Source organism: Burkholderia sp. DN3021 (assembly GCF_049805555.1).
GTDB classification, from domain to species: domain Bacteria; phylum Pseudomonadota; class Gammaproteobacteria; order Burkholderiales; family Burkholderiaceae; genus Burkholderia; species Burkholderia pyrrocinia_C.
Genome location: NZ_JBNCAB010000048.1, coordinates 1 through 56,376, shown reverse-complemented (window position 1 = coordinate 56,376; position 56,376 = coordinate 1). Strand labels below are relative to the sequence as shown.

50 protein-coding genes, 1 tRNA gene and 3 pseudogenes are annotated in these 56,376 nt (G+C 66.1%); 27 read left to right on the top strand and 27 right to left on the bottom strand.

Going from position 1 to position 56,376, the window contains the following annotated elements; genetic code table 11:
* A partial coding sequence (locus ACPUER_RS22585; RefSeq protein ID WP_425132155.1) for a hypothetical protein occupies positions 1–873 on the bottom strand: 873 nt, incomplete at its 3' end.
* 491 nt (positions 874–1,364) lie between these two features.
* Here ACPUER_RS22585 and ACPUER_RS22580 point away from each other — a divergent pair.
* Positions 1,365–1,982: a response regulator transcription factor gene (locus ACPUER_RS22580; protein ID WP_425132154.1), complete on the top strand. Its 618-nt coding sequence runs from the start codon at positions 1,365–1,367 to the stop codon at positions 1,980–1,982.
* A 73-nt stretch (positions 1,983–2,055) separates the two neighbouring features.
* Here ACPUER_RS22580 and ACPUER_RS22575 read toward each other — a convergent pair.
* A tRNA-Leu gene (locus ACPUER_RS22575) sits at positions 2,056–2,142 on the bottom strand.
* A 226-nt stretch (positions 2,143–2,368) separates the two neighbouring features.
* Between ACPUER_RS22575 and hpnD the strand changes: the two genes are divergently transcribed.
* On the top strand, positions 2,369–3,202 hold the full coding sequence (gene hpnD, locus ACPUER_RS22570; protein WP_175961295.1) for a presqualene diphosphate synthase HpnD: 834 nt from the start codon (positions 2,369–2,371) through the stop codon (positions 3,200–3,202).
* A 10-nt stretch (positions 3,203–3,212) separates the two neighbouring features.
* On the opposite strand, the gene ACPUER_RS22565 is transcribed toward hpnD, so the two are convergent.
* The 3 genes from ACPUER_RS22565 to ACPUER_RS22555 form a co-directional block, all read right to left on the bottom strand.
* Complete coding sequence (locus tag ACPUER_RS22565) at positions 3,213–4,433, bottom strand: DUF1501 domain-containing protein (protein ID WP_310141142.1); 1,221 nt, start codon at positions 4,431–4,433, stop codon at positions 3,213–3,215.
* Positions 4,434–4,500: 67 nt separating this feature from the next.
* The gene (locus ACPUER_RS22560; protein WP_425132153.1) at positions 4,501–6,003 is read right to left on the bottom strand and encodes a DUF1800 domain-containing protein; all 1,503 of its coding nucleotides are present in this window, start codon (positions 6,001–6,003) and stop codon (positions 4,501–4,503) included.
* Between the two features lie 133 nt (positions 6,004–6,136).
* Positions 6,137–6,415 carry a hypothetical protein gene (locus ACPUER_RS22555; protein ID WP_072437142.1) on the bottom strand — a complete coding sequence of 93 codons (279 nt, stop codon included), beginning with the start codon at positions 6,413–6,415 and terminating at the stop codon, positions 6,137–6,139.
* A 258-nt stretch (positions 6,416–6,673) separates the two neighbouring features.
* Here ACPUER_RS22555 and ompR point away from each other — a divergent pair, with 258 nt between their 5' ends.
* The 4 genes from ompR to ACPUER_RS22535 all read left to right on the top strand — a co-directional run bounded on the left by ompR (position 6,674) and on the right by ACPUER_RS22535 (position 10,151).
* Positions 6,674–7,408, top strand: coding sequence for a two-component system response regulator OmpR (ompR, locus tag ACPUER_RS22550; RefSeq protein ID WP_006478565.1), 735 nt, complete (start codon positions 6,674–6,676; stop codon positions 7,406–7,408).
* Between the two features lie 39 nt (positions 7,409–7,447).
* Positions 7,448–8,809 carry an ATP-binding protein gene (locus ACPUER_RS22545; protein ID WP_425132152.1) on the top strand — a complete coding sequence of 454 codons (1,362 nt, stop codon included), beginning with the start codon at positions 7,448–7,450 and terminating at the stop codon, positions 8,807–8,809.
* A gap of 189 nt (positions 8,810–8,998) precedes the next feature.
* A complete protein-coding gene (locus ACPUER_RS22540) occupies positions 8,999–9,547 on the top strand; it encodes a peroxiredoxin (RefSeq protein ID WP_096471153.1) in 549 nt (182 codons plus the stop codon).
* A gap of 76 nt (positions 9,548–9,623) precedes the next feature.
* Entirely contained in the window at positions 9,624–10,151 is a 528-nt protein-coding gene (locus ACPUER_RS22535) for a carboxymuconolactone decarboxylase family protein (RefSeq protein ID WP_006478562.1), read from the top strand.
* Between the two features lie 149 nt (positions 10,152–10,300).
* Here ACPUER_RS22535 and ispF read toward each other — a convergent pair whose 3' ends face one another.
* Both ispF and ispD read right to left on the bottom strand, forming a co-directional pair.
* Positions 10,301–10,786, bottom strand: coding sequence for a 2-C-methyl-D-erythritol 2,4-cyclodiphosphate synthase (ispF, locus tag ACPUER_RS22530; protein WP_175955821.1), 486 nt, complete (start codon positions 10,784–10,786; stop codon positions 10,301–10,303).
* A gap of 28 nt (positions 10,787–10,814) precedes the next feature.
* Complete coding sequence (ispD, locus tag ACPUER_RS22525; protein ID WP_175961041.1) at positions 10,815–11,525, bottom strand: 2-C-methyl-D-erythritol 4-phosphate cytidylyltransferase; 711 nt, start codon at positions 11,523–11,525, stop codon at positions 10,815–10,817.
* Between the two features lie 107 nt (positions 11,526–11,632).
* Here ispD and mfd point away from each other — a divergent pair, with 107 nt between their 5' ends.
* The 4 genes from mfd (at position 11,633) to ACPUER_RS22505 (ending at position 18,108) form a co-directional block, all read left to right on the top strand.
* Complete coding sequence (gene mfd / locus ACPUER_RS22520; protein ID WP_425132151.1) at positions 11,633–15,103, top strand: transcription-repair coupling factor; 3,471 nt, start codon at positions 11,633–11,635, stop codon at positions 15,101–15,103.
* 94 nt (positions 15,104–15,197) lie between these two features.
* A complete protein-coding gene (gene argE, locus ACPUER_RS22515; protein ID WP_175961045.1) occupies positions 15,198–16,418 on the top strand; it encodes an acetylornithine deacetylase in 1,221 nt (406 codons plus the stop codon).
* A 60-nt stretch (positions 16,419–16,478) separates the two neighbouring features.
* Entirely contained in the window at positions 16,479–17,498 is a 1,020-nt protein-coding gene (locus ACPUER_RS22510) for a threonine/serine dehydratase (RefSeq protein WP_072437137.1), read from the top strand.
* Between the two features lie 145 nt (positions 17,499–17,643).
* On the top strand, positions 17,644–18,108 hold the full coding sequence (locus ACPUER_RS22505; RefSeq protein ID WP_425132150.1) for a DUF3574 domain-containing protein: 465 nt from the start codon (positions 17,644–17,646) through the stop codon (positions 18,106–18,108).
* Positions 18,109–18,192: 84 nt separating this feature from the next.
* Here the strand turns inward: ACPUER_RS22505 and ACPUER_RS22500 are convergent, their stop codons facing one another.
* Complete coding sequence (locus ACPUER_RS22500) at positions 18,193–20,715, bottom strand: penicillin-binding protein 1A (RefSeq protein ID WP_425132149.1); 2,523 nt, start codon at positions 20,713–20,715, stop codon at positions 18,193–18,195.
* 442 nt (positions 20,716–21,157) lie between these two features.
* Between ACPUER_RS22500 and ACPUER_RS22495 the strand changes: the two genes are divergently transcribed.
* From ACPUER_RS22495 to ACPUER_RS22480, 4 genes are all read left to right on the top strand, one after another.
* Entirely contained in the window at positions 21,158–21,838 is a 681-nt protein-coding gene (locus ACPUER_RS22495; RefSeq protein ID WP_059233905.1) for a PspA/IM30 family protein, read from the top strand.
* Between the two features lie 89 nt (positions 21,839–21,927).
* Positions 21,928–23,094 carry a tetratricopeptide repeat protein gene (locus tag ACPUER_RS22490; RefSeq protein ID WP_310141116.1) on the top strand — a complete coding sequence of 389 codons (1,167 nt, stop codon included), beginning with the start codon at positions 21,928–21,930 and terminating at the stop codon, positions 23,092–23,094.
* Between the two features lie 221 nt (positions 23,095–23,315).
* Positions 23,316–23,747 carry a large conductance mechanosensitive channel protein MscL gene (gene mscL / locus ACPUER_RS22485; RefSeq protein WP_175961053.1) on the top strand — a complete coding sequence of 144 codons (432 nt, stop codon included), beginning with the start codon at positions 23,316–23,318 and terminating at the stop codon, positions 23,745–23,747.
* A gap of 337 nt (positions 23,748–24,084) precedes the next feature.
* Entirely contained in the window at positions 24,085–24,531 is a 447-nt protein-coding gene (locus tag ACPUER_RS22480) for a hypothetical protein (protein ID WP_027784713.1), read from the top strand.
* Positions 24,532–24,597: 66 nt separating this feature from the next.
* On the opposite strand, the gene ACPUER_RS22475 is transcribed toward ACPUER_RS22480, so the two are convergent.
* Positions 24,598–25,491 (bottom strand): NAD(P)-dependent oxidoreductase, encoded by an 894-nt coding sequence (locus tag ACPUER_RS22475; RefSeq protein ID WP_175961055.1) that lies wholly within the window; start codon positions 25,489–25,491, stop codon positions 24,598–24,600.
* A gap of 135 nt (positions 25,492–25,626) precedes the next feature.
* Here ACPUER_RS22475 and ACPUER_RS22470 point away from each other — a divergent pair, with 135 nt between their 5' ends.
* A complete protein-coding gene (locus ACPUER_RS22470) occupies positions 25,627–25,836 on the top strand; it encodes a dodecin (RefSeq protein ID WP_011549586.1) in 210 nt (69 codons plus the stop codon).
* A gap of 217 nt (positions 25,837–26,053) precedes the next feature.
* A complete protein-coding gene (locus ACPUER_RS22465) occupies positions 26,054–26,983 on the top strand; it encodes a LysR substrate-binding domain-containing protein (protein ID WP_006478550.1) in 930 nt (309 codons plus the stop codon).
* Between the two features lie 93 nt (positions 26,984–27,076).
* Here the strand turns inward: ACPUER_RS22465 and ACPUER_RS22460 are convergent, their stop codons facing one another.
* Complete coding sequence (locus ACPUER_RS22460) at positions 27,077–28,489, bottom strand: 8-oxoguanine deaminase (protein WP_425132148.1); 1,413 nt, start codon at positions 28,487–28,489, stop codon at positions 27,077–27,079.
* 519 nt (positions 28,490–29,008) lie between these two features.
* Between ACPUER_RS22460 and uraH the strand changes: the two genes are divergently transcribed.
* Together uraH and ACPUER_RS22450 are read left to right on the top strand one after the other, a co-directional pair.
* On the top strand, positions 29,009–29,362 hold the full coding sequence (gene uraH, locus ACPUER_RS22455; RefSeq protein WP_011352401.1) for a hydroxyisourate hydrolase: 354 nt from the start codon (positions 29,009–29,011) through the stop codon (positions 29,360–29,362).
* Positions 29,363–29,416: 54 nt separating this feature from the next.
* Positions 29,417–30,610 (top strand): urate hydroxylase PuuD, encoded by a 1,194-nt coding sequence (locus ACPUER_RS22450; protein WP_072437131.1) that lies wholly within the window; start codon positions 29,417–29,419, stop codon positions 30,608–30,610.
* A 92-nt stretch (positions 30,611–30,702) separates the two neighbouring features.
* Here ACPUER_RS22450 and ACPUER_RS22445 read toward each other — a convergent pair whose 3' ends face one another.
* Together ACPUER_RS22445 and ACPUER_RS22440 are read right to left on the bottom strand one after the other, a co-directional pair.
* On the bottom strand, positions 30,703–31,113 hold the full coding sequence (locus ACPUER_RS22445) for an ACT domain-containing protein (protein WP_425132147.1): 411 nt from the start codon (positions 31,111–31,113) through the stop codon (positions 30,703–30,705).
* 138 nt (positions 31,114–31,251) lie between these two features.
* The gene (locus ACPUER_RS22440; RefSeq protein WP_175961061.1) at positions 31,252–31,656 is read right to left on the bottom strand and encodes a RidA family protein; all 405 of its coding nucleotides are present in this window, start codon (positions 31,654–31,656) and stop codon (positions 31,252–31,254) included.
* A gap of 152 nt (positions 31,657–31,808) precedes the next feature.
* Between ACPUER_RS22440 and ACPUER_RS22435 the strand changes: the two genes are divergently transcribed.
* Positions 31,809–32,774, top strand: coding sequence for a LysR family transcriptional regulator (locus ACPUER_RS22435; RefSeq protein WP_175961062.1), 966 nt, complete (start codon positions 31,809–31,811; stop codon positions 32,772–32,774).
* An 80-nt stretch (positions 32,775–32,854) separates the two neighbouring features.
* On the opposite strand, the gene ACPUER_RS22430 is transcribed toward ACPUER_RS22435, so the two are convergent.
* From ACPUER_RS22430 to ACPUER_RS22380, 11 genes and pseudogenes are all read right to left on the bottom strand, one after another.
* Entirely contained in the window at positions 32,855–33,367 is a 513-nt protein-coding gene (locus ACPUER_RS22430) for an ureidoglycolate lyase (RefSeq protein ID WP_175961064.1), read from the bottom strand.
* A complete protein-coding gene (gene alc, locus ACPUER_RS22425) occupies positions 33,364–34,377 on the bottom strand; it encodes an allantoicase (RefSeq protein WP_175961067.1) in 1,014 nt (337 codons plus the stop codon). The genes ACPUER_RS22430 and alc overlap by 4 nt, the downstream gene beginning before the upstream one ends.
* Positions 34,378–34,439: 62 nt before the next feature.
* The gene (uraD, locus tag ACPUER_RS22420) at positions 34,440–34,961 is read right to left on the bottom strand and encodes a 2-oxo-4-hydroxy-4-carboxy-5-ureidoimidazoline decarboxylase (RefSeq protein WP_175961069.1); all 522 of its coding nucleotides are present in this window, start codon (positions 34,959–34,961) and stop codon (positions 34,440–34,442) included.
* On the bottom strand, positions 34,958–35,911 hold the full coding sequence (gene puuE, locus ACPUER_RS22415; protein ID WP_425132146.1) for an allantoinase PuuE: 954 nt from the start codon (positions 35,909–35,911) through the stop codon (positions 34,958–34,960). The genes uraD and puuE overlap by 4 nt, the downstream gene beginning before the upstream one ends.
* Positions 35,912–36,059: 148 nt before the next feature.
* Positions 36,060–36,851: an aspartate/glutamate racemase family protein gene (locus ACPUER_RS22410; protein ID WP_425132145.1), complete on the bottom strand. Its 792-nt coding sequence runs from the start codon at positions 36,849–36,851 to the stop codon at positions 36,060–36,062.
* A gap of 10 nt (positions 36,852–36,861) precedes the next feature.
* Positions 36,862–38,346 (bottom strand): NCS1 family nucleobase:cation symporter-1, encoded by a 1,485-nt coding sequence (locus ACPUER_RS22405; protein ID WP_175961073.1) that lies wholly within the window; start codon positions 38,344–38,346, stop codon positions 36,862–36,864.
* A 149-nt stretch (positions 38,347–38,495) separates the two neighbouring features.
* Positions 38,496–39,200, bottom strand: a complete 705-nt coding sequence (locus tag ACPUER_RS22400) for a GntR family transcriptional regulator (protein WP_425132144.1) — start codon at positions 39,198–39,200, stop codon at positions 38,496–38,498.
* Between the two features lie 306 nt (positions 39,201–39,506).
* Positions 39,507–40,445 carry a muramoyltetrapeptide carboxypeptidase gene (ldcA, locus tag ACPUER_RS22395; protein ID WP_425132143.1) on the bottom strand — a complete coding sequence of 313 codons (939 nt, stop codon included), beginning with the start codon at positions 40,443–40,445 and terminating at the stop codon, positions 39,507–39,509.
* 99 nt (positions 40,446–40,544) lie between these two features.
* Positions 40,545–41,141, bottom strand: coding sequence for a tRNA adenosine(34) deaminase TadA (tadA, locus tag ACPUER_RS22390; protein WP_175961077.1), 597 nt, complete (start codon positions 41,139–41,141; stop codon positions 40,545–40,547).
* Positions 41,138–41,539, bottom strand: coding sequence for a DnaJ family domain-containing protein (locus ACPUER_RS22385; protein WP_072437118.1), 402 nt, complete (start codon positions 41,537–41,539; stop codon positions 41,138–41,140). Before ACPUER_RS22385 ends, tadA begins: the two co-directional genes overlap by 4 nt.
* Before the next feature lie 279 nt (positions 41,540–41,818).
* Positions 41,819–43,028 (bottom strand): annotated as a pseudogene (locus ACPUER_RS22380) (MFS transporter).
* A 361-nt stretch (positions 43,029–43,389) separates the two neighbouring features.
* On the opposite strand from ACPUER_RS22380, the gene ACPUER_RS22375 reads away from it, so the two are divergent.
* From ACPUER_RS22375 to ACPUER_RS22345, 7 genes and pseudogenes are all read left to right on the top strand, one after another.
* Positions 43,390–44,160: a GntR family transcriptional regulator gene (locus ACPUER_RS22375; protein ID WP_425132142.1), complete on the top strand. Its 771-nt coding sequence runs from the start codon at positions 43,390–43,392 to the stop codon at positions 44,158–44,160.
* A pseudogene (locus ACPUER_RS22370) lies at positions 44,157–45,891 on the top strand (fumarate reductase/succinate dehydrogenase flavoprotein subunit). Before ACPUER_RS22375 ends, ACPUER_RS22370 begins: the two are co-directional and overlap by 4 nt.
* Positions 45,892–45,902: 11 nt before the next feature.
* Entirely contained in the window at positions 45,903–46,148 is a 246-nt protein-coding gene (locus ACPUER_RS22365) for a 4Fe-4S dicluster domain-containing protein (RefSeq protein WP_034181146.1), read from the top strand.
* A 154-nt stretch (positions 46,149–46,302) separates the two neighbouring features.
* On the top strand, positions 46,303–47,295 hold the full coding sequence (locus ACPUER_RS22360) for a HEAT repeat domain-containing protein (protein ID WP_425132141.1): 993 nt from the start codon (positions 46,303–46,305) through the stop codon (positions 47,293–47,295).
* Positions 47,292–47,633, top strand: a complete 342-nt coding sequence (locus ACPUER_RS22355) for a gamma-butyrobetaine hydroxylase-like domain-containing protein (protein WP_175961101.1) — start codon at positions 47,292–47,294, stop codon at positions 47,631–47,633. Before ACPUER_RS22360 ends, ACPUER_RS22355 begins: the two co-directional genes overlap by 4 nt.
* 185 nt (positions 47,634–47,818) lie before the next feature.
* A pseudogene (locus tag ACPUER_RS22350) lies at positions 47,819–47,918 on the top strand (NAD(P)-binding domain-containing protein); the annotation flags it as partial.
* Positions 47,919–48,060: 142 nt separating this feature from the next.
* The gene (locus ACPUER_RS22345) at positions 48,061–48,531 is read left to right on the top strand and encodes an acetyltransferase (protein ID WP_175961103.1); all 471 of its coding nucleotides are present in this window, start codon (positions 48,061–48,063) and stop codon (positions 48,529–48,531) included.
* Positions 48,532–48,755: 224 nt separating this feature from the next.
* On the opposite strand, the gene ACPUER_RS22340 is transcribed toward ACPUER_RS22345, so the two are convergent.
* A complete protein-coding gene (locus ACPUER_RS22340) occupies positions 48,756–49,352 on the bottom strand; it encodes a 2'-5' RNA ligase family protein (protein WP_175961105.1) in 597 nt (198 codons plus the stop codon).
* Between the two features lie 342 nt (positions 49,353–49,694).
* Between ACPUER_RS22340 and ACPUER_RS22335 the strand changes: the two genes are divergently transcribed.
* Positions 49,695–50,312 carry a 3'-5' exonuclease gene (locus ACPUER_RS22335; protein WP_175961107.1) on the top strand — a complete coding sequence of 206 codons (618 nt, stop codon included), beginning with the start codon at positions 49,695–49,697 and terminating at the stop codon, positions 50,310–50,312.
* A gap of 400 nt (positions 50,313–50,712) precedes the next feature.
* Here the strand turns inward: ACPUER_RS22335 and ACPUER_RS22330 are convergent, their stop codons facing one another.
* From ACPUER_RS22330 to guaA, 3 genes are all read right to left on the bottom strand, one after another.
* On the bottom strand, positions 50,713–53,430 hold the full coding sequence (locus ACPUER_RS22330) for an AAA domain-containing protein (RefSeq protein WP_425132140.1): 2,718 nt from the start codon (positions 53,428–53,430) through the stop codon (positions 50,713–50,715).
* 296 nt (positions 53,431–53,726) lie between these two features.
* Positions 53,727–54,344, bottom strand: a complete 618-nt coding sequence (locus tag ACPUER_RS22325) for a 2'-5' RNA ligase family protein (RefSeq protein WP_425132139.1) — start codon at positions 54,342–54,344, stop codon at positions 53,727–53,729.
* Positions 54,345–54,479: 135 nt separating this feature from the next.
* Positions 54,480–56,099 (bottom strand): glutamine-hydrolyzing GMP synthase, encoded by a 1,620-nt coding sequence (gene guaA, locus ACPUER_RS22320; protein WP_072437108.1) that lies wholly within the window; start codon positions 56,097–56,099, stop codon positions 54,480–54,482.
* Positions 56,100–56,376: the final 277 nt, after the last annotated feature.

The following is a 56,376-nucleotide window of genomic DNA, read 5'->3' as shown; positions in this document are numbered from 1 at the left end:
CGGCAACGCGCGCACTGCATGCGGCGAGCGCGACCTCGCCAGCTCGCGCGCCGCGGCCGCGACGCCTCGCACCAGCGCGCGGCGCGCAGCGGCCGACAGTTGCGCGGCGTTTCGAAAACCCAGCCCGCGTATGGCGGTGCGAGCCGCCAGGCCGACCATCGGGGGCAATGCTTCGTCGACGCCGTCTTCGACGTAGAGGTCCGCCAGCGCATCGAAGGCTTCGTCCGCGCCGGCGCTCCGGCTCAGCAACTGGCTGATCTGCCCGAACAGGCCCTGAGCCCCGCCCGCCGCCTGGCCGAGCGAGCCGGCCGCACGTCGGGTCTGACGCGCGGCGCGGCCGACACGTCGCGCGACGTACCCGGCACGACCGAGCATGTCGGCCGCGGCCGGCGCCCCTGCGACGCGCGCCAGCCTTGCCAGGGCAACAGCCGCCGGCGAGACGGCGTCCGCGACGCTGCCGATCCGGCCCGCGACGTCGTCCGTACGCCGGGCGAGCGCGCCGACCTGCCCTGCGACGCCTGCCGCCCTGCCCAACCCGCGGCCGACCACGCCGGCCGCACGCCCCATGCCGCCCAGCAATCGTCCGATGAATTCATCGTCGTCCGCCGCGTCGAGTCCGTCGGCCAGCTCTTCTTCGAATGCGTTCCAAAGCGCCATGTCGTCGACGCCATGCACGTCGTCGGCCAGGTCCTCGCCCGCATCGCTCTCTTGCGCATCGACGGCGAAGTCGCTGCTTTCGTCGAACGATTCGTCGTCGAATGACTCGTCGCCGAATGATTCGTCGGCGCTCTGCTCGTCGAAACGCTCGAATGCATCCGTCTCGTCGGTCGTGCCGGCTTCGTCCGCCACGTCGCCATCGAAGGGCTCATCCATTGCATTTCTCCGCGATCGATTCGGGACAGCAGGAAACCGGGCGTGCAGTGCAGCCGGCGCACGGTCGACCGACACGTTGACCCCACTCTAGTGGAACGCCTGCGTTCGCAAATCGCCCGTTGCAGTCGATTCGTTCGCATTCGCCTCGTCGCGCTGACTCGCACGGACAACCGTATTAAGGCGACGCCGAAGAAGCACATACGAACGCTCGCCATTCACCGGCTTGACCCATTTGGGGTAGTGCGTTTGTGGCGCGATGCCGGCCTTGCATTTCATCTGACGTTGTGCCACAACGGAAAAGTCGCAGCCGCGGCGGACAGGTGCATCGCAACAGCGAAAACCGTCGCGCGGTCGAGCGCTCCAGCGATGGAAGGCCGAACGGGTAGCGCGCGACCGACCACGGATCGTTTCCGCTTGCCCGTTGCTCAGGACCGCGAATTCCGGAGACTGCGCCGCGCCTGTCGCGAGGACGCGCCGACACGGCAGATCGGGTGACGAATGCAGTGCTTCACGGGTTGCGCAGAGTCATGTGGCGGCGGGCCCGGCCAACAACGTGGGGGAGCCATTCCGTGCCGGTATCTCAACCCGATGACGAGCGGCTGCCCGACGCGAGCAGGCTCTGGATCGATCGGCCGGCAGCCGGGGCGCAACGGCCGTTCGTCGGCCGGGAGATCGGCGAAGTCGAGCTCGCGGGACGCAAGTGCCGTGTGCTGCTCGCCGACGGCGCGGGGCCAGTCGATTGCGATATCGACGAGACGAACGGCGCGCGCTCGGCCGGTGCGGAAGGTGAAATCGTCCGCTTCGAATTCGAGGGGCACCGCTATGTGCTGGTGGCCGAAGCACGCCGCCGCCGGGATGCCGCGCCGCTCGGCGACAACCCGTCCGGCATCGACATCGGCAGGCTGTTGAGCAGCCGTGAAATGCAGGTGGTCCAGTTGGTCTGCATGGGTTTCCTGACCAAACAGATTGCCGATCGCCTGCATATCAGCGAGTTCACCGTGCGCTCGTACCTGAAGACGATCTACGCGAAGCTGGGAGTGCGGTCACGCGCCGCATTGGTGTTTCGCTTCATGAAAACGTTCAATGCGGACGCGCCGTTCAGGGAGTGAAAATGAAAAAATCCGCGAAGCATCGGCTGTCGCGGATTTTTTTGCATGTTCCGGTGCGGGGCGGAATGGCGTGTGGTGCGTGAGGCCGGACTCGAACCGGCACACCCTTGCGGGCGTCAGGACCTAAACCTGGTGCGTCTACCAATTTCGCCACTCACGCGTGTCTCTATCACCTGCCAGCGCGTTGCGCACCGGCCCCGGGCCATCGCGCCGACATGCAAAACCGGCGCGCCCGATCAGGCGAACGCGAGATATTACCCGATCCGCACGGCATTGTCTGCATCGACCGGCGAGGTTCACGCGCCGGTGCTAGAATGCCGCGCTTGATGCTTCCGGCGGTGCGCAACCGCACGTCCCCCGATACCGCCCCCGACCCGATTCCGCACGTGAATTTCGACGACTACTGTCAGCAGAAAGCCGCGCCCGCCGGCTCCAGTGTCTACTACGCGTTGCGACAGGCGCCGTTCGCCGTCCAGCCGCGCCTCACGGCCCTCTTCGCGCTGCGCCGCGAACTCGAGGAGACCGTCAAGGAAACCAGCGACCCGACCGTCGGCCACACGAAGCTCGCGTGGTGGCACAAGGAACTCGCGGCACTGGCCGACGCTCAGCCGTCGCACCCCGTCACGAAGGCGATCGCGCGGCATCATCCGGCGATCGCCGCCGAGGCCGACGCGTTGCGCACGCTCGTCAACGGTTACGGGATGGACCTCGAACAGGCGCGCTACCTCGATTTCGCGAACCTGCAGCGCTACATCGCGCAGGTCGGCGGCACCTTCGCGTCGCTGGTCGCGCGCGCCAGCGCCGCGAACCCGGCCGACCCGCAGCCGTGGGCCGCGGACGCCGGCCACGCGCTGATGCTCGCGCAATTCGTGCAGGAACTCGGCAACGACGCGCGCCACGGCCGCATCTACCTGCCGATCGACGAACTGCAGCGCTACAACGTGACCGCGGCCGATCTGCTGAACCGCCGCTACAGCCCTGCCTTCACCGAGTTGCTGCAATTCCAGACGGCGCGTGCGCGCGAAGCGCTCGCGGCGGCCGATGCAGCAATCCCCGCCCCCGAACGCCGCACTCAGCGCACGCTGCGCGCGCAGATCGCATTGGCCGGCTCGCTGCTCGACGAAATCGAGCGCGACGGCTACCAGGTGCTGCACCAGCGCATCGCGCTGACGCCGATCCGCAAGCTGTGGATCGCGTGGCGCGCCGCACGCCGGCGCTGAACCTGACGCATTACGCCTTCAACAACGGCAGCGTGTCGAATCGCTGCTGCAGCACGCGCGTCGCATCAAGCCCCCACCACGGGCCAAGCACCGTCGCGTAGAGCTGGCGGAAATCGACCGCGACCGGCAGGTTGCCGTTGCCGTCGAGCCGCCCGAGCGCCGGCGGCGCGCCGTACAGGCCGCCCGCCACGCGGCCGCCCATCACGAAATGCGGCGCGGCCGTGCCGTGATCGGTGCCGTTGCTCTGGTTCTCGCGCACGCGCCGCCCGAATTCCGCATACGTCATCACGAGCGTCTGGTTCCAGCGCCCGAGTTCGATCAGCGCGCCGCGCATCGCGCTCATTCCTTCCGCGAACTGCTTGAGCAGCGCGGCCTGCTGCCCCGGCTGGTTCTGGTGCGTGTCGAAGCCGTTGAGCGTCAGGCGCAGCACCGCGACGCCATCCTGCGCACCGGGCCCGGACGCTTCGCATGCGGCCAGCACCTGCATCGCGGTCTTGACCGACGTGCCGAACGCGCCGGCCGGAAACGCCGTCCTGAATTCACGCATCCCGCCGCGCGGGCGCAGCCGGTCGGCTGCCTTCACGATGTCGTTCTCGACGTCGATGATGTGCGCAAGCGCCGGGTTCTGCTCGCGCAGCGACGACGGTTCGGCGAGCCGGGCCGCACGGATGAACTGCGCGGGATTGACGAGCGCGATCGCGCGCGCGCCGTTCGCGAGCGGCCCCATCTCGGCGCTGCCGAGCACGACGCCGTCCGCCGCGAAACCGGGCGGCACCGGCGCCTGCGCGAACGTGCGCGTGAGCCAGCCTTCGTGCAGGTACTGGTCCGAACGCGACGCGGTATCCCAGATCTCGATCGAGCGGAAATGCGACAGATTCGGCTGCGGATAACCGACGCCCTGCACGACCGCGACCTGCCCGTCACGCCACAGCGGCATCAGCGGCGCGAGCGACGGGTGCAGCCCGGTGTGCGCGTCAAGTTGCAGCACCTGCTCGCGCTTGATGCCGATGCCGCGCCGGAACTGGTAGTACAGCGGGTCCGCATACGGCACCACCGTGTTGAGGCCGTCGTTGCCGCCCTTCAGCTCGACGAGGATCAGCACGTTCGCATACCCGGCCGCCGGTTGCCTGCCGGCCGGCGCCACCGAGGCCGCCAGCGCGGGCGACTGCCACATCGACACGCCCGCCGCGGCAGCGGCGCCCGTCAGCGTCAGAAAATCACGTCGGTTCATCGCACATCCTTTGGTTCGCCGCCCGGCACCTTTGCCGCACCGGCGCTCCGATTCGTCTTCGTTTGCATCATTTCAGTTGATAGGCCGGATCCATCAGCAGCGCTTCGAGATACGCGCTGCCGGTCGAATCCGTGTCGATCGCCGCGACCGGCGACACCGGCAGCACCGCGTGCTGAAGCTGAAGCTCGGTCGACAATCCCGCGATCGCCTGCGGCCGCGCACGATATTGCGCAAGCCAGCGTTCGAGATCGAAACGCAGGCCGCCGCGCGCGGGCTTGGCCGGCGCGCCGCGCATGCCCGCAGCGGACGCCGTGTCGGCCACCGGCATCGCTTGCGCACGCGCGTTCGGCGGCGGCGCCATCGGATGCGTCGGCGGCCGCATGCCGGCCGTCTCCGTCGCGCGGAACAGTTGCTCGACGAACTGCTTACGCGCGAGCAGCGTCGCGCTGTTGATCCACAGCGCGCCGCCCGGCCAGCCCTTCACGTTCGGCGGATAGAACAGGTTCTGCCCGAGCGTGCGCACGGTGTTCGCGAGCATCTGCGGATCGCCGTACGCGACGTCGAACAGCCGCACCGACCCGACGACGAACTCGGCCGGCGACTTGACGAGCACACCGCGGTTGCGTGGATCCCAGAACGCGTCGGTCGACCACAGCGCGGCGAGCGCCGCGCGAATATCGAAGCCGCTCGAGCGAAACCGCTCGGCCACGAGATCGAGCACGCCCGCGTCGGGCGTATCGGACACGAACTCGCGCCACAGCTTGCCGACGACGAAGCGCGCGGTGCCGGGCCGCTTCAGCAGGATGTCGACAAAGCCGTCGCCGTCGAACGGCCCCGTCTCGCCGAGAATCGTCTTGTCGCCCGCGTCGTGCCATTCTGGCCGCACCTCGAAGCGCAGCGTATCGGGATCGATCGTCCAGCCCGTCATCGCACGCGCGGCTTCGGTCACGTCGTACTGCGTGTAATGCCCTTCGCCGAGCGTGAACAGCTCCATCACCTCGCGCGCGAAATTCTCGTTCGGGCGCCCCTTGCGATTGCTCGCGCCGTCGAGATACTGCAGCATCGCCGGGTCCTTCGCGACCGCGTGCAGCAGCGTGCCGAAGTTGCCGAGCGCCTCGCGGCGAAAGAGCGCGTTCTGCGCGGCCATCGTTTGCGGATAAGGCACCTTGTCCTGCCCCGACGTGAAGTGCCCGTGCCAGAACAGCGTCATGCGCTCGGTCAGCGGCGACGGCGTCACGACCATCTCGTTGACCCACGCCGCGCGCAACGCCTCGTAGCGGCGATCGCGCTCGCGCTGCTCGTCGCGCCGCATGTCGGGAGTCAGCGCCTGGCGCTGCGCGCGCGTCGGCGGCAGCTCGGCGATCCAGTCGGGCCACGCCGTGACGGGTTCGCGGCGAACGTTGCCGAGCGTGTCGGCCACGACCTGCGCGCGCGTCATGCCGACGATGCGCGCGACCTCGGCGGGCGCGGGAGAGAAACCGGTGCGGCTCAGGAAAAACAGCGCATCGTCGGCGTCGAGCGCCGACTGCATCGCCGGCGACGGCGCCGGTGCGGCAGCGTTCGCTTTCATCGTCATGGACTCCCGGAACGCACCGGCGGTGCGGATGCCGGTACAACGGCAATCGGCAGGCGAAAGTTGACGGAAAAAGTGCTACGAATTTTTTCGGCGCGGCGTGTTCCGCGCAGGTCGAGGACGGCACGCGTCAGCGCTTGTACAGCTCGCGGACGGCGTCTTCGATGTGCTGGCGCAAAAGGTGGCGCTCCTCGGGCGTCATGTGCCCGTCGCGGCGGCGCTGCTCGAGATCGGGAGGCACGGCGGAACGGACCGTCGTCTCGGCGGCACGATCGGGCTGCTGCGTTTTGCCGCGCGGCAGCTTGCGCGACGGCGCCCCCTGCTCGGGGCGCTGCGCATACGCGAAGTTCGACGCATACGGACCGGCAAGCGCGATCGTCAGCATCAGTGCAATCCGGGCAGATCGCATGACCGTCCTCGCTTCTTTGGTCGATTTGTTCCCTTCGTCACGCGGCAACCGGCTACCTCTGGTACTTGAAAAACCCTGCGGAATTCGGGTGTGCAAAGATGAAAGATGGAATGCAGGGGAGTATCTACCGAACTTCGGCTTCGAGTAAAGGAATCTCTATAGCCTGCCTTTACTCCGCGCGACACTACGGGTAAATTTTGTAACCGACTGTAACGCGCGAAAATTCGCGGCCGTGCGCCAATTCCCATTCGCGATAAGATGCCGATCATGGAAACGAAAAACCCCTCCAAGATTCTCGTCGTCGACGACGACCCACGCCTGCGCGATCTGCTGCGCCGCTATCTCGGCGAGCAGGGTTTCAACGTATATGTCGCGGAAAACGCGACCGCGATGAACAAGCTCTGGGTACGCGAGCGCTTCGACCTGCTCGTGCTCGACCTGATGCTGCCGGGCGAGGACGGCCTGTCGATCTGCCGCCGCCTGCGCGGCAGCAACGACCGCACGCCGATCATCATGCTCACCGCGAAGGGCGAGGACGTCGATCGCATCGTCGGCCTCGAGATGGGCGCCGACGATTACCTGCCGAAGCCGTTCAACCCGCGCGAACTCGTCGCGCGCATTCACGCGGTGCTGCGCCGCCAGGCGCCGGCCGAACTGCCGGGCGCACCGTCCGAAACCACCGAGGTGTTCGAGTTCGGCGAGTTCTCGCTGAACCTCGCGACGCGCACGCTGACGAAGTCCGGCCAGGAAATTCCGCTGACGACCGGCGAGTTCTCGGTGCTGAAGGTGTTCGCGCGCCATCCGCGCCAGCCGCTGTCGCGCGAGAAGCTGATGGAGCTCGCGCGCGGCCGCGAATACGAAGTGTTCGACCGCAGCCTCGACGTGCAGATCTCGCGCCTGCGCAAGCTGATCGAACCGGATCCGGGCAGCCCGCGTTTCATCCAGACCGTCTGGGGCCTCGGTTACGTGTTCATTCCGGACGGCGCCGCCTGATTTTTTCTTTTCCGGTTTCGCCCGCCCACGGCCCGTCCCATGCGTATTGACCGGCGCCTCCTGCAGCTCGCGTTCGGCGGGCTGTTCTGGCGCACCTTCCTGCTGATCGCGCTGCTGATCTCGGTCAGTCTCGCCGCGTGGTTTCAGAGCTTTCGCGTGATCGAGCGCGAGCCGCGTGCGCAGCGCGTCGCGCTGCAGCTCGTCGCGGTCGTGAAGCTCACGCGAACCGCCCTGCTCTATTCCGATCCCGATCTGCGGCGTGCGCTGCTGCAGGATCTCGAGAGCAACGAGGGCGTGCGCGTTTACCCGCGCGAGAAAACCGACAAGTTCAAGCTGCAGCCCGACGAATCGCTGAATCGCCTGATCGAGCACGACATCCGCAGCCGCCTCGGCGACGATACCGTGATCGCGCAGTCGGTCAACGACATTCCCGGCGTGTGGATCAGCTTCAAGATCGACGACGACGATTACTGGGTCGCGCTCGATCGCGACCAGCTCGACAACGTCACGGGCCTGCAGTGGGCCGGCTGGGGGCTGTTCGCGCTCGCGCTGTCGCTGTTCGGCTCCGCGTTCATCACGAGCCTCGTGAACCGGCCGTTCTCGCGGCTCGCGCTCGCCGCGCGCCAGGTCGGCTCGGGCCAGGCGCCCGAACCGCTGCCCGAGCGCGGGATGGGCGTCGCGGCCGACACCAATCGCAGCTTCAACCAGATGGTGCGCGACCTCGAACAGCTCGAGGCCGACCGCGCGCTGATGCTCGCGGGCATCTCGCACGACCTGCGCACGCCGCTCGCGCGGCTGCGCCTCGAAACCGAGATGAGCCCGTCCGACCAGGCAACCAAGGACGCGATGGTCGACGACATCGAGCAGATGGACCGCATCATCGCCGCCTTCATCGACTACGCACGCCCGTCGCAGCGCAAGCCCGAGCCCGTCGACCTGTCGTCGATCGCGCAGGAAGTTGCCGCGCGCATAGCGAGCGAGGACGGCGTCGAGATCCGCACGCGGCTCGCGCCGAGCGCGGTCATCGAAGCCGACGAGACCGACATGCGCCGCGTGATCGGCAATCTCGTCGAGAACGCGCGCAAGTACGGCCAGAGCAAGCAGGACGGCATCTCGCGCATCACGCTCGAGACGCGCATATCGCACGCGCGCGTCGAGCTGTCGGTGAGCGACGAAGGCCCCGGCATCCCCGAAGATCAGCTGCCGCTCGTGATGCGGCCGTTCTATCGCGTCGACACCGCGCGCACCAAGGCGGACGGCACGGGCCTCGGGATGGCGATCGTGCTGCGGCTCGTCGGCCGCTATCGCGGCGCGCTGCGACTGCGCAACCGCAACCCCGAAGCGGGCCTCGAAGTCACGCTCGAATTCCCCGGCGCCGGCAAGGCGCGTACGACCGCGTGACGCGCTCGCGCACGCTTCTCGCGCCCCACACTATCGATCCGGTTGAAAAAAACTATGAAAATCGTTAGTTAAAATCTATTGAAGCATATTATTAATAGTGTTATAGTTTGCCGCATGCTGTCACACCATCGTTGCAGCACCGAGGTAGCTTGACTCAGCCTTCTTCCCAACTCATACAGGAGTATCCGCATGAAAACCGTGGGCGATAAACTCGAAGCTTTCACCGTCGTAGCCGCGAAGCCGGGCTTCAACAATCACGAGGAAAACGGCCAGTCGGCGTTCGAGACCGTCACCGAAGCGTCGTTCCCGGGCAAGTGGAAGATCATCTACTTCTATCCGAAGGATTTCACGTTCGTGTGCCCGACGGAAATCGTCGAGTTCGCGAAGCTCACGAAGCAGTTCGAAGAGCGCGACGCCATCCTGCTCGGCGGCAGCTCGGACAACGAATTCGTCAAACTCGCATGGCGCCGTGAGCACAAGGACCTGGACAAGCTGAACCACTACTCGTTCGGCGACGTCAAGGGCGAGCTGATCGACCAGCTCGGCGTGCGCGACAAGGAAGCCGGCGTGGCCCTGCGTGCAACGTTCATCGTCGATCCGGACAACACGATCCAGCACGTTTCGGTGAACAACCTGAACGTCGGCCGCAGCCCGGCAGAAGTCCTGCGCATTCTGGACGGCCTGCAAACGGACGAACTGTGCCCGTGCAACCGTGCAGTCGGCGGCGCAACGCTGTAAGCGCATCGATGCACGAAGCCCGCGGCGCACGTCCTGCCTGCGGGCTTTTTTAACGGCCAACCCATAGGAGATATCAATGGAATTCATCGACTCGATTAAGGCACGTATTCCCGACTACGCGAAGGACATTCGCCTGAACCTCGACGGCACGATCTCGCGCTCGTCGCTCGAAGGCACCGATGCGGTCGGCGTCGCGCTGGCGGCGGCGATCGCGGCGAAGAGCACGGTGCTCGTGAAGACGATCCGCGAAGCCGGCGTACTGTCGCCCGAAGAGACGAACGCCGTGCTGACGGCAGCCGCGCTGATGGGGATGAACAACACCTGGTATCCGTATGTCGAGATGGCCGACGACGCCGACCTGAAGACGCAGCGCGCCGAGCTGCGGATGGGCGCGTACGCGACGCACGGCGGCGTCGACAAGCGCAAGTTCGAGATGTACGCGCTCGCCGCGTCGATCGTCGGCAAGTGCCACTTCTGCGTGAAGTCGCACTATGCGCTGCTGAAGAACGAGCAAGGGATGACCGTCACGCAGTTGCGCGACGTCGGCCGCATCGCGTCGGTGATCAACGCCGCCGCGCAGGTGATCGCCGCCGAAGGCGAGTAAACGGCTGCATGAGCGGTTTCGCCGCGCGACCGGCAACCGTGCCGGGGTGGCGGTCGCCCCAAACGAAAATGGCCACGCATCAGCGTGGCATTTTCATTTCCGCAGCACCACCGCGCGCGGAACGAGCCGCGCGCCGCCACAACCGGGCGTCAGCCGCCCTGCCTGACCAGCAGCGCGGCGGCCTGCGCCTCGATGCCCTCGCCGCGGCCGAGATAACCGAGCTTCTCGTTGGTCTTCGCCTTCACGTTCACGCGGTCGAGCGGCAGCCCGAGATCGGCCGCGATGTTCGCGCGCATCCCGTCGATATGCGGCGCGAGCTTCGGCGCCTGCGCGATCACGGTGCTGTCGACGTTCTGGATCGCGAAGCCGGCCGCCTTGACGCGGGCAACGCATTCGCGCAGCAGCACGCGGCTGTCCGCGCCCTTGAACGCCGCGTCCGTGTCGGAGAAATGGCGGCCGATGTCGCCGAGCGCCGCCGCGCCGAACAGCGCGTCGGTGATCGCGTGCAGCAGCACGTCCGCGTCCGAGTGGCCGAGCAGGCCGCGCTCGTACGGAATCGTCACGCCGCCGATGATGAGCGGGCGCCCCGGGACGAGCTGGTGCACGTCGTAGCCTTGTCCGATTCTGAAATCCATGCGTGTTCCGATTGAGATGGGGTGAAAGTCAGGAAGCGTTCGCGGAGCGCGCGAGAATCGCTTCCGCGAGCGCGAAATCTTCCGGATACGTGACCTTGAAGTTGCGCAGGCTGCCCTGCACGACGCGCGGCGTGTGGCCCGCCCATTCGATCGCGCTCGCTTCGTCGGTCAGGTCGTGCCCTTCGCGCTGCGCGCGCAGGATCGCGTCGCGCAGCATGCCGATGCGGAACATCTGCGGCGTCTGCGCCTGCCACAGTGAATCGCGCGACTCGGTGCGCGCGATCGCATCGCCGCCGGCCGGCACGCGCTTGAGCGTATCGGCCACCGGCAGTGCGACGATACCGCCGACCGGGTCGTCCTTCAGCGTCGCGACGAGCGTGCGGATCAGCTCCGGCGTGATGCCCGGGCGCGCGGCATCGTGCACGAGCACCCAGTCGTGATCGGTCGCACCGAATTCGGCCAGCCCGAGCAGCCCGTTCAGCACCGACGCCTGCCGCGAGCCGCCGCCGCAGCGGCGCACCGCGAAGCGCAGGCCCGCGAAGCGGCGCGCGTCGAAATGGGAATCGTCGGGCGCGAGGACGACGAGCGTCTGCGCGAATTCGCTGCACGCGTCGAACGCGGCGAGCGTGTAATGCAGGAGCGCGCGGCCGGCCAGCGTGCGATATTGCTTCGGCACGGCCGAGCCGGAACGGCTGCCCGTGCCGGCACAGGGAATCAGGGCGAAAAGTCGGGGAGTCACGAAAGGAAACGCCGGAAAGATGAAATCGAGAAGCGGATTTTATAATAGGTCTTTCGTCTCGACCGGCGCACCGCGATGCGCCCGTGCACGCCACCCCTGCCGTCCCTATGCCAGATAACGCTTCCACCCTGTCCGCCTCGCCCGTTGCCCGCGTCAAACCCGGCCAGCGCTTTGCCTTCGACGGCGCGCACGGTTCCGCCGACGCGCTCGCCATCGCCCGTTATCTCGCCGACAACCGCCGGGACGTGCCGCTCCTCGCGGTGATCTGCGCGAACGCGGTCGACGCACAGCGGCTCTCGCAGGAAATCCGCTACTTCTCGCCCGATGCGCGCGTGCGCCTGCTGCCGGACTGGGAAACGCTGCCGTACGACACGTTCTCGCCGCACCAGGACCTCGTGTCCGAGCGGCTCGCGACGCTGCACGATCTCGGCGAAGGCCGCTGCGACATCCTGCTCGTGCCCGCGACCACCGCGCTGTACCGGATGCCGCCCGCGTCGTTCATGGCCGCGTACACGTTCGCGTTCGCGCAGGGCGAACGGCTCGACGAGGCGAAGCTGAAGGCGCAGCTCACGCTGGCCGGCTACGAGCACGTGAGCCAGGTCGTGCGGCCCGGCGAATACTGCGTGCGCGGCTCGCTGATCGACCTGTACCCGATGGGCTCGCCGCTGCCGTACCGGATCGACCTGTTCGACGACCAGGTCGACTCGATCCGCGCGTTCGACCCCGACACGCAGCGCAGCCTCTACCCGGTGCGCGACGTGCGCCTCTTGCCCGGCCGCGAGTTCCCGTTCGACGAAGCCGCGCGCACGGCCTTCCGCAGCCGCTGGCGCGAGACCTTCGAAGGCGACCCGAGCCGCGCGCCGATCTACAAGGACATCGGCAACGGCGTGCCGTCGGCCGGCATCGAGTATTACCTGCCGCTGTTCTTCGACGAAACGGCCACGCTGTTCCACTACCTGCCGCAGGACGCGCACCTCGTGTTCACCGGCGATCTCGAAGCCTCGATCCGCCGCTTCACGGCCGATACGAAGCAGCGCCACGCGTTCCTGTCGCACGATCGCGAGCGGCCGATCCTGGAGCCGCAGCGCCTGTTCCTGTCCGACGAGGATTTCTTCGCGTTCGCGAAGCCGTTCGCACGCGTCGTGCTGCCCGCTCAACCGGCCGGCGGCTGGGCGACCGCGCTGCCCGAGCTCACCGTCGACCGGCATTCCGACGATCCGCTCGCGTCGCTGCGTACGTTCGTCGAATCGTCGGGCAAGCGCGTGCTGCTGACCGTCGAATCGGCCGGCCGCCGCGAGACGATCCTGCAATTGCTCGCCGAGCACCATCTGCGGCCGGTGTCGAACGACCACTTCGCGGGCTGGCTCGCGAGCGACGAACGCTTCGCGCTCGGCGTCGCGCCGCTCGCGAACGGCTTCGCGGTGCCGGGCGAAGGCTACGCGATCGTCACCGAAACCGAGCTGTACGGCGCGCTCGGCCGCCGCGCGGGCCGCCGCCGGCAGGAACAGGCCAGCAACGTCGACGCGATGGTGCGCGACCTGTCGGAGCTGAAGGTCGGCGACCCGGTTGTCCACGCGCAGCACGGCATCGGCCGCTACATGGGCCTCGTGTCGATGGATCTCGGCGAAGGCGAGACCGAATTCCTGCATCTCGAATACTCGGGCGACAGCAAGCTCTACGTGCCCGTCGCGCAATTGCACGTGATCTCGCGCTACAGCGGCGCCGATCCCGACAGCGCGCCGCTGCACGCGCTCGGCTCCGGCCAGTGGGAGCGCGCGAAGCGCAAGGCCGCGCAGCAGATCCGCGACACGGCCGCCGAGCTGCTGAACCTGTACGCGCGCCGCGCGGCCCGCGAAGGCCACGCGTTCGCGCTCGACCCGCGCGACTACGTGAAATTCGCGGAAAGCTTCGGCTTCGAGGAAACGCCCGACCAGGCTGCCGCGATCGCGGCCGTGATCGGCGACATGACGAGCGGCAAGCCGATGGACCGCCTCGTGTGCGGCGACGTCGGCTTCGGCAAGACCGAGGTCGCGCTGCGCGCCGCGTTCATCGCGGTGATGGGCGGCAAGCAGGTCGCGCTGCTGTCGCCGACCACGCTGCTCGCCGAGCAGCACACGCAGACCTTCGTCGACCGCTTCGCGGACTGGCCGGTGCGGATCGTCGAGCTGTCGCGCTTCAAGACCGCGAAGGAAGTCAACACGGCGATCGCGCAGATCAACGAAGGCAGCGTCGACATCGTGATCGGCACGCACAAGCTGCTGTCGTCGGACGTGCAGTTCAAGCGCCTCGGCCTGGTGATCATCGACGAGGAACACCGCTTCGGCGTGCGCCAGAAGGAAGCGCTGAAGGCGCTGCGCGCGGAAGTCGACGTGCTGACGCTCACCGCGACGCCGATCCCGCGCACGCTCGGGATGGCGCTCGAAGGGCTGCGCGATTTCTCGGTGATCGCGACCGCGCCGCAGAAGCGGCTCGCGATCAAGACCTTCGTGCGCCGCGAGGAAGAAAGCGTGATCCGCGAGGCGATGCTGCGCGAGCTGAAGCGCGGCGGCCAGGTGTATTTCCTGCACAACGAGGTCGAGACGATCGAGAACCGCAAGGCGATGCTCGAGGAACTCGTGCCCGAAGCGCGCATCGTGATCGCGCACGGCCAGATGCACGAGCGCGAGCTCGAGCGCGTGATGCGCGATTTCGTCGCGCAGCGCGCGAACGTGCTGCTGTGCACGACCATCATCGAGACCGGCATCGACGTGCCGAGCGCGAACACGATCATCATGCACCGGTCGGACAAGTTCGGCCTCGCGCAGCTCCACCAGTTGCGCGGCCGCGTCGGCCGCTCGCATCACCAGGCCTATGCGTACCTGCTGGTCCACGATCCGCAGGCGCTGACCAAACAGGCGCAGCGCCGGCTCGAGGCCATCCAGCAGATGGAGGAACTCGGCTCGGGCTTCTATCTCGCGATGCACGACCTCGAGATCCGCGGCACCGGCGAAGTGCTCGGCGACAAGCAGTCGGGCGAGATCCACGAGATCGGCTTCCAGCTTTATACGGACATGCTGAACGACGCGGTGAAGGCGCTGAAGAACGGCAAGGAGCCCGACCTCACCGCGCCGCTCGCCGCGACGACGGAAATCAACCTGCATGCGCCCGCGATCCTGCCGGCCGACTACTGCGCGGACGTGCAGGAGCGGCTGTCGCTGTACAAGCGTCTCGCGAACTGCGAGCACGGCGACGCGATCGACGGCATCCAGGAGGAACTGATCGACCGCTTCGGCAAGCTGCCGCCGCAGGCGCACGCACTCGTCGAGACGCACCGGCTGCGCATCGCCGCGAAGCCGCTCGGCATCGTGAAGATCGACGCGAGCGAAGCAGCGATCGGGCTGCAATTCGAGCCGAATCCGCCGATCGATCCGATGCGGATCATCGACATGGTGCAGAAGCACCGGCACATCAAGCTCGCGGGCCAGGACAAGCTGCGCATCGAGACGCGCTCGCCCGATCTCGCGATCCGCGTGTCGACGATCAAGGAAACGCTGCGCGCGCTCGCGCCGAAGCAGGGAGCGGCCGCCGCGGTGCGCTGAAGGCCGCGGCGATGCTGCACCGCACCGCGCCCGGCGCAGGCGGGCCGCCGCGTTTTTGAGTATGATTTTCCCATTCATCAGACGGAGTTTTGCCATGTCCACTCTCGACGCGACGGCGCCGTCCGCCGCAACCCAAGGCGACGCATCGCTGATCGGCCTGCCCTGGGTCAAGCAACTGGTGTCGATGGACACGACGAGCCGCGTGCCGAATCTCGGCCTGATCGAAACGGTGCGCGACGCGCTCGCCGCGAAAGGCATCGCGTCGACGATCACGCACGATCCGCGCGAAGGCTGGGCAAACCTGTTCGCGACGGTGCCCGCGCACGACGGCTCGACGAACGGCGGCATCGTGCTGTCCGGGCATACCGACGTCGTGCCGGTCGACGGCCAGCAATGGGACAGCAACCCGTTTGCGCCGGAAATCCGCGACGGCCGCCTGTACGGCCGCGGCACTTGCGACATGAAGGGTTTCATCGGCACGGCGCTCGCGCTATTGCCCGAAATGCAGGCGACGAAGCTCGCGAAGCCGATCCATTTCGCACTCTCCTACGACGAGGAAATCGGCTGCGCGGGCGCGCCGCTGATGATCGCCGACCTCGTCAAGCGCGGCGTGCAACCGTCCGGCTGCATCGTCGGCGAGCCGACCAGCATGCGGCCGATCATCGCGCACAAGGGCATCAACGCGTACCGCTGCTGCGTGCGCGGCCACGCGGCGCATTCGTCGCTGACGCCGAAGGGGCTCAACGCGATCGAGTACGCGGCGCGCCTCATCTGCCACATCCGCGACATCGCCGAGCGCTTCCGCGCCGAAGGCCCGTTCGACGAGCTGTACGACGTGCCGTTCACGACCGCGCAGACGAGCACGATCCAGGGCGGCAACGCGATCAACACGGTGCCGGCCGAATGCCGGTTCGACTTCGAGTTCCGCAACCTGCCGACGCTCGATCCCGAGCAGATCTTCACGCGCATCGAAGCGTATGCGCAGCAAACGCTGCTGCCGCAGATGCTTCGCGAGCATCCGAATGCCGCGATCGAGTTCTCGAAGATCGCCGCGGCGCCCGGCCTCGACGCGACCGAACAGGCCGCGATCACGCAGCTCGTGCGCGCATTGACCGCCGACCAGGACAAGCGCAAGGTCGCGTACGGCACCGAAGCCGGCCTGTTCGAACGCGCGGGCATCCCGAGCGTCGTGTGCGGGCCCGGCAATATCGAGCAGGCGCACAAGCCGAACGAATATGTCGAGCTCGCGCAGCTCGCCGGCTGCGAGCAGTTCCTGCGCAAGTTCATCCGCAGCATGTCGGTCGACGCGCACTGACTGCCTCCCGCCACGCCGGCCCGCGTGTGCGGGCCGGCCCACTCCGCCACCCGCCACGTCATGTCGACTGAACAGCAGGGCACTGCCCATACGACGATCGACGGCGAGCCGATTCCGACGCTCGACGAAATCGCCGCGCAGCATTTCGCGTTGTCGCCCTGGGTCGCGCGAACGCCCGTGTTCGAACGCGCCGACCTGCCGTCCCTCGAGGGCACGCACGTCAACTTCAAGTTCGAACTGCTGCAGGCAAGCGGCAGCTTCAAGGCGCGCGGCGCATTCACGCACCTGCTCGCGCTCGACGAGGCACGCAAGGATGCCGGCGTCACCTGCGTGTCGGCCGGCAATCATGCGGCAGCCGTCGCGTATGCGGCGATGCGGCTCGGCAGCAGTGCGAAGGTCGTGATGTTCCATACCGCGAGCCCGTCGCGCATCGCGCAGTGCAAGCAGTACCGCGCGGAAGTCGTGCTCGCGGGCAGCGCATCGCAGGCGTTCGATCTCGTGCGGCGGATCGAGGCCGAGGAAGGCCGCTTCTTCATCCATCCGTTCAACGGCTATCACACGATCCTCGGCACCGCGACGCTCGGCTACGAATGGGCGACGCAGACGCCCGACCTCGACGCGGTGATCGTGCCGATCGGCGGCGGCGGGCTCGCGGCCGGCATGGCGACCGCGCTGCGGCTCGCGAATCCGCGCGTGCACGTGTATGGCGTCGAACCGGAAGGCGCCGACGCGATGAGCCGCAGCTTCGCGGCGAATCACACGATCAAGATGAGCGCGATGCAGACGATCGCCGATTCGCTGATGGCGCCGCACACCGAGGAATACAGCTACCAGCTGTGCCGGCGCCACGTCGACCGCATCGTGACCGTGTCCGACGACGCGCTGCGCGCCGCGATGCTGTTCCTGTTCTCACACCTGAAGCTGTCGGTCGAACCGGCTTGCGCAGCCGCGCTCGCCGCGCTGCTCGGCCCGCTGCGCGAAACGCTGCAGGGCAAGCGCGTCGGCGTGCTGCTGTCGGGCACGAACACCGACCCCGGCACGCTCGGCATGCATCTCGCGCACGCGAAACGGCAGCACTGACCGCGCGCCAGGCGCCAGCGAACCGACCTAGGGTTATCCCCAGATTATGTTGACAGCCCTGTTGATAACCCGCCGAACAAGCACGCAAGTGGTTGAGCGCGCAGCGTTTTGCGCGCACGGAGGTCGTCGGACGCGAAATGAGCAAATGCGGCCGCTATGGGCTGCAATGTGGCGGCGCCGCGCGCGGCCGCTGATCGCCGCCGTGGCGATCGCGCTGCTCGCCGGTTGCGCGGCGCCACCCTCGCCCGTCGCCGGCGCGCAGCCGGCCTGCACGCAGCCGGGCGCGAGCCGCATGTTGCAGGCCGACCTGCTGTTCGGACGCGACATCGCGGGACGCGGCCCCGTCACCGATGCGGAACGCGCCGCGTTCCTCGCCGACACCGTCACGCCGCGCTTCCCCGACGGCTTCACGTACTGGGACACGCACGGCCAATGGCGCGATCGCGCGACCGGCAACATCACACGGGAACAGAGTTTCGTGATCCGTATCATCGCCGACGATACGCCCGACACGCACGCGCGGCTCGCCGCGATCCGGCACGCGTACGCGGAGCGGTTCCATCAGGAGTCGGTCGGCATCACGTTCGTGCCGGCCTGCGCGTCGTTCTGATTCGGCTTCTCCCGTTGCCGGCCACGCGCAAAAAAAACGGGCGCCCGAAGGCGCCCGTCGCGTGCCGGAACAGCGGCGTACCGCTTACTTGTTCTCGAACATGTCCATGATCTGCTGCTTCTCCTGCGGCGTGACGGGCGGCGGCGTGAGCCCTGCCGCGCCGGCCGAGCCGAGTGCATCGTTCGCGCTGATCGCATTCTCGGCCGGATTGATGTCGACGTTCCCGACGAAGCCGTTGCCCGGCGTGCGATCGGCGTAGAACAGCTCCCCGTCGAGCGAGGTCAGGCCATCCGGCATCGGCATCTGCTGCTCCGGCACGCCGTTCAGCGCGGTGCGCATGTAATTCACCCAGATCGGCAGCGCAAGCTGCGCGCCGAATTCGCGGCTGCCCAGGCTCTTCGGCTGATCGAAGCCCATCCACGCGACCGCGACGAGCGACTGCTGGTAGCCGGCGAACCAGCCGTCCTTCGCGTCGTTCGTCGTACCCGTCTTGCCCTGCAGGTCGCTGCGGCCCAGTGCGTTGGTGCCCGCACCCGTGCCGGCCGTCGCGACCGTATGCAGCAGGCTGTTCATCACGTACGCGTTGCGGCCTTCGATCGTGCGCGGCGCGGTGCTGCCCGCGATCACCGGTTGCGACTTCTGCAGTGCCTGGCCGCGCGCGTCGTCGACTTCGGCGATCAGGTACGGATCGACCTTGTAGCCGCCGTTCGCGAACACCGCGTAGCCGGTCGCGAGCTGCAGCGGCGTCACGAGGCCCGCGCCGAGCGCCATCGGCAGGTACGGCGGCGTCTTCGCGGGATCGAAGCCGAAGCGCTGCGTCACGTACTGCTGCGCATACTGCGTGCCGATCGATGCGAGGATCCGGATCGACACGAGGTTCTTCGAGCGCTGCAGGCCGGTGCGCATCGTCATCGGGCCGTCCGGCTGGTCGTCGTCCTTCGGCTCCCACGCGGCGCCGCCCGGCACGCTCGGCGGGAAGTACAGCGGCGCGTCGTTGATGATCGTCGCCGGCCCGAGGCCCTTGTCGAGCGATGCCGAATAGATGAACGGCTTGAACGACGAGCCCGGCTGCCGCCATGCCTGCGTCACGTGGTTGAACTTGCTCTTGTTGAAGTCGAAGCCGCCGACGAGCGAGCGGATCGCGCCGTCCTGCGGCGCGATCGCGACGAGCGCGCCTTCGACCTGCGGCAGCTGCACGACCTGCCAGCCCGTCTTGCCGTCCTTCAGCACGCGCACGATCGAGCCCGGCTTGATGCGCAGCGCGTTGTTCGCGCGGGGCCCGAGCGCGGCCGACACGAAGCGCAGCCCGGCCGGGCCGATCGTCGTCGTCGCGCCGCCGACGAACTGCACCTCGACCGCGTTCGGCGAGGCCGACAGCACGACCGCCGACTGCAGGTCGCCGTTGTCCGGGTGATCGGCGAGCGCATCGTCGATCGCCTCGTCGCGGTCGTCGCCGGCCGCGGGCAGGTTGATCGACGCTTCCGGCCCGCGATAGCCGTGGCGGCGCTCGTAGTCGAGAATGCCGCGACGCACGGCCTGGTACGCGGCTTCCTGGTCGGCCGAGTTGATCGTCGTCGTGACGGTCAGCCCGCGCGTGTAGGTTTCGTCCTTGTACTGCTGGTACATCATCTGCCGCACCATCTCGGCGACGTACTCGCCGTGCACCGCGTACTGGTTGCCCGGCGTGCGCACGTGGATCTCTTCCTTCACGGCCGCGTCGTACTGCGGCTGCGTGATGTAGCCGACCTCGAGCATGCGCTTCAGGATGTATTCCTGGCGCACCTTCGCGCGCTTCGGATTCACGACCGGGTTATACGCGGACGGCGCCTTCGGCAGCCCCGCGAGCATCGCCGCTTCCGCGAGCGTGATGTCCTTCAGGTCCTTGCCGAAGTACACCCGCGCGGCGGCCGCGAAGCCGTACGAGCGCTGGCCGAGATAGATCTGGTTCATGTACAGCTCGAGGATCTGGTCCTTCGTCAGGGCCTTCTCGATCTTGTACGCGAGCAGCATCTCGTAGATCTTGCGCGTGTAGGTCTTCTCGCTCGACAGGAAGAAGTTGCGCGCGACCTGCATCGTGATCGTGCTCGCGCCCTGGCGCGCGCCGCCGTGCATCAGGTCGGCGACGCCCGCCCGCAGGATGCCGACGAAATCGACGCCGCCGTGCTCGTAGAAGCGGTAGTCCTCGATCGCGAGCACGGCCTTCTTCATCACGTCCGGAATGTCCTGGAAGCGCACGAGGCTGCGGCGCTCCTCGCCGAACTCGCCGATCAGCACGTGATCGGCCGTGAACACGCGCAGCGGCACCTTCGGCTGGTAGTTGGTAAGCGCATCGAGCGACGGCAGTTGCGGCGCCATCACGACCAGCGCGTAGCCGACGATCAGCGCGCCGACGATCGCCAGCGTGACGAACAGGCCGACGAACCACAGCGCGACGCGCGAGCCGAACGAGCGACGGCCACCGCCGCCGCTGCGCTGTGCACGGCGGTCGTCGTTGCGATGGTCGCGATCGTCGTCATCGGGGTAATAGGCTCCGGACGGCGAACGGCGCAGCGTGTAGTGGGGTTCGTTCCTGTCGGAAGAAGAAGGTGGTCGTTTGATAATTGGCATGTCGGAATGGCGGGCGTACGTGGCGCCCTCGGACGCATGCGGAAATGCAAGCGGATGGATCAGAGCGGTGCATCGAGATGCGACTGTCACGTCGACAGACCCCGCCGCGCGGCGATCCGTTCCCGCGACGTGACAGCGCATTTTAATGAAATCGACCGGGTGCCTTCGCGATTTTTTGTAAAAATTCCCGCAACGCCGTGATTTGCGGAACGTATTGTCGGCATCCTCGGCCTATCATGGACACGCAATATGGCGCGCGCGGCCGATTTTCTTTCAATCGCGAAAGGTTTGTCATCCCGATACGCAAGCCGCTTGAACTCACGCGTTTAAGCCGTATTTAAGTGAACCGGTGGTGTAATATCCGCCGGCTCACGCGGGTCGCAACCGGCCCGCGGCGGGCATTGCCGCGGTCACGCGGTGCCTTTCAACCACGGAGGATTTCATGTCGCTTTTCGACTCTGTTTCGCGCACGATCAAAGGCCTGCTGAACGATGCGGCCGATTCGGTACAGGATCCGTCGCGCGACGCACGGCAGATCGTGCGGGAGCTCGACGACAGCATCGGTCGTGCCGAGAATTCGCTGATCGAGATCGAGGCACAGGTCGCGACCCAGCGCAGCAAGCGCGATGCGGCCGACGACAAGGTGAAGAAGTACGAAGACGGCGCGAAGCGCGCGCTGCAGTCCGGCGACGAAGCGCTCGCACGCGAGGCACTGGCCGCGCAGTCGAACGCGGAAGCCGAGCGCGACGCGCTCGCGGCCGAGCTGACGACGCTCGAGCCGTCGGTCGACAAGCTGAAGGGGCAGATCGCCGACATGCGCCAGCGCCGCAACGACCTGAACGCGCGCTCGAACATCCTGCAGGCCAAGCAGGAAATCGCGCAGGCGAAGGATGTCGCGGCCAGCGCCCTGGGCGGCATCGGCGGCAAGAACCTGTCCGAGGATTTCCAGAAGCTCGAGGACAAGGTCGCGCTGCAGAACGCACGCTCGGACGCGCGCCTCAATTCGGCCGACACGTCGAGCGGCAAGGCGCTCGACGACAAGCTCGCCGCGCTGAACAAGGGCCCGTCGGTCGAGGATCGCCTCGCCGCGCTGAAGAAGCAGCTCGACACGCCCGCGCAGTAACGGCAAACGCGGGCAACCGCGCCGCGGGCCGTCCGGGCCCGCGGCGCGAACCGATCGTCAGGAGACGGGCGCGAGCGCCCGGTTCGACCATGAAGAAATCTCTCGCCGCACTCGGCCTCTCGCTGATGCTGCTGTCGTCCGCCGCGTTTGCGGTACCGTCGCTGCAGCAGGTCGAGCAGTCGATCGCGCAGCGTAACTGGCAACAAGCCGACACGCAGCTGTCGCAAGTCATCGACGCCCATCCGAACAACGCGCACGCGCGTTACCTGTATGCGCAGGTGCTGGACCGCGAAGGCCGCGCGTCCGACGCGCTCGCGCAACTGCAGCGTGCGAAGTCGCTCGATCCGCAATTGCGCTTCACCGACGCGTCGCGCTTCGCGCAGACCGAGTCGCGCATTCGCGCCGACGCCGCACGCGTGAGCGGCAACGCGCCATCGGCCACACAGGCCGGCACGCTGCAGCCGTCGCTCGCGCCCGCCGTCGCGCCGGCCGAAAAACACGGCCCGTCGACCGGCATGTGGATCGGCCTCGGGCTGATCGTCGCGGTGATCGCGCTGGTGCTGCGCTGGACGCTGCGGCGCGCACGCACGGCCGACAACAGCCGCGCCGACGACGAACGCCGCACGCAGCTCAAGCGTGCGACCGACGTACTGAACGACATCCGTCCGCTGAAACTCGACGCGAAGCTGTCGACGGCGCCCGGCGCCGCGGCGCTGACGGGCGAACTCGAAGCGATCGAGACCGACGCGCGCACGCTCGTCGAGGCGCTGGCGAACGGCAAGAATCCGGTGCCGCCGTATCAGGTCGACGAACTCGAACAGCGTCATGCGAGCGTGAAGGCACGCGTCGAAGGCCGACCCGATCCGGCCGCGCAACCCGCGCCGCCGGCGAACGGCAGCGGCTCCGTATACGCGCAGGAAGCCGATCGCATGACGGGCGCGCAGGGCCAGCCGTATCCGCAGCAGCCCTACCCGCAACAGCAGCCGCCTGTCGTGATCCAGCAAGGCGGCGGCGGTTTCGGCGGCGGAATGGGCGGGCTGCTGACCGGCGTGCTGCTCGGCGAGGCGATGTCCGGCGGCCGCGAGCGCGTGGTCGAACGCGACGTGATCGTCGACGGCGAGCGCCGCCGGCAGGATGCCGACCCGGGCTTCGACCTCGGCCACGGCGACGCGTCGAACTGGAGCGACGGCAGCAGCGGCAACGGCAACGTCGATCTCGGCAGCAACGACGACGGCTGGACGGACGACAACACCTGACCTCCCGCAGCGCGTCGACGCGCTGCAATGCACGCCACGCTCCCCTGCACGACCGGCCGCGCCGACGCGCGGATTTGTCAATCATTTCAAGATGGACTACCGGCAATGGGGAGCGTTCGCTATCATGCGGCCATCGGCGTGCCACCGACCCTCATTCGACGCAATGCGAACCTGCGCGTCGCGGCTCGCCTCCCCTCGCACCAACCAGGAGAAAGCCGCTCATGAGCATTATCAAGGAATTCAAGGAGTTCGCCGTCAAGGGCAACGTGATGGATCTCGCCGTCGGCGTGATCATCGGCGGCGCCTTCTCGAAGATCGTCGACTCGGTCGTGAAAGACCTCATCATGCCGGTCATCGGCTTGCTGACGGGCGGCCTGGATTTCTCGAACAAGTTCGTTCTGCTCGGCACCATCCCCCCGACGTTCAAGGGTAATCCCGATTCGTTCAAGGACCTGCAGGCCGCCGGCGTCGCCGCGTTCGGCTACGGCTCGTTCATCACGGTGGCGATCAATTTCGTCATCCTCGCGTTCATCATTTTCCTGATGGTGAAATTCATCAACAAGCTGCGCAAGCCGGACGAAGCCGCGCCGGCCGCGACGCCAGAAGACACCGTGCTGCTGCGCGAGATCCGCGATTCGCTCAAGCAGCGCTGATCGCCGATCGCCCCGCCTGCCAGGCCCGCCCCGTGCGGGCCTTTTTATTGCGCGTGCCGTGCACCGCCCGCCGCCTGCGGCCTATCTCACTTTTTTGTGACGCGCGAATGCACGCACGGGGAAAGCGGGTCTATGATGGAGACTAAACGACAGTACGGGCGCCAAGACGCTGGCTGTGTCGATCAGGGCGAGCAGGTCGACGGGAGACATTGATCGTCGTACTGCACGAATGCAGCATTTTCGTGTGCTATAAAGGATCGACATGCGGCGTACATAGCCGGGAGTGGGTCGCATGAAAGTGCCGCATTTCTTGCAATTGTTTTTGAGGCGAGTGTTTATGTCCTTCCCGAAAAAACGTCGGCGTGCCCAACAGGATGGCCAGGAGTCATTCCTTGCGGTGTTGCGTCACTCGAAACCTTTCGCCCAGCTCGACACCAAGATTGCCCGCGCCCGTGCGCAGGACGAACCCGTCCTCTACGCGCATGTGCTGCCCGGTCTCGACGTGCTCCTGTGCAGCGTGCGCGGCGCACAGCCGCCCTATCCGGCCATCGCCGAGCTGCGCAAGCGCTGCATCGAATCGATCGCCAACGCGCTCGAGCAGCCGCTGGACGGCCTCGAGAACGGCGGGTACTGGTACGAAGCGAACGGCTTCGGCTTCCTGGTATTCGCGAGCCGGGCACGCGCGCGCATCCTGCCCGAGTTTGGTGCAGGCACGAAAGCGAGCCTGCGCGGCGGGCTCGGTCGCCAGAATGCCGGCGACACGACACCACGCTCCCTCGGCTGAACCGCCAGTCATTCGATGGGCCGCCTCCGGGCGGCCCATCTGCCATTCACGCGCCCCGCTTGCTCGTCACACCGCCTGCCGACGCCCGTTGCCGGGCCGCACGATGTCGATGAACGCGGCGAAATCGGCGCCGGCGAGCCCCTGCGCGGCGCCGAGCCGCAGCACCTGCTGCACGGTGGCCGACACGGGCATCACCGCGCCCGTGTCGCGCGCCGCGTCGGCGATCGCGTCGACGTCCTTCTGGAACGTGCTGAGCGCGCCGATCGACGCGTGACCACCCGACGTCATGCGCGGCACGAACGTCTGCAGCAGCACCGAATCGGCCCAGCCGCCGGCCAGCGCCTCGGCCAGCCGCGCGGCGTCGATGCCGCTCGCCTGCGCCAGGCCGACGGCCTCGGCGATCGCGGTCACCGTCGCGGTGACGATCGCCTGGTTGCACAGCTTCGCCGTCTGGCCCGCGCCCGCGTCGCCCATGTGCGTGATGCGCGACGCGTACGTGCCGATCAGCGGCCGCACCGCGTCGAGATCGGCCGCGCGGCCGCCGGCCATCACCGCGAGCGTGCCGGCCTGCGCGCCCGGCACGCCGCCCGACACGGGCGCATCGACCCAGCCGGCGCCGAGCGCGGCCGCGCGCGCCGCGTAGTCGCGCGTCGCGGCAGGCGGAATGCTCGAATGATCGACGATGCGCCGCAAGCGGCGCGCCGCCGCGTCACCGGAAAGCAGCCCGTGCTCGCCGAACACGACGTCGCCGACCGCGCGCCCGTCGAGCACACAGACGAATACCGTATCGACGCGTTCCGCCAGTTCGCGCGGCGTGCCGACCACCTGCGCGCCGTCCTTCACGAGCGCCTCGGCCTTGTCGCGCGAGCGATTCCACACGCTGACCCGGTGCCCGGCCGCCAGCAAATGCCGAATCATCGGCGCGCCCATCAATCCCGGTCCGCAAAATCCGACTTCCACGATGTTCCTCGTCTCCGATATGGGTTGCACTTGCCGCCCATCATACCTATCACTCAAGAAGCCGGGCACGCGCGGCGCCGCCTCGGGACCGCAGCTTGCACCGGCGATATAGACCGATATCCCAGGGAGCGCATCATGAGCGACCACGTGTACAAGCTGATCGAACTGACCGGTTCGTCGCAGCAATCGAGCGACGACGCCATCCGCAACGCGATCTCGAAGGCCGGCAAGACGCTGCACAACCTGCACTGGTTCCAGGTGACCGAAACGCGCGGCCACATCGAAGGCGACCAGGTCGTTCACTGGCAGGTCACGCTGAAGGTCGGCATGCGCATCGACGACTGACGCAGCCGCCGCATCACACGCCGCGCCGCGATCCGAATACGCGCAACGCGTATCCGCGCGGCGCCGCGCGCCCCGCGTCCCCGTTCAGGCCCCTTGTCGCGGCCCGGCCGGCGGGTGCCTGCGGGTATCCATCTCTTGACGCTGATTTTCGTTCATATTAAAAACGATATACCCACAGTACCCCTCGATCAGCCTGGACATATAACCCGGAGAAATCATGAGTCAGCAACGCGAGGCGATCGACACGTACCTCTTGCGCGTCTTGCACACCTTGTTGATGGAGCGCAGCGTCACGCGCGCGGCCGTCAAACTGAACCAGTCGCAACCGGCGATCAGCGCCGCGCTGCGGCGCCTGCGCGACATTACCGGCGATCCGCTGCTGGTGCGCGGCAAATCCGGCATGGTGCCGACCGAATACGGGCTGCGTCTGCTCGAGCCCGTGCAGAATGCGCTGCGTGAAATCGAGCGCATCAAGTTCCAGCAGCACAACTTCGACCCGGCCACGTCAATCCGCTGCTACCGGATCGGCTGCCCCGACTACCTGAACGTGCTGTTCGTGCCGACCGTCGTCGAGCGCTTCCGCCTGGCCGCGCCGAACGCAACGCTCGAGTTTCACTCGCTCGGCCCCGCGTTCGACTACGAACTCGCGCTGGAAGACGGCAAGCTCGACATCGTCGTCGGCAACTGGCCCGAACCGCCCGAGCAGCTGCACCTGTCGAACCTGTTCGTCGACGAGATCGTCTGCCTGATGAGCAACACGCACCCGTTCGCGAAGCGCGGCGGGCTCACGCTCGACCAGTACCTGAACGCGCCGCATCTCGCGCCGACGCCGTACTCGGTCGGCCAGCGCGGCGCGATCGACGTGCATCTTGCGCGCGAACGGCTCAAGCGCCACGTGGTCGTCACGCTGCCGTACTTCAACCTCGCGCCGTACGTGCTCGTGAAGTCCGACCTGATCTTCACGACCACGCGCCTGTTCGCCGATCACTACGCGAAGTTCCTGCCGCTGTCGGTCGTGCCGGCGCCGCTCGACTTCCCGCCGATGCAGTACTACCAGCTGTGGCACGAGCGCTGCCACTACTCCGACGAAGTGCGCTGGCTGCGCAGCCTCGTTGCCGAAGCCACCCGCACGCTGATCGAGGCGTAACGGCACACGCCGCCCGCGCCGTCGCGGCGCGGTGACGGCCAGCAGCTGGCGGCACGCCCGGCAAGGCGGCCGCCGTATCGCTTCAGGCTTCGTTCAGCGCGATGCGTCGACCAATGCATGCGCGAGCGCGTTATGGCGCTCGATGACGGGCGGCAGATCGAGCGTCGCCAACCGCCCTTCCCGCACCACCACCTTCCCGTTCACCACCGTGTACGCCGTCTGCGACGGCGCGCAGAACACGAGCGCCGCGACCGGATCGTGCAGCGCCCCCGCGAACAGCGGCTGACGCAGGTCGAACGCCGCGAAGTCCGCGGCCATGCCGGGCTTCAACGCGCCGATATCGTCGCGGTTCAGCACCTTCGCGCCGCCGAGCGTCGCGATCTCGAGCGCTTCGCGCGCGGTCATCGCATCGGGCCCGAAACCGACCCGCTGCAGCAGCAGCGCCTGTCGCACTTCCCCGACCATCTGCGCGCCGTCGTTCGACGCGGAGCCGTCGACGCCGAGACCGACCGGCACGCCCGCGAGACGCATCTTCTTCACCGGCGCGATACCCGACGCGAGCCGCATGTTCGAGCACGGACAGTGCGCGACGCCCGTGCCGGTGCGCGCGAACAGTCCGATGCCCGCATCGTCGAGCTGCACGCAGTGCGCATGCCATACGTCGTGGCCGACCCAGCCGAGATCTTCCGCATATTCGGCGGGTGTCATCCCGAACTTCTCGCGGCTGTATGCGATATCGTTGACGTTCTCCGCCAGGTGCGTGTGCAGCGACACGCCGTACTCGCGCGCGAGCACGGCCGCGTCGCGCATCAGGTCGCGGCTCACCGAAAACGGCGAGCATGGCGCGACCACCACGCGCAGCATCGCGTAGCGGCCTTCGTCGTGATAGGTCTCGATCAGGCGCTGCGTGTCGCGCAGGATATCGGGTTCGCGCTCGACGACCGAATCGGGCGGCAGCCCGCCATCGCGCTGGCCGACGCTCATCGCGCCGCGGCTCGCGTGAAAGCGCATGCCGATTCGCTGCGCGGCGCCGATGCTGTCGTCGAGCCGGCTGCCGTTCGGGTAGATGTACAGGTGGTCGCTCGACGTCGTGCAGCCCGACTGCAGCAGCTCGGCCATCGCAGTGAGCGTCGACACCTCGATCATCTCGGGCGTCAGGTGCGCCCAGATCCGGTACAGGTTCGTGAGCCAGCCGAACAGCTCGGCGTTCTGCGCGGCCGGCACCGCGCGCGTGAGGCTCTGGTACATGTGGTGGTGCGTGTTCACGAGCCCCGGGATCACGAGGTGGCCGCGCAGGTCGAGCACTTCGTCGGCCGTGTCGGGCAGCTCGTCGGTCGGGCCGACCGCGACGATCCGGTTGTCTTCGATGTAGAGCCCCGCGTCGCGCAATTCGCGGCGCGTGTCGTCCATGGTCACGAGCACGTCGGCGTGCTTGACCAGCAGGGTTTTCGGGCGGGATGGGGATGGGTTCGGCGCGCGTGCGCCGGCGTGCTGCTCGAGGTTCATGCGTTCTCCGCGTCGGTCTGCTCCCAGGGGCTGATCCTGGGGGCGGTCACAAAGCCGTTCGAACGCTGAATCGCGGCACGCCCCGGTGCCTGCGTCCGTTCGAACGCCCTGGCCCGGTTACCCGGCGTGCTCGCCGTCTTCGGGGTACGCGCGGGCCACAGGCCGACGCGCACGGCGGGAGGATCGCCCAAGCACGCGCGGCGCACAATGCGCGACCCCGAATACCGCACTTCACGGTTCCGATATGGTACGCCGCGCGCGCTTGGTCCGTCCTGCCGCCGGATGCCCGAAACGCCCGCTGGAAGCCCTGTCGGCGTGCCGTCGACAGCCGCTTATGCGCGGCGCATTATCTTTGATATCGCGCCCGTATTTGCGCAGGGAACCTTTTTACAATGCCTGCACGGCGCTCGCTTCACCTCGCCGACGGGTATGTAGCCACGTGACGTGGAGCCTCGATCCGCCGCACAGTCAATGGATCGAGTCGCCGCCGAACCTCGCATTCACACAAGGACTCAACGAATGGGAAAGCTCACTACCCACGTACTCGATACGGCGCACGGTCGTCCCGGCGCCGCAATCAAGGTCGACCTCTACGCGCTGGACGGCGAATCGCGCCGCGCGATCAAGACCGTGCTGACCAATAGCGACGGCCGCTGCGACGAACCCCTGCTCGAAGGCGCCGCGCTCGCCGCCGGCGAATACGAACTCGTGTTCCATGCCGGCGACTACTTCGCGTCGCTCGGCGTGAAGGTGCCCGAACCCCGTTTCGTCGACCGCGTCGTGCTGCGCTTCGGCATCGCCGACACCGGCTCGCACTACCACGTGCCGCTGCTCGTGTCGCCTTGGTCGTACAGCACCTATCGCGGCAGCTGACATACGCATCGGCGCCCGCATCAAAGACAAACGATCTGAGTCTGGAGGAGTTTCATGGAAGGCTTCATCACCGACTGGCTGAACCTCGCGCTGCGATGGCTGCACGTCATCGTCGCCATCGCGTGGATCGGCGAGTCGTTCTATTTCGTCGCGCTCGACAACAGCCTGAAACCGCCGACCGACCCGAACCAGCGCAAGCGCGGGGTATTCGGCGAACTGTGGCACGTCCACGGCGGCGGCTTCTACAACATGCAGAAGTACACGGTCGCCCCGCCGGAAATGCCGGATGACCTGCACTGGTCGAAGTGGCCGTCGTACACGACCTGGCTGTCGGGCTTCTCGCTGTTCTTCGTGCTGTACCTGCTCGCGCCGAACACGTACCTGATCGACAAGAGCGTGCTCGACATGGGCCCGGTCGTCGCCGTCGCATCCGCGCTCGGCTTCCTCGCAGCCGGCTGGATCGTCTACGACTCGCTGTGCCGCATCCTCGGCACCAACGACCGCGTGCTCGGCATTTGCGTCGGCCTCTACGTCGTCGTCGCAGCGTACCTCGCGTGCCACATCTTCTCGGGCCGTGCCGCGTACCTGATCGTCGGCGCGATGCTCGCGACGATCATGTCGGCGAACGTGTTTTTCGTGATCATCCCCGGCCAGCGCAAGATGGTCGACAAGATGCTCAAGGGCGAAGAGCCGAACCCGATCTACGGCAAGCGCGGCAAGCAGCGCTCGGTGCACAACACGTACTTCACGCTGCCCGTCGTGTTCGCGATGCTGTCGAACCACTATGCGATGACGTACACGAACAAGTTCAACTGGATCGTGCTCGTGCTGATCATGCTGGCCGGCGCGCTGATCCGCCAGTTCTTCGTGATGCGTCACCGCGGCAAGCAGCTGTGGTACCTGCCGATCGGCGGCGTCGCGCTGCTGTCGGGCGCGCTGGTGTGGACGATGCCGAAGCCGGTCGCACCGGAAGCGCAGGCCGCCAACGCGCCGAAGATCGTGATCAACGACATCATGCCGATCCTGCAGCAGCGCTGCGTCGAGTGCCACTCGTCGAAGCCGACGCTGATGGGCAGCGCGCCCGCGGGCGTGCTGTTCGATACGCCGGACGAAGTGTCGAAGAACGCGCAGCGCATCTACGAACAGGCCGTGCGCCTGAAGGCGATGCCGATCGGCAACGTCACGCACATGACCGACGACGAGCGGACGAAGCTCGCCGCCTGGTTCGAGGGCGGCGCGGTCAAGTAAGCCGCCGTGCGCCGGTTGCCGGCGCAATCCTCTCCGTTCGCGGGCCCGGTGACGGGCCCGTTTTTTTTTGCGTGTTCCGAATGCGCCACGCGCTAGCCGTGCATCGCGTCGCGCTGCAGCGCGACGAGCGCCTCGAGGGCGCGGGGGCCGTCGTCGAACGGCACGAAGATGTGATCGTGGTACGCGGCCGCCATCACGTTGCAACTGATCCCGGCCGCGCCGAGCGCCCCCGCGAACGCCGCGGTGAGGCCGACTGCCGCGAGATCGGAATGCACGGTCAGCGTGATCCACGCGGCGCGGAACAGCACGGGCCAGCCGTGACGCACGGCCACCTCCTCGCCGACGACGACCGTCAGCCCTTTCGCTTCGCGTAACGTCGCGATTGTTTCGGATAACGATACGTCCGCATCGGTCGGCAGCGAGACAAACGCGAACGCGCCCGGATGCAGTTCGGGTTGCATCGTGCGCAGCAGGATCGCGAGGTCGTTTTCAGGTTGGCTCATCGGAGGAACACGTCCAGCTCCGGACGTCGTGCGGTGGCGATGCGGGCACGATAGCACGCGCGATGACGGCGCCATGCACGCACCGCCGCGACTTCGTCCGCAAGCCAGCCTCGGAACGCGGGGGCGCTGCCGGTCACCTCACCCGTCGACGAATTCCGGCAGCCGCGCGATCGCCTTGATCTCGAACTGGAAGCCGTACAGCCAGGTCACGCCGACGGCGGTCAGCGTCGGATGCGGCGCATCGCCCCAGTACTCGGGGACGATCTCCCAGATCCGCTCGAACGTCGCTTCGGGGTCGACGAGGAACACCGTCACGTCGACGACATCGTCGAACGTGCAGCCGGCCGCACGCAGCACCGCGTTCAGGTTGTCGAACGCGCGGCGAACCTGCGCGCCCAGCTCCGGCTCGGGCGAACCGTCGTCGCGGCTGCCGACCTGCCCCGACACGAACAGGAAACCGTTCGAGCGCAGCGCCGGCGAATAGCGGTTGCGCTCGTACAGCGCCTGGCGACCGGGCGGAAAAACTACGCTACGCTTTGCCATCCAACACCTCCATCAGTCAGTGGGGCGAAGCCGCCCCTGCATCAACGATGAAGGCACTTTAATGACCGTCGCCCGGCGGATAAACCGGCAACCCTGTCCAACACTGTTTGCGCGCCCCAAACAATTTCCGACCGACGCGGAGCCCTGACCCGATGGATCGATTCGACGCAATGCAGGCGTTCGCCCGCGTAGTGGAAGCCGGCAGCTTCACGAAGGCGGCCGAGACGCTGCACATGAGCCGCACCACCGTCACGCAACTGGTGCAGCAGCTCGAAGCGCGGCTGCGCGTGAAGCTGTTCAACCGCACGACGCGCAAGGTCGTCGTCACCGCCGACGGCGCCGCGTACTACGAGCGCGTGGTGCGGCTGCTGGCCGACATGGACGATGCCGAAACGAGCCTGTCCGCAGCGTCCGCGTCGCCCAGGGGGCGGCTGCGCGTGGACGTACCGAGCCCGTTCGCGCGCCTGATCCTGATCCCCGCGCTGCCGGCGTTCCATGCGCGCTACCCGGACATCCAGCTCGACATGGGCGTGAGCGACCGCGTGGTGGACGTGATCGGCGAGAACGTCGACTGCGTCGTGCGCGGCGGCGAACCGGCCGACCGTTCGCTGGTCGCGCGTCGCGTCGGCGACCTGCGGCTCGGCGTATACGCGTCGCCGGCCTATCTCGCGCGCGCCGGCACGCCGTCGCATCCGGCTGAACTGGAAGACACGCATCATCGGACCGTCGGTTTTCTGTGGGCGCGTACCGGCAAGGCGCTGCCGTTTGCGATGGAATGCGACGGCGAGCGCGTCGACGTGCGCGGGCGCTACGTGCTCGCCGTCGACGACGGCAATGCATACCTCGAGGCCGGCCTCGCCGGGCTGGGCATTCTGTGGCTACCCGACTACATGGCTGTCGCGCATCGCGAGCGCGGCGACCTGGTGCCGCTGTTCGAGGCGTGGCAACTCGAACCGATGCCGATGTACGTCGCGTTCCCGCCGAACCGGCACGTCAGCGCGAAGCTGCGCGTCTTCGTCGACTGGATCGCCGACCTGATGGCGCAGCATGCGCCGGTCGCGAACCGGCGTCGCGGCGGCAGCGGTTCGCGCGACACGGGCAAGGCTGTGCCGACCTGAATCGCGCATAAACGGCCGCACATAAAAAAACCGCGCAAGTTGCGCGGGTTTCGACAAGCTGGCGCGGAAACGCCGGCGACTCAGGCCGCCAGCGCGTGCAGCGCCTCGTCAGTGAGCCACAGCGATTCCTGCAGATCCTGCTCGTTGAGGTTCAGGCCGTCGCCGCCCCGGTCGACGACGATGAAATCGCTGACGCCGCCGAGCGCGATCAGCGGGTGATGCCACACGCCCTTCGCATAGTTGACGCCCTGCCAGCCGCTCGTCACGAACGCGCGGATCTTCGCCGGGTCGAGATCGCCCGCGGGCGCCACGACGACGAGATACGGCCGGTCGTTCAGCGGCACGAATGCCTGGCTGCCGAGCGGGTGCCGCTCGAGCATCTTCACTTCGAACGGCAGCGTGCGCGGCTGGCCTCGAAACAGGTTGACGAGCGTGCGGCCGTCTTCGTCGCTCACATCGACTTTCGCGAGATCGTGAAAACGGATCGTCGTGCCGAGGTTGATCGGGATCTGCTTCGCGCCTTCCGTCTCGATCACGTCGCCGAACGGCGCGAACGCCTCCCTGGTCAGCGGTTCGATAACAAGCGTCTTCATTTGTCGAGTGTCCCCCACAGACGCAGGCGCGACACGCCGCCGTCCGGAATGATGTTCAGTCGCACATGCGTGACGGGGCCGAGCGACGCGATGTCGGTTTCGAAGTAGTGCTGCTTGTCCATCTGCAGCTTCTGTTCGCCGAGCAGCACCGGCCAGAACATCGACTGCGTGATCAGCGAGCTGTCGGTGCCGCCCGACACATAGGCAGCCTGGATCGAGCAGCGATCCGGGTAGTTGCCCTTGAAGAACGCGGTATCGACTTCGATCTTGCGGATCACGCCCGGCTGCGCGAGCGCGATGATCGCCCAGTCGTTGCCCGGCTCGCGGCGGCGGCGGGTTTCCCAGCCGTCGCCCATGTTCACGCCGCGGCCCGGCAGCAGCAGGTTAGACGCGACGCCGAAGTGCTGGTTGTTCGCGGCCACGACATAACCTCCGTTTTCCATCGCGGCGAGATCGAACTGCTCGGTTGCGCTCGCGCCGGCCCAGTCGAGCTGCGGCTGGCCGTACACGCGCAGGCGCGCAATGCCGCCGTCCGGATAGATGTTCACACGCAGGTGCGTGAACGCGCGTGCGTCGCTCGCTTCGACGTAGTGATGGCTGTTGCCCTGCAGCGTCGTCGACGGCACGATCTCGACCCACTCGGTCGCATGCGTCGGCGCGCCGTCGGCCACGAAGGCGGCCTCGATCGACGCGGCCGGAGGGAAATTGCCGGTGAAATGGCTCGTGTCGATGTCGAAGCCCTTGATCACGCCCGGGCGCGCGAGCTTGACGATGCACCAGTCGTAGCCCGTCGTGCGCTTGCGGCGCGTTTCCCAGCCATCCATCCACTTGCCGTGGTCGTCGTACTTGCCGGGAATGAAGACGGCCGGCTCGGGGTTCAGCATCCGGTCCTTCGGCGCGAAGAAATCGTCGCTGGCTTCGAGCGCCTGCGCACCGAGACGCGGGTCGGCAAGATTCACGTAGCGCCGCGTGAATTCGGGTGCGTTGGGATCGAGAAGCGGAACAGCCATGATGTTTCCTTGTTTCAGTGATGCGATCCGGCCGCCGCGACGCAGCAGGCCGTATTGCGGTGTCAGGCGTCGATCAGGTCGTCGAGGCGGAAGCGCGCGATCCGGTAGATCTGGTCGAGGCTCGCGCGCAGTTCCTCGGTGCGCGAATGATTCACGCGCGACTCGAAGTTCGCGATGATGCCGTGCCGGTCATAGCCGCGCACGGCGAGGATGAACGGGAAGCCGAACTTCTCGCGATACGTGCGGTTCAGCGTCAGCAGCTTGTCGAACTCTTCCTGCGTGCACTGGTCGAGGCCCGCGCCGCTCTGCTCGCGCGTCGACTCGGCCGTCAGTTCGCCGCGCACGGCAGCCTTGCCGGCCAGCTCCGGGTGAGCGTTGATCAGCGCGAGCTGACGCGCTTCGCCGCCCGTTTCCACCGCGCCCGACATCGTCTTGTGCAGCGCGTCGATGCTCGCGAACGGCCGCTCGCCCGCGGCAACCTCGGCCACCCACGGCGAATGTTCGAAAATCCCCGATAGCGCCGCGACGAATGCGCTCGGCGCCATCGTGTTCAGTTGACTCAACGTGTAACGCATCGCCTTCATGCTTTCCCTTCGTTTCGATGACCGGGCCGATACGGATGATGTTCACGCCAGTGGCGCGCGATATCGACACGGCGCGTCACCCATACGCGATCGTGCTTCTCGATGTGATCGAGGAACCGCTGCAGCCCGCGGAACCGGCCCGGCCGGCCGAGCAGCCGGCAGTGCATGCCGATCGACAGCATCTTCGGCGCCTCGTCGCCCTCCGCATACAGCACGTCGAACGCGTCGCGCAGATAGTCGAAGAAATGATCGCCGGTGTTGAAGCCCTGCGGCGTCGCGAAGCGCATGTCGTTCGTGTCGAGCGTGTACGGGACGATCAGTTGCGGCGACGTGCCGCCGCCCGACACGGCGACGTCCATCCAGAACGGCAGGTCGTCGCCGTAGTTGTCGGAGTCGTACAGGAAGCCGCCGTATTCCGCGACCAGGCGGTGCGTATTGGGGCTGTCGCGGCCGGTATACCAGCCGAGCGGGCGCTCGCCCGTCACGCGCTCGATCGCCTCCATCCCGAGACGCATGTGTTCGGCCTCGAGTTCGGGCGTCATGCTCTGGTAATGGATCCAGCGCCAGCCGTGGCACGCGATCTCATGGCCGAGCTCGACGAACGCGCGCGCGAGCTCCGGGTGACGCTCGATCGCCATGCCGACGCCGAATACCGTCAGCGGCATCCCGCGCTTCTCGAATTCGCGCAGGATGCGCCACACGCCGGCCCGCGAACCGTATTCGTAGATCGACTCCATGCTCATGTGGCGGTCCGGATACGCGGCCGCGCCGACGATTTCGGACAGGAACTGCTCGGAGCCCGGATCGCCGTGCAGCACGCAGTTCTCGCCGCCTTCTTCGTAGTTCAGCACGAATTGCACGGCGACGCGGGCGCGCCCCGGCCAGTTCGCCTGCACGGGATGGCGGCCGTAGCCGATCAGGTCGCGAGGATAGTTGGGATCGAGTGACATGGTTCGAAGTGCGGCGAAAGTTCGCTGGAGTAATGGGTTCGCATCGACCGCGCGGGTGCCGCAGGGCGGCCGCGCGAGCCGATGCGATGACGGCCCAGTGTAGCGAAAACGTCCATACGCGCCCATACAGCGGCGCAGATAGTGCATGTCAGACGGTGTGTATGTGCGATTGCGGCAAATTCGGGACGGGTTCCGCCGCATCCCCGTCCGGCGGGCTGAAGCGGGCGAATGCGCCGTCGTAGCGCTTCGGCAGCGGCCGCGCGTAGTCGCCGCGCTTCGCGGTCGCGAGGCGCAGCGCAACGAGCGCCTCGGCCCACTTGACGGCCGCCGTAACGCCCTCGACCACCGGCGCGCCGATCTGCTGCTCGATCTCGTGCGCGAATTCGGCCATCCCCGCGCAGCCGAGCACGATCGCGTCCGCACCGCCCTCATCGAGCGCGCGCCGGCATTCGTCGACGATGATCCGGCGTGCGGCCGAGCCCGGCCGGTCGAGTTCGAGCACCGCGACGTCGGTCGCACGCACGTTGCGGCAGAACCGCTTCATTCCGTAGCGTTCGGCCAGGTGCCATGCCATCCCGCAGGTGCGCGCGAGCGTCGTGACGACCGAGAAGCCGGGCGCGAGCACGCTCGCCGCATGCATCGCGGCCTCGGCGATGCCGATCACCGGCCCGCGCGCAAGCTCGCGCGCCGCGTAGAGGCCGGGATCGCCGAAGCACGCGATCACGTACGCGTCGCAGCCGTCGCGCTCGCCCTGCGCGATCTCGGCGAGCAGCCCGGGCGTCGCGAGCGCCTCGTCGTAATACCCTTCGATCGACGGCGGCCCCATCGGCGGGCTCACCGCGACGATCTCCGTGCCGGCGGCCGCGACGTCGCGCGCGCAGCGGCCCATCGCGTCGGTCATCCGCTGCGTCGTATTCGGATTGATCAGCCGGATCTTCATCGCATGCTCCTCACGCCTTCGTGCTCACGAGCAACCGGTAGAACACGAAGCCGAGCCCCGCGCCGATGAACCACGAGAAGTTCGCGACGCCCTGCCAGCCCGGCACCATCACGCAGACGACCGCGATCACCGCTGCCGGCAGCAGCGCGGCGAGCGCACGACGGTTCACGCCGCCCGTGTACCAGTACGTGCCGCTTTCCGACATCGTGTACAGGTCGTCGCGAACGAGCCGGCCGCGCTTGACGAGATAGAAGTCGGCGATCAGCACGCCGTACAGCGGGCCGATGAACGCGCCGAGCACGTCGAGCGTGTAGTGGATCACGGCCGGGTTGTTGAACAGGTTCCACGGCGTGATGAAGATCGACGCGACGGCCGCGAGCATCCCGCCCGCGCGCCAGCTGATCAGGCGCGGCGCGACGTTCGAGAAGTCGAACGCGGGCGACACGAAGTTCGCGACGATGTTGATGCCGATCGTCGCGATCGTGAACGTCAGCGCGCCGAGGATCACCGCGGTCGGATGATCGATGCGGCCGACCGTCTCCACGGGATCGGTGATGAGTTCGCCGAACACCGGCAGGGTCGCGGCCGTCGTGATCACCGTGACGAGCGAGAACGCGAGGAAGTTGACGGGCAGCCCCCAGAAATTGCCGCGCTTCACTTCGCCGAACGAACGGCAGTAGCGCGAGAAATCGCCGAAGTTCAGCATCGGCCCGGAGAAGTACGACACGACCAGCGACACCGCCGTGATCATCACCGGGATCACTTGCGCGCCGTGATACTTGACGCCGCCGAGGTTGATGCCGATGTTGCGCCAGCCCGCGCGCCACACCATGTAGCCGGCGAGGATAAACATCACGACATAGACGGCCGGGCCCGCGAAGTCGATGAACTTCTTGATCGTCTCCATCCCGTTCCAGAACACGAACGCCTGCAGCACCCACAGCAGCATGAACCCGGCCCAGCCGACCGCGGACAGCCCGAGGAAGCCGTAGCGATGGACGTCCGCATACGGCAGCCATTGCGGGAAGAACTTCAGCACGACGATCACCAGCGCGCTCGATGCGAGGTAGGTCTGGATGCCGTACCACGCGATCGCGATCAGCCCGCGGATCACGGCCGGCACGTTCGCGCCGAGCACGCCGAACGTCGCGCGGCACGCGACCGGATACGGCACGCCGATCTGCTGGCTCGGCCGCGCGATCAGGTTGCACAGCAGGTTCACGATGCCGATCCCGACGATCAGCGCGATCAGCACCTGCCAGCTCGTCAGCCCGAGCGCGAACAGGCTGCCCGCGAACACGTAGCCGCCGACGCTGTGCACGTCCGACATCCAGAACGCGAAGATGTTGTAAGAGCCCCATGTCTGATTCTTCAGGGGTGCCAAATCTTCGTTGTACAGACGTTCGCTGTAACCGCCCGGCAGCGTCGGATCGCCGCCCTCGCCGCCTTCTTCCGCCGGATAGGCGCTGTCGTGCGCCACACTGAACTGAGCCATGACTTCTCCTTGACGCGGCCGGCCGGCCGCTCCACCGTCATCGATATCGCTCCGGATCGTCGCCCGGAGTCGGACCAGCGGCCCGCGGCGGACACCGCAGGCCTGCATTGCTCTCGTTCTGTGGCGCGCGGCCGGGTTCGCGTCGCCGCTCAGGCGCCGCCGAACACTTCGCGCAAATCGACCTGCCCTTGCGCGGGCCGGTCCAGCATCTTCAGTTCGACATGCTGCAGGTGGTGCGCCATCAGCGTCACCGCCCGCTTCGGATCGCCCGCCTCCAGCGCGGCGAGGATCTCGTCGTGGTCATCGCACGAACACGGGCTGCGCCCGTGCGATTCGTACAGCGCCGACATCAGCGTCGAGCGTGCGACGAGCCCTTCGAGGCACTCGCTGAGCGTCGCATTGCCCATCAGCGTGGCGAGCGCCGTGTGGAATTCGCCCGACAGCCGGATCCATGCCGCGAAGTCGTGCCGCTCGAACGCCTTGCGTTCCTTGTCGATCAGCGCGGCAACGCCCTTCAGCCGCTTCGCTCCGGGCCCGGTCGCGAGCCGCTCGACCACGGCGAGCTCGATGATCCGGCGCATCTCGAACACCTCGTGCACGTCCTGCAGCGTCGGGCTCGCGACGAACGCACCGCGGTTCGGCTCGAGTTCGACCAGCTTGTCGGTCGCGAGCTGCGCGAGCGCCTGGCGAATCGTCCCGCGCTTCACGCCGAACACGTCGCAGAGCTGCGCCTCCGTCAGCTTCGCGCCGGGCGCGAGCCGATGCTCGAGAATCGCCGTGCGGATCCGCTCGGCGATCGCTTCGGGACTGGCTGCACCGGACGGGTGGGAATCGGGCTCGTTCATGATCTGCATCGTGTGATGGTCCTCATCGTAGGATGGACATAAAGATTGTCAACAATTCTTTTCCGGAATTTCGCACAATCGGCGTGCACGGACGCGACCCCAATCGGTGCAGGATGCGCGAAATCCATGCACATCAAGCCTGAACGCCATGACAGAGGCCGTTTCGTCGTATACCGTCCCAGCCATTTTGTTGACAAAACTGGTGCAAAATCCCGTGACGCTTCTGTCGGCGTCAGCCGAAATATTTGACCGTTAGTTGCACACTTGCATAAAGAAAAAGGCGGAAGACCCGCCTTTCGATCGACCGCGTCCGCATCAGCCGAGGTGCGGATAGTCCGACAGCGTGAGCCGGAACCCATGCGCATTCGCGACCAGCTGCGCCTGCGCACCGAACGGCAGCGTCAGCAGGTCGGGCACGTGGCCGAACTGCAGCCCCGTGACAACCGGAATGCCGACCACCTCGCGCACCTGGTCGATCATCGCCTGCATGTCGTAGCCGTTGTCGTATTCGAACGGCTGCGCGCCGGTGAACTGGCCGAGCACGAGTGCCTGCTGGCACGCGAGCAGCCCCGACAGGTGCAGTTGATAGATCATCCGCTCGATCCGGAACGGCTGTTCGTTGACATCCTCGATGAACAGGATGCCGCCCTCGACGTCGGGCATGTACGGCGTGCCGATGAGCGACGTGAGGATCGCGAGATTGCCGCCCCACAGCGTGCCCGTCACGTTCACGGTCTGCACCTGCGGTGCCTCGGCGATGATCGTCGTGCTCGGCTGCGTCAGCGTCTGCCAGAAGTGCTGCATCGTGAAATCGCTCGGCGTCTGCGCGCCGAAGTCGGCGGACAGCATCGGGCCGCCGAACGTCTTGATGCGTGCCTTCGCGTACAGCGCGAGCTGGATCGCCGTGAAATCGCTGTGGCCGACGAGCGCGACGGGCTGGTCGCGCAGCCTGCGCTCGAGCCCGCGATAGTCGAGCCCGTGCAGGATCCGCGCGGCACCGTAGCCGCCGCGCACCGCGAGCGCGATGTCCGGCAGCGGCCGCTCGGGATCGGCGAGACGGTTCAGGTCGCCTGCCCGCTCGCCGTCGGTGCCGCCGAAACGCTGGAAGCGCCGCTGCGTCGCTTCGACGTTCTCGATGCGCTGTTGCGCGATGCTGAGGCGTTCGAGCGCGCGATTGATCGCGTCGGGATCGTGCGGATAACCGGATGGCGCCAGCAGGCGGATGGTGTAGGACGCGGCGGGCTGGAAGGACATGGCGAAAGGTGTCGGGTCGTCAAACCTGCTTAGAGGGTCCGAACCGTCTTCGGTTCAGGCAACCGTGCGCACCCGGAGCGACAGGCGCGGCCGGCGCGACTATGACGCGCCGGATTCGGCGTCGCGAGCCAGCCGTGCTTCGCGCAACGCGCGACGGCGCTCGGCGAAGAACGACTTCAGCGCGGCGCCGCACTCGTCGGCGAGCACGCCGCCGGTCACTTCGGTATGGTGGTTGAGCTGCGGATTCGCGAATGCGTCGATCACGCTGCCGCACGCCCCCGTCTTCGGATCGGCGGCGCCGTAGACGACCCGCGCGATGCGCGCATGCATGATCGCACCCGCGCACATCAGGCATGGCTCGAGCGTCACGTACAGCTCGCAGCCGGGCATCCGGTAATTCTGCAGATTTTGCGCGGCCATGCGCAGCGCCGCCATTTCCGCATGGGCCGACGGGTCGTGCCCGCCGATCGGATGGTTGAAGCCGCGTGCGATCACTTCGTCGCCGCGCACGAGCACCGCGCCGACCGGCACTTCACCGGCCGCGCGCGCCTCTTCCGCGGCGGCCTGCGCGAGCCGCATGAAATGCAGGTCGCGCGCCGATACGGGTGCGGTTTCGGGAGCAGGAGACCGGGCGGCGGGTTCAGCGGCCGCGTCGGCCACCGATCGGGCTGCGTCGTGCAGCGCGTCGGACGTCACATCGGCCCCGCTTCGGCGGGCGCATCGTCGAGCCCGCGCTCGCACAGGCGTTCCGCGATGCGACGGCAGTAGTCGCGCGGCATCACCATCGGGCCGCCGCGCAGCGATTCGAGCGCCATATCGAGCGCCAGGATCTTCGCCTGCAGCCGGCAGCGCGCGGCGCGGTCGCTGACCGCCTGCACTTCGTCATGCAGGTTGCGCAGCGCGCGCAATTGCTCGACGGCCGGCGGCACGAAGCCCGCGTTCTTCAGGATACGGTTGGCCACCCGCACCTCCTCGGGCACGAGCAGGTCGTCATCCAGCGCCTGCGGCGCGCCGGTACCCGGCAAATCGTCGAACTCGCCCCGCGCGGCGGCGGCGGCAATACGTTGTTCGACCAGGGCGTCAAGCAATCTCATCAGTCAATGGGAACAATGCGGCAGGCCGAATTCTAGCAGGGTGACGCGGGTATGACAGGCCCTTCGAATACATGCTCGATATTGTGCTTTTAGGGGCCGAATCGTGACGCATGCGCGCCGATCGGCGCCTGTTGCCGGTCTGCTGCGCCGCAGCGGGCGAAGCGCCGTCCGGACACCGGCAAATGCAGGCGGTGTCCGGCCCTGTTTTTTATCTGCGTCGATACGTTCCGGGCGTCGCCAATCCGGCGAAACGGAAGGCGCCCGTCTTCCGTTACCGGGTCACGCGGCCATCGTTTCCGGCCGCGCTTTCGCAAACGGGCGGAACATCGTCGCGATCAGGAACGCGCCGAGACCGATCGCGAACGAACCGAGGTACAGCCAGCCGTAACTGCCGAACGTATCGACGATCAGGCCGCCGGCAACTGGCCCCGCGGCCATGCCAAGGCTGCCGGCCATCGCGCAGCCGCCGATCACGGTGCCGATCATCCGCAGCGGGAAGTTCTCGCGCGCGAGCACCGAATACAGCGGCATCACGCCTGCATAGATGAAGCCGAACAGCGTCGCGACCGCGTAGAACCCGTCGAGCGTGCGCACGAAGTAGTAGCCGAGCGCGCCCAGCGCCTGCGCGAGCAGCCCGGCCACCAGCATGCGCTTCGCGCCGACACGGTCGCCGAGGAGCCCGAACACGATCCGGCCGCCCATGCCCGCGAGCCCTTCGACGCTGTAGATCGACACCGCGACGATCAGCAGGATCCCGCACGTCACCGCGTAGCTGACCGTATGGAAAATCGGGCCCGAGTGCGTCGCGCAGCAGAAGAAGTTGGTCAGCAGCAGCACCATGAACTGCGGCGAGCGCAGCGCGTCCGCGACCGACATCGCCGCGGGCGCGCCGGCAGGCGCGGGCACAGCCTGTGCGCGGTCGAGCGCGGGCGCGCGGCGCACCAGCAGCGACGCCGGAATCATCACGACGGCCGCCAGCGCGGCGACCAGCAGCATCGACGTGCGCCAGTCGTGCGTCGATACGAGCCATGCGGCCAGCGGCGACATCGTCATCGGCGCCATCCCCATGCCGGCCGACACGAGCGACACCGCCAGGCTGCGGTGCGTGTCGAACCAGCCCGTCACGCACGCCATCATCGGCGCGAACACCGCGGCCGTCGCGCTGCCGACGGCAAGGCCGAAGGTCAGCTGGAACGCGAGCAGCGACGGCGCTCGGCTCGCCAGCGCGAGGCTCCGACAGCAGCACGGCGCCCGTCATGACGACCGCGCGCGTACCGATACGGTCCGACAGGCTGCCCCACCCCATGCTCGCGAAGGCCATCGCGATGAAGCCGAGCGTCATCGCGCCGGAAATACCGGTCATCGACCAGCCCGTGTCGCGCGCAATCGCGCGCAGAAACACCGGCAGCGAAAACATCGCGCCGATCGCGATGCAGCCCATCAGGCCGCCCGCGGCGACGATCACCCAGCGGTATCGGGAATCCGGCATCTGGCGTCCCCTTTCTCGTTTCCGCAACCCTCGGAACCGGGCTCCCGCCGCGCTGCGCGGCGGCAGGTCCAGCTGCCGCATCGACGCTGTCGCGAGCCCGGTCGACATCGATACGACGGGCGACGATCGGGAAATCGACATGTGCGGCGCACACGCCGGCGAATTTTTTTGATTGTCGGCCGATCCGCGCGGCTGGCGAGGGGCGGATCGTTCGAACACCGAATGCCACCGGAGCGCCCGTCCGGCCCACCGCCTACCGTCCTGCTTTTCCGGATTCGGAAAGTCGAAATCAGAAATGGTTGGTTTGGACGCACGATCGCGCTGGCTACACTCGAACCATCTTGTCATAACAAGTTGACCGATGCCTCCAACCAACGTCGTGCCGCTGTCGGCGGCCCCGCTCTACATGCAGATCAAGGACACGCTGCGCGCGCGCATTCTCGACGGCACCTATGCGCCGCACAGCCGGATGCCATCCGAGCACGAACTCTGCGCGATGTTCGACGTCAGCCGCATCACGGTGCGCCAGGCGCTCGGCGACCTGCAGAAGGAAGGCCTGCTGTTCAAGCTGCACGGCAAGGGCACGTTCGTGTCGAAGCCGAAGGCGTTCCAGAACGTGACGTCGCTGCAGGGGTTCGCCGAGGCGATGTCGTCGATGGGCTATGAGATCGTCAACCAGTTGCGCAGCTTTCGCACCGTGAAGGCCGATCGCCATCTCGCGACGAAGCTGAACGTGCCGGAAGGCGCGCCGCTCGTCGAGATCCATCGCGTGCGGCTGCTGAACCGCGAGCCCGTGTCGCTCGAGCAGACCTGGGTGCACGAAGCGCTCGGCAAGCGCCTCGCGGGTGCCGATCTCGCGACCCGCGACATCTTCCTGATCCTGGAAAACGACTGCGGCATCCCGCTCGGTCATGCCGACGTGTCGATCGGCGCGATCCTCGCCGACGACGAGATCGTCGATGCGCTGCACGTCGAGGAAAGCAGCCCCGTGCTGCGCATCGAGCGCCTCACGCACGACGCATCGGGCGCGCCGATCGACTACGAATACCTCTACTTCCGCGGCGACGCCTTCCAGTACCGGTTGCGCATCGACCGGCAGAAGGCCCGCAAACCTGCAAGGAACCCGCGATGAATACCCATGTGCACGAATACGACATCGTCGTGGTCGGCGGCGGCACGGCCGGCCCGATGGCGGCGATCAAGGCGAAGGAACGCGCCCCGTCCCTGCGCGTGCTGCTGCTCGAAAAGGCCCACGTGAAGCGCAGCGGCGCGATCTCGATGGGGATGGACGGGCTGAACAACGCGGTGATCCCCGGGCATGCGACGCCCGAGCAGTACACACGCGAGATCACGATCGCCAACGACGGCATCGTCGACCAGGCAGCCGTATACGCGTATGCGACGCACAGCTTCGCGACGATCGAACAGCTCGACCGCTGGGGCGTGAAGTTCGAGAAGGACGGCACCGGCGACTATGCGGTGAAGAAGGTCCATCACATGGGCTCGTACGTGCTGCCGATGCCGGAAGGACACGACGTCAAGAAGGTGCTGTACCGGCAACTGAAGCGCGCACGCATCGCGATCACGAACCGGATCGTCGCGACGCGCGTGCTGACCGATGCGCACGGCCATGCGAGCGGCGTGCTCGGCTTCGATTGCCGCACCGCGGAGTTCCACGTGATCCGCGCGAAGGCCGTGATTCTCTGCTGCGGCGCGGCCGGCCGGCTCGGGCTGCCGGCGTCGGGCTACCTGATGGGCACGTACGAGAATCCGACCAACGCGGGCGACGGCTACGCGATGGCCTATCACGCGGGCGCCGCGCTCGCGAATCTCGAATGCTTCCAGATCAATCCGCTGATCAAGGACTACAACGGCCCCGCGTGCGCATACGTGACGGGCCCGCTCGGCGGCTTCACCGCAAACGGCAAGGGCGAGCGCTTCATCGAATGCGATTACTGGAGCGTCCAGATGATGTGGGAGTTCCATCAGGAACTGCAAAGCGGCAACGGCCCCGTGTTCCTGAAGCTCGACCATCTCGCGGAAGAAACGATCCGAACCATCGAGCAGATCCTGCATACGAACGAGCGGCCGAGCCGCGGCCGCTTCCATGCGGGGCGAGGGACCGACTACCGCAGCCAGATGGTCGAGATGCACATCTCCGAGATCGGCTTCTGCAGCGGCCACAGCGCATCGGGCGTGTACGTGAATACGCGCGCGGAGACGACCGTGCCGGGGCTGTATGCAGCCGGCGACATGGCGGCCGTCCCGCACAACTACATGCTCGGTGCGTTCACGTACGGCTGGTTCGCCGGGCAGAACGCGGCCGACTACGTCGCCGGCCGCGACCATGCGCCGGTGGACGACGAACAGGTCGACGCCGAACGTACACGCGTGTTCGCCCCGCTGTTACGCGAGCGCGGCCTGGCGCCGGCGCAGGTCGAATACAAGCTGCGCCGCATGGTGAACGACTATCTGCAACCGCCGAAGGTGACGCGCAAGATGGAAATCGGGCTGCAACGTTTCGACGAGATTACTGAGGATATCGAAGAGATAAAGTCGAGCCATCCTCACGAACTGATGCGCGCGGCCGAAGTTCGCGCGATCCGCGACTGCGCGGAAATGGCCGCACGCGCGTCGCTGTTCCGCGCCGAGAGCCGCTGGGGGCTGTACCACCATCGCGTCGACTATCCGCAACGACGCCGAATGGTTCTGCCATACGTGGCTGCGCAAGGATGCCGACGGCGTGATGCGCAGCGAGAAGCGGCCGGTCGAGCCGTACATCGTGCCGCTGGCCGACGACGAACGCGGCGCCTACGCGCATCTGCGCATCCGCGAACCGGCCGCGCTCGCGGCCGCCCTCTGAGGAGCCATACCATGCCCCATACCCCGCACGACATCTTCCAGCGCAGCAGCGCGCCCGTCACGATCGACGAGGCACTGTGCATCGCCGACAAGGGCTGCACCGTCTGCGTCGACGTGTGCCCGCTCGACCTGCTCGCGATCGACGTAACCAAGGGCAAGGCCTATATGCAGTTCGACGAATGCTGGTACTGCATGCCGTGCGAGCGCGATTGCCCGACCGGCGCGGTCAAGGTTGAGATCCCTTATCTGCTGCGCTGACCGGGCGCGTGCCGATCGTCGTCGCGCTGCCCGCGCGGGCCGTGCATCGACGACGTGACGGCCGGGCCGGCGTCAGGTTCGCATCGCCATGCCGCGCCGCCCATGCACCGCGCTCCGTGAGCAGCCGCCCTTTCATCGAACCGACTTTTTCCCCATGACCGCTTTCTCTTCCACCTCCTCGCTGCCCGGCACGCACGGCCCGGATCGTGCCGCGCTCGTCGCCCGCCTCGCTGCGCCCGACGCATCCGTGCGCCGCATAGCGCTGCTCGAACTCGCCGATCTCGAGGAATCCGGTTTCATTCCCGCGTTCGTCGCGGCGCTGCGCGACGACCCGTCCGCCAACGTGCGCAGCGAGGCGGCCCGCGTACTCGGCGCCTGGGAACAACCCGACGTCGTCGACGCGCTGTGCCGCGCGCTGCTCGATCCGGACGACGGCGTGCGCGCGACCGCTGCGCAGAGCCTGTCCGAATTGAAGGACGCTGCATCGGGCGCCGTGCTGTGCGACTGGGCCGACCAGCCCGAGCCGTACATTCGCAGCGCCGTGCTGCGCGGGCTGCGCGAGTTGCGCGATCCCGATGCGTTCGCTCCTGCGTTGCGCGCGCTCGACGCCGACGCCACCGCCGTGCGGGCCGAGGCCGTCGCCGTGCTCGGCTGGCTCAGGGATATACGCGCGTTGTCGCCGCTCGCGCGCGTCGCGACGACCGATGCCGATGCGGACGTGCGGCGCGTCGCGGTCGGCGCGCTCGGATTCGCGGCGTCGGACGACACGACCGTCATCACCGCACTGCTCGCCGCATTGCGCGACGCCGAATGGCAGGTACGCGAAGAATCGGCCGCAACGCTCGGCAAGCTGCGCGTCGCGGTCGCGCGTGACCAACTCGTCGCCGCGCTCGACGACGACTACTGGCAAGTGCGATTGCGCGCCGTGCGCGCGCTCGGACAGTTGCGCGATGCGGCTGCGGCGCCGGCCGTCGCCGCGCTGCTCCCGCATCCGATCAGCAATCTGCGCAAGGAAGCCGCGCTCGCGCTCGGCGAACTGCGCGACCCCGGCACGCTTCCGGCACTGCACGACGCACTCGACGATCGCGATCCCGAAGTGCGCAAGGCCGTGCGGATCGCAATCCGGCAGATCGGAGAGGCGCGATGACGCCGCCGACCGAAATCGTGCTCGACCACGCTGCCCGTGTGTTGACGCTGCGCTGGCCGGGCGGCGACACGCAACGCATCGGCTATGTGCGGTTGCGCAGCAGTTGCCCGTGCGCCGCTTGCCGCAAGATCCGGTTCGACGCTGGCGTGGTCGACGCGCGACCGGACGTGATGCTGGACGATGTGGAAGCGGCCGGTTACGGCATTCGCCTGCTGTTCGGCGACGGTCATGCTCGCGGCATCTATCCGTGGCCGTATCTGGCGGAACTCGGAAAACGCGCGACGGATCCGGACATCGGCACGCATTGCATGCTCATGCTCGGCGATCTCGCAAACTGACCGTCGGCGGGCCAGCGTCGCATCGGTACGCCGTTCCGGCTCGCAGCATGCCTCGCTGCGCACCGCGCCTGCCCGGCGCACTCGACGTTGCCGCCGAAACCTTCGCGCGCCGCCGTCATGCCCCCTGAAACGCTGCGATACTGACGCCTGCGTGCTGCACGCCCCTTTTTCACAGGAGCCAGGACATGCAAACGGCAGTCGGATTCATCGGCCTCGGCGTGACGGGCACGCCGATGGCGCTCAACCTTGCGCGGGCCGGCACGCCGCTCGTCGTGCGGAGCCGTTCGAACAGCAGCGACGGTGCGCTCGAGGCAGGCTGGTTCGATCTCGCGGAACTCGATCGGGACGATCTGCCGATGAGCGCGGGGGTCCAGGACGTCGTGCGACGAGCCGTCGAACGGACATCCGAACCACAACAAATCAAGCCATGATCAGAATCCGCAAATCCACCCAGGCCGACGGCGCACGCGTGCTGGATATCTGGCGCAGCGCGGTCGACGCAACGCATCACTTCCTGAGCGACGCCGACCGCCGCGCGATCGATGCCGAAGTCGAGCCGTTTCTGCCCAGCGCGCCGCTCGATGTGGCCGTCGACGAGACCGATCGGCCGATCGGCTTCATGCTGCTCGACGGCAGTCACATGGCAGCGCTGTTCATCGATCCCGCTCACCATGGCGCGGGCATCGGGCGCCTGCTCGTGGAAGAAGCGCTCAGGCGCCATCCCGACCTGTCGACCGACGTCAACGAGCAGAACGAATCGGCGGCGGGATTCTATGAAAGGCTCGGATTCGAGCGCTGCGGGCGATCGGCGCTCGACGGACAGGGGCGGCCTTATCCGCTGGTCCACCTTCGCTATCGCGGCGCGATCGCGTCTGGCCGGTCGCAGGAAAACGCGTGACTTGGACTTGCGCGGCATCGCCTGCCGCGCTGCTTACCAACCACGCACCGAACGCCCCGAAGCACTCGCTCGCCTTCGATTGCGGGATACCCATGCAATCCATGCATCGCAGCTAAACGGGAGATTTACAGCGATCCGATCGGATTCAGCATCAGGCAGCGCGCACGGCAAACCATGGGCTCGATCCGGATGGTCGACGACCGGAGCGGGCTTCCAACATACGATCACGCCGACGAACTGCGGTTCGTCAGCGGCCAGCGCCCTATTACATCGTAGTGCGTCCTGCGGAGCCAACTGTGAATCAGGACGAATTCGCGGACGGTCCACGTAATCGGATCGATCCTGTACTGATCGGGCCCGCGTTCGCCGTACAGCAACGTCACGTGGGGCGTGAAACGCGCACCTGAAACACGCAGACCTGCCTTTCCAAGGGCATCTCGAAGTTGCTGCTGAAAATCGATCAATATTTGCAGCCCTGCGCTCCCTGTCAGTACCAGAGGCCGATGGCCCGGCCGCCCATTGAAGCTGACGAGCCGATCGAAGGTGACGCCGAAAGACGGCACATCGATGCGATCCGCCGCGGCACATGCACGCGCGATGATGGCGCCCGGCACATACGCAAAGTCGCCCAGAGAGTACAGCGTGACATGCAGACGCTCCGTGTGCAGCACCCCGCGCTCCCCAGGCTTCCCTGATTGCAAGCCTTCAGTCATTCCGGCAATACATGCAGCCGCAACTGGATCGGGCATCGCAGCGAAGAAAAAGCGATGCTCGGGAACCGGTGGCGGCACGTCGAATCCGGGTAGCGTCAGCTGAGTCATGGCCATATTGCAGATACGCCGATGGCAACGTCTCCATTATCGTCGATCGGAAGACAACCCTTCCGTCGCGCAAACAACAACGCCCAGCAGGTATCCCTGTCGGGCGCCTGCATCATCCGATGCGGCAAGCTGCCAACGATGCACCGAGCGCCGGACTTGGTATCAAGACATCAAGGACCCGTTTTGGAATTGGACGTCGACAGCAACCGCATGGCACAGGATCGCAAGCGGGGAAATGGCGAGGACGATCGTTTCTCGGACTGAACGAGTCTCTCACAGGCCCGATGATGCTAACCTCTTGGCCAAACTAAACGCCACCGCATGAAGTAATAGGATTCAACCATGCAAACCGTTGCGGTACTGGACTTCGAAACAACCGGGCTTTCGCCGAATCTGGGCGACCGTGCCACCGAAATTGCCGTGATCCTTCTACGCGACGGACAAGTCGTCGACCGTTTCCAGAGCTTGATGAATGCCGGCAAACGCATACCGTCCGATGTTGTCGCGCTGACCGGCATCACGAACGACATGATTGCATCGGCTCCCCCGGCGTCAAAAGTCATGAAAGAAGCGGCGGCGTTCGTTGGCAAGCATTCCGTCGTGGCACACAACGCCGGTTTCGATAAGCGGTTCTGGCAGTCAGAGCTCGGGCTTCTCGACATGTCAGCCGAGCATGCCTTTGCTTGCACGATGCTCGTGGCGAGACGTATCTATCCGGACGCTCGGAGCCACCGCCTGTCGAGCCTGGCCGAAACGCTGCAGCTGCCGAAATCGGGACGTGCTCACCGGGCGATGGTCGACGCCGAGATGGCCAGTCATCTGTGGTGCCGGTTGCAGCACGACATTGCCCGGACTTACGGACTGGATCGCATCGATCATGCGCTCATGACGCGTGTCCAGACGACGAGCAAGGCGAACGTGCCTATGTACTTGCGTTCGCTCGCACGCTCGCACGCGTGACAAATCCGCGCAATGCGTTAACGTAGAACGGCTTGGCGACCGCCAAGCCGTTTCTTGTCCTGCGCCCGCCATCATGCCGACAGAGCGGCCTGCACCAGCACTACGTGCTGGTCGCAGTGCCGTGCAAATAGCTGCGCGGCACGCCCGTCGTATGTGACGATGCGCTCGAGGCGCGCTGGTTCGATCTCGCCGAACTCGATCGCGACGATCTGCCAATGAGCGCGAACGTGCGAGATATTGCGCGGCGGGTACTCGACCTGGCATCTATTCGTGCCGGATCGCCCCGCTCCTGAACCTGAAATACTGCTGTCTTTCCTGCACTGTCTCGAGGGTGACTCGCATGAAGAAATGACGGCACCGGACGCCCGCGAGCGTCCGCATCAAGACAACTCGAACCATGTCAAGCAGTTTCAGTGCTGCTTACCCACCGAGCCAAAAACGCCACGACCTTTTCTTCGATGTGACTCTCAACAGTCTGCAATCGGAGCAAGGGGATCTCGCTTTTCCTCAGAATGCTGTCTTTTAGCGCATCCCGCTCGACTTGTTGCGCCATGCTGTGCGATCCGCCATCGACTTCGATCACACCCAACGGCGTTTTCCCTACCTTGAAATACAGCACAAAATCGCAACTGGCGCGATTCCTCATGAAATCCCGCTCCCGTGACGTCAGTGTGCCGTTGCTCAAGGAGACCAACTGAATCAAGGCAATCTGCGAGTGAAATGTCATCGCTCGATAAGCGTCGCCGGACAGTACCTCACGCAGTATCTGCGCCACAATCTGCTCGGACTTGTATCGAGAATCACTTGGACGCAGCCTGGCGTTGAGCCGCTCAAGTGACGCATCATATTCCTTGTAAAGCAGGTCGAAAGCTGACACGACCGGAGCTCGATGGATCTGCTTCTCGCCGGCGTAGTACTCGATATAACGGATCAGTGCAGCAATATGTCCGTTGTTTGCAGCAAAGACATCATCCCCCGTCACCAACGTGAACTTGTGCTTCGCTCTCGATACCGCCACATTGACCAAGTGCGGATCATCTACGAAACCCAGGCTTCGCTGGCTCCGGTACTTCTTGTCCAGCACTGTGGAAAAGACAATCTCGTCGCACTCCCTGCCCTGAAACTTGTGTACCGTATCCTTGACGAAATCGGCCGGCAAATGCGCGCGAGACAGCGTGACCTGGGCGTTGTACGGGGCGATGAATCCCTTGCGGTGCGCACTGTCCCAATCGCTCTCGCCATCCCATTTGAGCGTCTCAAGCAGAGAATCCAGTTCGCGTCGATTCGCATTGTTTCGCGTGTGATTTCCCTTGGCCGTAACGAGCAGTTCCAGTGAATTTTCGCCTGCGTCTTGCGTCATCGGGACGAGTTGGTTGTCATAAAACTGCCGATTGCAGAACTGGATGATTCTGGGGTGGCATCGATAATGCTCCTTCAGGAGCGTCATCGGTATCGAATCCTTGAACACGCCGACACACGAATCGAGCAGACTGTATTTGTCGCAGTCGTAGAACTCGCCAGGCGAGGCGATGCCAAGATTCCCCGGGATATGTGGAAGCTGCTTTCTGTCGCCGACGATGATCAGGTTCCTGGCGCAGCCCAGCGCCAGTATCCCCGGGACGATGTCTTGCTGAGACGCCTCGTCGATGATCACATAATCGAGAATCGCACCGCCGACCGAGTTGACAATGGAATGCGTGCCGCTACCGATAATCGGAAAACGCCGCACAAACGCATCGAAATTCCTGCTGTAATTTTTTGCATCGAACGCTTCTTGCCGCGAGATATTCTGGTGAAGATGGTGCTTGAGATGGGCCATCGATCCTGCGACCAGCTCATCCAGCAATGCGTCGAAGTTGCCACGCACCAGCGCTTCTCGATGGGCTGTCAATGCAGATTTTTTCTCCTGCAATGCCCTTTCGTAATAGTGCTTCTGCAAGGCATAAATCACCGATTTGCGCTTTTCCCAATCCTCAAATGGTTTCGCCCGCAGGATTTTAAAATTAAGTAGCAGTTCGAGTCTGTCCTTGAGCCGGATACGGTTCTCGGCAAGATAGGCCAGATAAGCCATCAGGTCCGACGATTTTCGTGGAGACAGTTTGTACCTATTCAGAGAAACCGGCATCGCCACCGAGTTCTCGCGCTGCCATTCCAGCAGGTAGTTCAGCTCTACGGTCAGTTCATCGACCTCGGCCTGCAGTCGAGCCACTGTATTCTGAGCATACAGGTGTTGCTTCAGCTTCTGCAGAACAGCTTGAATCTGTTCCATGGCAGGAGCAGGCGCAGGGGGCTCCGACGGCAAGGCGGGAACATCGACGAAGAAGCCCTCGCGATTAGCCGCACGGCCCAGCTTGGCAACTACATAATCCAGTCCGACCTTATCTAGTTTTTCATAAACGTTTTCGACGGCAGCGTTGTTATTGGACAGGACCGCGACCGTTTTTCCCTGCAACAGGATGTTGGCCAGGATGTTCAGGATCGTTTGCGTCTTTCCCGTGCCGGGCGGCCCTTCTATCAGGCTGATTTGCGAAGCGAAAGCTTTCTCCACTGCCTTGAGCTGACTCTCGTTGACGCCAAAAGGGTAAATAAAGCTCCCCCCTTGCGCCCGCGGCTGGTGCTGTGCCGCGCAATATGCGTGCAACGCCGTGTCTTCGTGAGGAGTCACCTTCTCCAACTGACGCAGCACGTTGTCGGCAATAGGTTTGTCCTGCGGGCTCGCTTGCTCTGCCCTGGCCTTTGCCACGGCAACGAAATAGCGGAATATCGGTCCATCCTTGATTTTCGTCGCGAGGGTGAGCGCAATATCATGCGCGTTCATGACGTAAATCTTTCGGTTCCCCGGATAGTGGACGGCCGCATATTTCCCGCCATAGATCACCACCTTGTCGACGACGCTGAACACCGCGCCCCCTTTCTTTGAAAGAAGCTTGCCTTGCACTACCTCGGTGGGTTCAATTCTGCAATTGCGGAGCGGACTATGGAAAGACTTGCCGGATGGGAAATGGCAAGTCAACATCAACTCATCCCCGTCGGTACTCCACCATATCGCCCAGTCTCTGATCTGCCTGGTTCTGTCTTCATCGTTTACCCAGATGGAAACCATATGATCCTTATGCATTTTTATTCGAAGCATAAAAATTCGGATTCTCCATTCTAAACGACACTCAGCCTCAACGATCCAGCAACAGGCGAGACTCCCGTCAATTCAGCTTGATCGTGGAGATCAAATGAACTGTATTGATAGTCCGTCATTAGAGAATAGCGGGGTACGCAAGCGACCAGATGCGTACTGCCTCGAAGAGAAAGGTGGACTGCACCGACGTCACCCCACGGCGGAATCATCACCTTTTTGCTGTCGTTCCAGGCACAACTCCCGCTCATCGCAGGATCGCAAATCGTGAACGATTCAGTTTCTCAAATCGTCGGGATGCTGTCCGTCAGCGGCCAGCGCCCGATAACGTCGTAGTGCGTCTTGCCGAGCCAGCTGTGGATCAGGATGAATTCGCGTACGGTCCACGTGATCGGTTCTGTTGGACATCGAGTGACCCTGCCGTCGCCGTACAGCAAGGTGAGATGAGGTGCGAAATGCGCGCCCGAAACACGCAGGCGGGCCCCTCTGAGCGCATCCACCAGTAGGCGCTGAAACCTGACCAGTTCGTCCAGCCCGTCGCTCCCCGTCAACACCAGAGGCCGATGCCCCGGCCGCCCGTTGAAGCTGAGGATCTGATCGAATGTCACGCCGAATGACGGCACGTCGATACTTGCCGCCGCGACGCATGCACGCGCGAGGATGACCTCCGGCACATACGCGAAATCGCCCACAAGTTGCAACGTGACATGCAGACGCTCGGCATGCAGCGGCCGGCCGTCGACTCGCATCCCGGCGCCCAGGCGAGCGCCCCTTTCGGCCATGCACGCAGCGATGTCCGGATCGGGCATCACGGCGAAGAAAAAGCGATGCTCAGGTGCCAATTGCGTTGCCTCGAAGCCTGGCAGCGTAAGTTGGGGCACGGCAGCGTTAGACGTTCGCATCTGTAGACCTCCGTTACCGTCAATCGATTGACGACCCGCCAACAGCGCAAAAAACAACGCCCGGCAGGACTTCCTGCCGGGCGTTCGCATCAACCGGTGCCGCAATCCGCTATCGAGGCATGCCCCGACACTGGATCACTCCCACTCGATCGTCGCCGGCGGCTTCCCCGAGATGTCGTACACCACCCGGTTGATCCCGCGCACCTCGTTGATGATCCGGTTCGACGCGCGGCCGAGCAGCGCGTACGGCAGGTGCGCCCAGTGTGCGGTCATGAAGTCGGTCGTCTGCACTGCGCGCAGCGACGTCACGTAGTCGTACGTGCGGCCATCGCCCATCACGCCGACCGACTTCACCGGCAGGAACACCGCGAACGCCTGGCTCGTCAGGTCGTACCAGCTCTTGCCGACATCGGCCTCGCCGCACAGGCCGGCAGCCGCATCCTGCGCGGTCGCGGTCGTGTTGCGCAACTCTTCGATGAAGATCGCGTCCGCGCGGCGCAGCAGGTCAGCGTATTCGCGCTTCACTTCGCCGAGGATCCGCACGCCGAGGCCCGGGCCCGGGAACGGATGGCGATACACCATCTCCGGCGGCAGGCCGAGCGCGACGCCCAGCTCGCGCACTTCGTCCTTGAACAGGTCGCGCAGCGGCTCGAGCAGCTTCAGGCCGAGCGTTTCCGGCAGGCCGCCGACGTTGTGGTGGCTCTTGATCGTCGTCGCCTTCTTCGTCTTCGTACCGCCCGATTCGACCACGTCCGGATAGATCGTGCCCTGCGCGAGCCACTTCGCCTTCGACAGCTTCTTCGCCTCCGCCTGGAACACCTCGACGAACTCGCGGCCGATGATCTTGCGCTTCGCTTCCGGATCGGTCACGCCGGCCAGGTGGCCGAGAAACTGATCGGACGCGTCGACGTGCACGACCTTCGCGTGCAGGCGGCCCTCGAACATGTCGAGTACCATCTTGCCTTCGTTCAGGCGCAGCAGGCCGTGGTCGACGAACACGCAGGTGAGCTGGTCGCCGATCGCGCGGTGGATCAGCGCGGCCGCGACGCTCGAATCGACGCCGCCCGACAGGCCGAGAATCACTTCCTCGTCACCGACCTGCTCGCGGATCTTCGCGACGGCTTCCTCGATGTGGTTGCGCATGATCCAGTCGGGCTTCGCGCCGGCGATCTGCAGCACGAAGCGCTCGATGATCTGGCGGCCCTTTACCGTATGCGTGACTTCCGGGTGGAACTGCACCGCGTAGTAGCCGCGCGCCTCGTCGGCCATGCCGGCGATCGGGCAGCTCGGCGTCGATGCCATCAGCGCGAAGCCCGGCGGCAGCTCGGCAACCTTGTCGCCGTGGCTCATCCAGACCTTCAGCATCCCGTGGCCTTCGGCCGTCGTGAAATCCTCGATGCCGTCGAGCAGGCGCGTATGGCCGTGCGCGCGCATTTCCGCATAGCCGAATTCGCGATGGTCGCTCCACTCGACCTTGCCGCCGAGCTGCACGGCCATCGTCTGCATGCCGTAGCAAATGCCGAGCACCGGCACGCCGAGATCCCACACGGCCTGCGGCGCGCGCAGCTGGTGGTCTTCGTACGTGCTCGCGTGGCTGCCCGACAGGATCACCGCCTTCGGCGCGAACTCGCGGACGAAGTCGTCGGACACATCGTTCGGATGGATTTCGCAGTAGACGTGCGCTTCACGCACGCGTCGCGCAATCAGTTGGGTGACTTGCGAACCGAAGTCGAGAATCAGGATTTTGTCGTGCATGGCTGCGGACGGGATGAAGAGAATAAGAAAAGCAGCGCACGAAGCGCTGCGTCAATAGCATGGACAGCGACGTCGGGCGGCAGGCGGCACGCGCGACGCATGGCCGGTCAATCCTGCATCGGCGGGCGCTCGTCGAGCGCGACGCCGCCTGATTGGCTGGACGCGGCCGACGACGGCGCGGCGGGCGCCGCGGGACGGTTGACGACGGGTTCGACGCGCTGCGGTGCGGGCGGCGACGCCGGCGCCATCGCCGGCTCGGCCGGACGCTGCGCCGGTG

What these genes read in the sequence shown, in the direction of transcription:
- ACPUER_RS22565 (WP_310141142.1), bottom strand. Translation starts at nt 4,433, where the DNA reads ATGAACCGACGTGATTTTCTGACGCTGACGGGCGCCGCTGCCGCGGCG.
- ACPUER_RS22560 (WP_425132153.1), bottom strand. Translation starts at nt 6,003, where the DNA reads ATGAAAGCGAACGCTGCCGCACCGGCGCCGTCGCCGGCGATGCAGTCG.
- ACPUER_RS22555 (WP_072437142.1), bottom strand. Translation starts at nt 6,415, where the DNA reads ATGCGATCTGCCCGGATTGCACTGATGCTGACGATCGCGCTTGCCGGT.
- ompR (WP_006478565.1), top strand. Translation starts at nt 6,674, where the DNA reads ATGCCGATCATGGAAACGAAAAACCCCTCCAAGATTCTCGTCGTCGAC.
- ACPUER_RS22545 (WP_425132152.1), top strand. Translation starts at nt 7,448, where the DNA reads ATGCGTATTGACCGGCGCCTCCTGCAGCTCGCGTTCGGCGGGCTGTTC.
- ACPUER_RS22540 (WP_096471153.1), top strand. Translation starts at nt 8,999, where the DNA reads ATGAAAACCGTGGGCGATAAACTCGAAGCTTTCACCGTCGTAGCCGCG.
- ACPUER_RS22535 (WP_006478562.1), top strand. Translation starts at nt 9,624, where the DNA reads ATGGAATTCATCGACTCGATTAAGGCACGTATTCCCGACTACGCGAAG.
- ispF (WP_175955821.1), bottom strand. Translation starts at nt 10,786, where the DNA reads ATGGATTTCAGAATCGGACAAGGCTACGACGTGCACCAGCTCGTCCCG.
- mfd (WP_425132151.1), top strand. Translation starts at nt 11,633, where the DNA reads ATGCCAGATAACGCTTCCACCCTGTCCGCCTCGCCCGTTGCCCGCGTC.
- argE (WP_175961045.1), top strand. Translation starts at nt 15,198, where the DNA reads ATGTCCACTCTCGACGCGACGGCGCCGTCCGCCGCAACCCAAGGCGAC.
- ACPUER_RS22510 (WP_072437137.1), top strand. Translation starts at nt 16,479, where the DNA reads ATGTCGACTGAACAGCAGGGCACTGCCCATACGACGATCGACGGCGAG.
- ACPUER_RS22505 (WP_425132150.1), top strand. Translation starts at nt 17,644, where the DNA reads ATGCGGCCGCTATGGGCTGCAATGTGGCGGCGCCGCGCGCGGCCGCTG.
- ACPUER_RS22500 (WP_425132149.1), bottom strand. Translation starts at nt 20,715, where the DNA reads ATGCCAATTATCAAACGACCACCTTCTTCTTCCGACAGGAACGAACCC.
- ACPUER_RS22495 (WP_059233905.1), top strand. Translation starts at nt 21,158, where the DNA reads ATGTCGCTTTTCGACTCTGTTTCGCGCACGATCAAAGGCCTGCTGAAC.
- ACPUER_RS22490 (WP_310141116.1), top strand. Translation starts at nt 21,928, where the DNA reads ATGAAGAAATCTCTCGCCGCACTCGGCCTCTCGCTGATGCTGCTGTCG.
- mscL (WP_175961053.1), top strand. Translation starts at nt 23,316, where the DNA reads ATGAGCATTATCAAGGAATTCAAGGAGTTCGCCGTCAAGGGCAACGTG.
- ACPUER_RS22480 (WP_027784713.1), top strand. Translation starts at nt 24,085, where the DNA reads ATGTCCTTCCCGAAAAAACGTCGGCGTGCCCAACAGGATGGCCAGGAG.
- ACPUER_RS22470 (WP_011549586.1), top strand. Translation starts at nt 25,627, where the DNA reads ATGAGCGACCACGTGTACAAGCTGATCGAACTGACCGGTTCGTCGCAG.
- ACPUER_RS22465 (WP_006478550.1), top strand. Translation starts at nt 26,054, where the DNA reads ATGAGTCAGCAACGCGAGGCGATCGACACGTACCTCTTGCGCGTCTTG.
- ACPUER_RS22460 (WP_425132148.1), bottom strand. Translation starts at nt 28,489, where the DNA reads ATGAACCTCGAGCAGCACGCCGGCGCACGCGCGCCGAACCCATCCCCA.
- uraH (WP_011352401.1), top strand. Translation starts at nt 29,009, where the DNA reads ATGGGAAAGCTCACTACCCACGTACTCGATACGGCGCACGGTCGTCCC.
- ACPUER_RS22450 (WP_072437131.1), top strand. Translation starts at nt 29,417, where the DNA reads ATGGAAGGCTTCATCACCGACTGGCTGAACCTCGCGCTGCGATGGCTG.
- ACPUER_RS22445 (WP_425132147.1), bottom strand. Translation starts at nt 31,113, where the DNA reads ATGAGCCAACCTGAAAACGACCTCGCGATCCTGCTGCGCACGATGCAA.
- ACPUER_RS22440 (WP_175961061.1), bottom strand. Translation starts at nt 31,656, where the DNA reads ATGGCAAAGCGTAGCGTAGTTTTTCCGCCCGGTCGCCAGGCGCTGTAC.
- ACPUER_RS22435 (WP_175961062.1), top strand. Translation starts at nt 31,809, where the DNA reads ATGGATCGATTCGACGCAATGCAGGCGTTCGCCCGCGTAGTGGAAGCC.
- ACPUER_RS22430 (WP_175961064.1), bottom strand. Translation starts at nt 33,367, where the DNA reads ATGAAGACGCTTGTTATCGAACCGCTGACCAGGGAGGCGTTCGCGCCG.
- alc (WP_175961067.1), bottom strand. Translation starts at nt 34,377, where the DNA reads ATGGCTGTTCCGCTTCTCGATCCCAACGCACCCGAATTCACGCGGCGC.
- uraD (WP_175961069.1), bottom strand. Translation starts at nt 34,961, where the DNA reads ATGAAGGCGATGCGTTACACGTTGAGTCAACTGAACACGATGGCGCCG.
- puuE (WP_425132146.1), bottom strand. Translation starts at nt 35,911, where the DNA reads ATGTCACTCGATCCCAACTATCCTCGCGACCTGATCGGCTACGGCCGC.
- ACPUER_RS22410 (WP_425132145.1), bottom strand. Translation starts at nt 36,851, where the DNA reads ATGAAGATCCGGCTGATCAATCCGAATACGACGCAGCGGATGACCGAC.
- ACPUER_RS22405 (WP_175961073.1), bottom strand. Translation starts at nt 38,346, where the DNA reads ATGGCTCAGTTCAGTGTGGCGCACGACAGCGCCTATCCGGCGGAAGAA.
- ACPUER_RS22400 (WP_425132144.1), bottom strand. Translation starts at nt 39,200, where the DNA reads ATGCAGATCATGAACGAGCCCGATTCCCACCCGTCCGGTGCAGCCAGT.
- ldcA (WP_425132143.1), bottom strand. Translation starts at nt 40,445, where the DNA reads ATGTCCTTCCAGCCCGCCGCGTCCTACACCATCCGCCTGCTGGCGCCA.
- ACPUER_RS22385 (WP_072437118.1), bottom strand. Translation starts at nt 41,539, where the DNA reads ATGAGATTGCTTGACGCCCTGGTCGAACAACGTATTGCCGCCGCCGCC.
- ACPUER_RS22375 (WP_425132142.1), top strand. Translation starts at nt 43,390, where the DNA reads ATGCCTCCAACCAACGTCGTGCCGCTGTCGGCGGCCCCGCTCTACATG.
- ACPUER_RS22365 (WP_034181146.1), top strand. Translation starts at nt 45,903, where the DNA reads ATGCCCCATACCCCGCACGACATCTTCCAGCGCAGCAGCGCGCCCGTC.
- ACPUER_RS22360 (WP_425132141.1), top strand. Translation starts at nt 46,303, where the DNA reads ATGACCGCTTTCTCTTCCACCTCCTCGCTGCCCGGCACGCACGGCCCG.
- ACPUER_RS22355 (WP_175961101.1), top strand. Translation starts at nt 47,292, where the DNA reads ATGACGCCGCCGACCGAAATCGTGCTCGACCACGCTGCCCGTGTGTTG.
- ACPUER_RS22345 (WP_175961103.1), top strand. Translation starts at nt 48,061, where the DNA reads ATGATCAGAATCCGCAAATCCACCCAGGCCGACGGCGCACGCGTGCTG.
- ACPUER_RS22340 (WP_175961105.1), bottom strand. Translation starts at nt 49,352, where the DNA reads ATGACTCAGCTGACGCTACCCGGATTCGACGTGCCGCCACCGGTTCCC.
- ACPUER_RS22335 (WP_175961107.1), top strand. Translation starts at nt 49,695, where the DNA reads ATGCAAACCGTTGCGGTACTGGACTTCGAAACAACCGGGCTTTCGCCG.
- ACPUER_RS22330 (WP_425132140.1), bottom strand. Translation starts at nt 53,430, where the DNA reads ATGCATAAGGATCATATGGTTTCCATCTGGGTAAACGATGAAGACAGA.
- ACPUER_RS22325 (WP_425132139.1), bottom strand. Translation starts at nt 54,344, where the DNA reads ATGCGAACGTCTAACGCTGCCGTGCCCCAACTTACGCTGCCAGGCTTC.
- guaA (WP_072437108.1), bottom strand. Translation starts at nt 56,099, where the DNA reads ATGCACGACAAAATCCTGATTCTCGACTTCGGTTCGCAAGTCACCCAA.